Annotated in this window: 47 protein-coding genes, 10 tRNA genes and 2 pseudogenes; 41 read left to right on the plus strand and 18 right to left on the minus strand. The window is 61.9% G+C overall.

Annotated features, from left to right (window positions below; genetic code table 11):
- Positions 1 to 68: 68 nt before the first annotated feature.
- The 5 genes from mutL to yajC all read right to left on the minus strand — a co-directional run bounded on the left by mutL (position 69) and on the right by yajC (position 6,150).
- The gene (gene mutL, locus C2I19_RS01985) at positions 69 to 1,982 is read right to left on the minus strand and encodes a DNA mismatch repair endonuclease MutL (protein ID WP_103901053.1); all 1,914 of its coding nucleotides are present in this window, start codon (positions 1,980 to 1,982) and stop codon (positions 69 to 71) included.
- Between the two features lie 70 nt (positions 1,983 to 2,052).
- Positions 2,053 to 2,697: a DedA family protein gene (locus C2I19_RS01990; protein WP_103901054.1), complete on the minus strand. Its 645-nt coding sequence runs from the start codon at positions 2,695 to 2,697 to the stop codon at positions 2,053 to 2,055.
- 277 nt (positions 2,698 to 2,974) lie between these two features.
- Entirely contained in the window at positions 2,975 to 3,910 is a 936-nt protein-coding gene (gene secF, locus C2I19_RS01995) for a protein translocase subunit SecF (protein ID WP_103901055.1), read from the minus strand.
- 4 nt (positions 3,911 to 3,914) lie between these two features.
- The gene (secD, locus tag C2I19_RS02000; RefSeq protein WP_103901056.1) at positions 3,915 to 5,762 is read right to left on the minus strand and encodes a protein translocase subunit SecD; all 1,848 of its coding nucleotides are present in this window, start codon (positions 5,760 to 5,762) and stop codon (positions 3,915 to 3,917) included.
- A gap of 67 nt (positions 5,763 to 5,829) precedes the next feature.
- Entirely contained in the window at positions 5,830 to 6,150 is a 321-nt protein-coding gene (gene yajC / locus C2I19_RS02005; protein WP_103901057.1) for a preprotein translocase subunit YajC, read from the minus strand.
- Positions 6,151 to 6,172: 22 nt separating this feature from the next.
- On the opposite strand from yajC, the gene C2I19_RS21950 reads away from it, so the two are divergent.
- Positions 6,173 to 6,346 carry a hypothetical protein gene (locus C2I19_RS21950; protein ID WP_158253612.1) on the plus strand — a complete coding sequence of 58 codons (174 nt, stop codon included), beginning with the start codon at positions 6,173 to 6,175 and terminating at the stop codon, positions 6,344 to 6,346.
- Here C2I19_RS21950 and tgt read toward each other — a convergent pair.
- On the minus strand, positions 6,339 to 7,454 hold the full coding sequence (gene tgt, locus C2I19_RS02010) for a tRNA guanosine(34) transglycosylase Tgt (protein WP_103901058.1): 1,116 nt from the start codon (positions 7,452 to 7,454) through the stop codon (positions 6,339 to 6,341). The two genes, C2I19_RS21950 and tgt, sit on opposite strands and share 8 nt — an antisense overlap.
- Before the next feature lie 136 nt (positions 7,455 to 7,590).
- Between tgt and C2I19_RS02015 the strand changes: the two genes are divergently transcribed.
- The 13 genes from C2I19_RS02015 to C2I19_RS02075 all read left to right on the plus strand — a co-directional run bounded on the left by C2I19_RS02015 (position 7,591) and on the right by C2I19_RS02075 (position 18,509).
- Positions 7,591 to 7,667: transfer RNA gene (locus C2I19_RS02015), tRNA-Val, on the plus strand.
- Between the two features lie 183 nt (positions 7,668 to 7,850).
- The gene (gene thrS, locus C2I19_RS02020) at positions 7,851 to 9,752 is read left to right on the plus strand and encodes a threonine--tRNA ligase (RefSeq protein ID WP_103901059.1); all 1,902 of its coding nucleotides are present in this window, start codon (positions 7,851 to 7,853) and stop codon (positions 9,750 to 9,752) included.
- A 41-nt stretch (positions 9,753 to 9,793) separates the two neighbouring features.
- Positions 9,794 to 10,312 (plus strand): translation initiation factor IF-3, encoded by a 519-nt coding sequence (infC, locus tag C2I19_RS02025; RefSeq protein WP_076098326.1) that lies wholly within the window; start codon positions 9,794 to 9,796, stop codon positions 10,310 to 10,312.
- Positions 10,313 to 10,478: 166 nt separating this feature from the next.
- Positions 10,479 to 10,676, plus strand: coding sequence for a 50S ribosomal protein L35 (rpmI, locus tag C2I19_RS02030; protein ID WP_011134904.1), 198 nt, complete (start codon positions 10,479 to 10,481; stop codon positions 10,674 to 10,676).
- Positions 10,677 to 10,689: 13 nt separating this feature from the next.
- Complete coding sequence (gene rplT, locus C2I19_RS02035) at positions 10,690 to 11,049, plus strand: 50S ribosomal protein L20 (protein WP_043575501.1); 360 nt, start codon at positions 10,690 to 10,692, stop codon at positions 11,047 to 11,049.
- 132 nt (positions 11,050 to 11,181) lie between these two features.
- Entirely contained in the window at positions 11,182 to 12,165 is a 984-nt protein-coding gene (pheS, locus tag C2I19_RS02040; protein WP_103901060.1) for a phenylalanine--tRNA ligase subunit alpha, read from the plus strand.
- A gap of 18 nt (positions 12,166 to 12,183) precedes the next feature.
- A complete protein-coding gene (gene pheT, locus C2I19_RS02045) occupies positions 12,184 to 14,541 on the plus strand; it encodes a phenylalanine--tRNA ligase subunit beta (RefSeq protein ID WP_103901061.1) in 2,358 nt (785 codons plus the stop codon).
- Between the two features lie 58 nt (positions 14,542 to 14,599).
- Positions 14,600 to 14,902, plus strand: a complete 303-nt coding sequence (locus C2I19_RS02050; RefSeq protein WP_011134908.1) for an integration host factor subunit alpha — start codon at positions 14,600 to 14,602, stop codon at positions 14,900 to 14,902.
- On the plus strand, positions 14,883 to 15,239 hold the full coding sequence (locus C2I19_RS02055; RefSeq protein ID WP_103901062.1) for a MerR family transcriptional regulator: 357 nt from the start codon (positions 14,883 to 14,885) through the stop codon (positions 15,237 to 15,239). The genes C2I19_RS02050 and C2I19_RS02055 overlap by 20 nt, the downstream gene beginning before the upstream one ends.
- A 27-nt stretch (positions 15,240 to 15,266) precedes the next feature.
- Positions 15,267 to 15,343, plus strand: a tRNA-Pro gene (locus tag C2I19_RS02060).
- 291 nt (positions 15,344 to 15,634) lie between these two features.
- Positions 15,635 to 16,009 carry a DUF1289 domain-containing protein gene (locus C2I19_RS02065; protein ID WP_103901063.1) on the plus strand — a complete coding sequence of 125 codons (375 nt, stop codon included), beginning with the start codon at positions 15,635 to 15,637 and terminating at the stop codon, positions 16,007 to 16,009.
- A 12-nt stretch (positions 16,010 to 16,021) separates the two neighbouring features.
- Entirely contained in the window at positions 16,022 to 16,627 is a 606-nt protein-coding gene (locus C2I19_RS02070) for a methyltransferase domain-containing protein (RefSeq protein ID WP_103901064.1), read from the plus strand.
- An 82-nt stretch (positions 16,628 to 16,709) separates the two neighbouring features.
- A complete protein-coding gene (locus tag C2I19_RS02075) occupies positions 16,710 to 18,509 on the plus strand; it encodes a methyl-accepting chemotaxis protein (RefSeq protein ID WP_103901065.1) in 1,800 nt (599 codons plus the stop codon).
- A 55-nt stretch (positions 18,510 to 18,564) separates the two neighbouring features.
- On the opposite strand, the gene C2I19_RS02080 is transcribed toward C2I19_RS02075, so the two are convergent.
- Both C2I19_RS02080 and C2I19_RS02085 read right to left on the minus strand, forming a co-directional pair.
- Positions 18,565 to 19,134: a TMEM165/GDT1 family protein gene (locus C2I19_RS02080; RefSeq protein ID WP_103901066.1), complete on the minus strand. Its 570-nt coding sequence runs from the start codon at positions 19,132 to 19,134 to the stop codon at positions 18,565 to 18,567.
- A 244-nt stretch (positions 19,135 to 19,378) separates the two neighbouring features.
- Positions 19,379 to 20,371: a GGDEF domain-containing response regulator gene (locus C2I19_RS02085; protein WP_103901067.1), complete on the minus strand. Its 993-nt coding sequence runs from the start codon at positions 20,369 to 20,371 to the stop codon at positions 19,379 to 19,381.
- 245 nt (positions 20,372 to 20,616) lie between these two features.
- On the opposite strand from C2I19_RS02085, the gene C2I19_RS02090 reads away from it, so the two are divergent.
- A complete protein-coding gene (locus C2I19_RS02090; protein ID WP_158253613.1) occupies positions 20,617 to 24,612 on the plus strand; it encodes a two-component regulator propeller domain-containing protein in 3,996 nt (1,331 codons plus the stop codon).
- 137 nt (positions 24,613 to 24,749) lie between these two features.
- Here the strand turns inward: C2I19_RS02090 and mscL are convergent, their stop codons facing one another.
- The 5 genes from mscL to C2I19_RS02115 form a co-directional block, all read right to left on the minus strand.
- Positions 24,750 to 25,214 (minus strand): large conductance mechanosensitive channel protein MscL, encoded by a 465-nt coding sequence (gene mscL / locus C2I19_RS02095; protein WP_103901069.1) that lies wholly within the window; start codon positions 25,212 to 25,214, stop codon positions 24,750 to 24,752.
- A gap of 59 nt (positions 25,215 to 25,273) precedes the next feature.
- A complete protein-coding gene (locus C2I19_RS02100) occupies positions 25,274 to 26,128 on the minus strand; it encodes a DMT family transporter (RefSeq protein ID WP_233201067.1) in 855 nt (284 codons plus the stop codon).
- A gap of 86 nt (positions 26,129 to 26,214) precedes the next feature.
- Positions 26,215 to 26,290: transfer RNA gene (locus tag C2I19_RS02105), tRNA-Asn, on the minus strand.
- Between the two features lie 33 nt (positions 26,291 to 26,323).
- A tRNA-Asn gene (locus C2I19_RS02110) sits at positions 26,324 to 26,399 on the minus strand.
- Between the two features lie 32 nt (positions 26,400 to 26,431).
- Positions 26,432 to 26,507 (minus strand) — tRNA-Asn (locus C2I19_RS02115).
- A gap of 290 nt (positions 26,508 to 26,797) precedes the next feature.
- Here C2I19_RS02115 and ygfZ point away from each other — a divergent pair.
- From ygfZ to C2I19_RS02160, 9 genes are all read left to right on the plus strand, one after another.
- A complete protein-coding gene (gene ygfZ / locus C2I19_RS02120) occupies positions 26,798 to 27,742 on the plus strand; it encodes a CAF17-like 4Fe-4S cluster assembly/insertion protein YgfZ (protein WP_158253614.1) in 945 nt (314 codons plus the stop codon).
- A gap of 99 nt (positions 27,743 to 27,841) precedes the next feature.
- Positions 27,842 to 28,147, plus strand: a complete 306-nt coding sequence (locus C2I19_RS02125; protein WP_103901072.1) for an H-NS histone family protein — start codon at positions 27,842 to 27,844, stop codon at positions 28,145 to 28,147.
- Between the two features lie 218 nt (positions 28,148 to 28,365).
- Positions 28,366 to 30,090, plus strand: coding sequence for a cyclic-di-GMP receptor FimW-related protein (locus tag C2I19_RS02130; RefSeq protein WP_103901073.1), 1,725 nt, complete (start codon positions 28,366 to 28,368; stop codon positions 30,088 to 30,090).
- A 209-nt stretch (positions 30,091 to 30,299) separates the two neighbouring features.
- On the plus strand, positions 30,300 to 30,758 hold the full coding sequence (gene nrdR / locus C2I19_RS02135; protein WP_103901074.1) for a transcriptional regulator NrdR: 459 nt from the start codon (positions 30,300 to 30,302) through the stop codon (positions 30,756 to 30,758).
- Positions 30,759 to 30,815: 57 nt separating this feature from the next.
- On the plus strand, positions 30,816 to 31,364 hold the full coding sequence (locus C2I19_RS02140) for a GNAT family N-acetyltransferase (RefSeq protein ID WP_103901075.1): 549 nt from the start codon (positions 30,816 to 30,818) through the stop codon (positions 31,362 to 31,364).
- A complete protein-coding gene (locus tag C2I19_RS02145) occupies positions 31,361 to 31,894 on the plus strand; it encodes a GNAT family N-acetyltransferase (RefSeq protein ID WP_103901076.1) in 534 nt (177 codons plus the stop codon). Before C2I19_RS02140 ends, C2I19_RS02145 begins: the two co-directional genes overlap by 4 nt.
- Entirely contained in the window at positions 31,891 to 33,000 is a 1,110-nt protein-coding gene (gene ribD / locus C2I19_RS02150; protein WP_233201068.1) for a bifunctional diaminohydroxyphosphoribosylaminopyrimidine deaminase/5-amino-6-(5-phosphoribosylamino)uracil reductase RibD, read from the plus strand. Before C2I19_RS02145 ends, ribD begins: the two co-directional genes overlap by 4 nt.
- A 74-nt stretch (positions 33,001 to 33,074) precedes the next feature.
- Positions 33,075 to 33,713, plus strand: a complete 639-nt coding sequence (locus C2I19_RS02155) for a hypothetical protein (RefSeq protein ID WP_103901077.1) — start codon at positions 33,075 to 33,077, stop codon at positions 33,711 to 33,713.
- Positions 33,714 to 33,863: 150 nt separating this feature from the next.
- Complete coding sequence (locus tag C2I19_RS02160; RefSeq protein ID WP_103901078.1) at positions 33,864 to 35,351, plus strand: carboxypeptidase M32; 1,488 nt, start codon at positions 33,864 to 33,866, stop codon at positions 35,349 to 35,351.
- Between the two features lie 19 nt (positions 35,352 to 35,370).
- Here the strand turns inward: C2I19_RS02160 and C2I19_RS02165 are convergent, their stop codons facing one another.
- Positions 35,371 to 36,225, minus strand: a complete 855-nt coding sequence (locus tag C2I19_RS02165; protein WP_103901079.1) for an HDOD domain-containing protein — start codon at positions 36,223 to 36,225, stop codon at positions 35,371 to 35,373.
- A gap of 102 nt (positions 36,226 to 36,327) precedes the next feature.
- Positions 36,328 to 37,203, minus strand: a complete 876-nt coding sequence (locus C2I19_RS02170) for an alpha/beta fold hydrolase (RefSeq protein ID WP_103901080.1) — start codon at positions 37,201 to 37,203, stop codon at positions 36,328 to 36,330.
- Between the two features lie 332 nt (positions 37,204 to 37,535).
- Between C2I19_RS02170 and C2I19_RS02175 the strand changes: the two genes are divergently transcribed.
- From C2I19_RS02175 to C2I19_RS02195, 5 genes are all read left to right on the plus strand, one after another.
- Positions 37,536 to 37,853 carry a type 1 fimbrial protein gene (locus tag C2I19_RS02175; RefSeq protein WP_146056726.1) on the plus strand — a complete coding sequence of 106 codons (318 nt, stop codon included), beginning with the start codon at positions 37,536 to 37,538 and terminating at the stop codon, positions 37,851 to 37,853.
- Between the two features lie 556 nt (positions 37,854 to 38,409).
- Entirely contained in the window at positions 38,410 to 38,931 is a 522-nt protein-coding gene (locus C2I19_RS02180) for a fimbrial protein (RefSeq protein ID WP_199181049.1), read from the plus strand.
- A gap of 133 nt (positions 38,932 to 39,064) precedes the next feature.
- Positions 39,065 to 39,802: a fimbrial biogenesis chaperone gene (locus tag C2I19_RS02185; RefSeq protein WP_233201069.1), complete on the plus strand. Its 738-nt coding sequence runs from the start codon at positions 39,065 to 39,067 to the stop codon at positions 39,800 to 39,802.
- A gap of 122 nt (positions 39,803 to 39,924) precedes the next feature.
- On the plus strand, positions 39,925 to 42,480 hold the full coding sequence (locus C2I19_RS02190; RefSeq protein ID WP_158253615.1) for a fimbria/pilus outer membrane usher protein: 2,556 nt from the start codon (positions 39,925 to 39,927) through the stop codon (positions 42,478 to 42,480).
- A gap of 28 nt (positions 42,481 to 42,508) precedes the next feature.
- A complete protein-coding gene (locus tag C2I19_RS02195) occupies positions 42,509 to 43,480 on the plus strand; it encodes a fimbrial protein (protein ID WP_158253616.1) in 972 nt (323 codons plus the stop codon).
- A gap of 76 nt (positions 43,481 to 43,556) precedes the next feature.
- Here C2I19_RS02195 and C2I19_RS02200 read toward each other — a convergent pair whose 3' ends face one another.
- Positions 43,557 to 45,170 carry an MFS transporter gene (locus tag C2I19_RS02200; protein WP_103901086.1) on the minus strand — a complete coding sequence of 538 codons (1,614 nt, stop codon included), beginning with the start codon at positions 45,168 to 45,170 and terminating at the stop codon, positions 43,557 to 43,559.
- Positions 45,167 to 46,831 carry a GMC family oxidoreductase gene (locus tag C2I19_RS02205; RefSeq protein WP_233201070.1) on the minus strand — a complete coding sequence of 555 codons (1,665 nt, stop codon included), beginning with the start codon at positions 46,829 to 46,831 and terminating at the stop codon, positions 45,167 to 45,169. The genes C2I19_RS02200 and C2I19_RS02205 overlap by 4 nt, the downstream gene beginning before the upstream one ends.
- Positions 46,832 to 46,976: 145 nt before the next feature.
- Between C2I19_RS02205 and C2I19_RS02210 the strand changes: the two genes are divergently transcribed.
- Both C2I19_RS02210 and C2I19_RS22845 read left to right on the plus strand, forming a co-directional pair.
- Positions 46,977 to 47,894 carry a LysR family transcriptional regulator gene (locus tag C2I19_RS02210; RefSeq protein ID WP_103901088.1) on the plus strand — a complete coding sequence of 306 codons (918 nt, stop codon included), beginning with the start codon at positions 46,977 to 46,979 and terminating at the stop codon, positions 47,892 to 47,894.
- 9 nt (positions 47,895 to 47,903) lie between these two features.
- Positions 47,904 to 48,290, plus strand: a complete 387-nt coding sequence (locus C2I19_RS22845; protein WP_146056727.1) for a helix-turn-helix transcriptional regulator — start codon at positions 47,904 to 47,906, stop codon at positions 48,288 to 48,290.
- 139 nt (positions 48,291 to 48,429) lie between these two features.
- Here C2I19_RS22845 and guaB read toward each other — a convergent pair whose 3' ends face one another.
- Positions 48,430 to 49,893 carry an IMP dehydrogenase gene (gene guaB, locus C2I19_RS02220; RefSeq protein WP_103901090.1) on the minus strand — a complete coding sequence of 488 codons (1,464 nt, stop codon included), beginning with the start codon at positions 49,891 to 49,893 and terminating at the stop codon, positions 48,430 to 48,432.
- A gap of 142 nt (positions 49,894 to 50,035) precedes the next feature.
- Between guaB and C2I19_RS02225 the strand changes: the two genes are divergently transcribed.
- From C2I19_RS02225 to C2I19_RS22945, 10 genes and pseudogenes are all read left to right on the plus strand, one after another.
- Positions 50,036 to 50,455 (plus strand): DUF4124 domain-containing protein, encoded by a 420-nt coding sequence (locus C2I19_RS02225; protein WP_103901091.1) that lies wholly within the window; start codon positions 50,036 to 50,038, stop codon positions 50,453 to 50,455.
- Positions 50,456 to 52,261 carry an excinuclease ABC subunit UvrC gene (gene uvrC / locus C2I19_RS02230; protein WP_103901092.1) on the plus strand — a complete coding sequence of 602 codons (1,806 nt, stop codon included), beginning with the start codon at positions 50,456 to 50,458 and terminating at the stop codon, positions 52,259 to 52,261.
- Between the two features lie 87 nt (positions 52,262 to 52,348).
- Entirely contained in the window at positions 52,349 to 52,930 is a 582-nt protein-coding gene (gene pgsA, locus C2I19_RS02235) for a CDP-diacylglycerol--glycerol-3-phosphate 3-phosphatidyltransferase (RefSeq protein ID WP_103901093.1), read from the plus strand.
- 102 nt (positions 52,931 to 53,032) lie between these two features.
- A tRNA-Gly gene (locus C2I19_RS02240) sits at positions 53,033 to 53,108 on the plus strand.
- Between the two features lie 22 nt (positions 53,109 to 53,130).
- Positions 53,131 to 53,206: transfer RNA gene (locus C2I19_RS02245), tRNA-Gly, on the plus strand.
- Between the two features lie 22 nt (positions 53,207 to 53,228).
- Positions 53,229 to 53,304, plus strand: a tRNA-Gly gene (locus C2I19_RS02250).
- Between the two features lie 31 nt (positions 53,305 to 53,335).
- Positions 53,336 to 53,411, plus strand: a tRNA-Gly gene (locus tag C2I19_RS02255).
- A gap of 44 nt (positions 53,412 to 53,455) precedes the next feature.
- A tRNA-Cys gene (locus C2I19_RS02260) sits at positions 53,456 to 53,529 on the plus strand.
- A gap of 105 nt (positions 53,530 to 53,634) precedes the next feature.
- Positions 53,635 to 54,024, plus strand: a pseudogene (locus tag C2I19_RS02265) (transposase); the annotation flags it as partial.
- A 22-nt stretch (positions 54,025 to 54,046) separates the two neighbouring features.
- Positions 54,047 to 54,148: pseudogene (locus C2I19_RS22945) on the plus strand (IS1595 family transposase); the annotation flags it as partial.
- Positions 54,149 to 54,244 lie beyond the last annotated feature (96 nt).

Raw genomic sequence — 54,244 nt, forward strand, 5'->3', positions numbered from 1 at the left:
AATCAAGTATACTTCATTGTCATTATTTTGTTGCTTGCGGCATGCTGTTTCAGGGTGGCTGCGGCGGCCTATTGCCCGCGCATGAACAGCTTGTCCAGATCGCGCAAGGTCAGCCGGGTCCAGGTGGGGCGGCCGTGGTTGCATTGGCCGGAGCGCTCTGTCGCCTCCATGTCGCGCAATAGCGCGTTCATTTCCGGCAAAGTCAGCTGGCGATTGGCGCGCACCGCGCCGTGGCAGGCCATGGTGGCCAATAGTTCGTTGCGGCGCTCGGTCAGCACCTGGCTGAGGCCGAATTCGCGCACGTCCTTCAGCACCGCGCGCGCCAGTTCCACCGGGTCGCCGTCCTTCAGCCATACCGGCACACCGCGCACGGCGATCTGGGTGGGCGACAGCGGCGCCAACTCCACGCCCAGCTTTTTCATCTCTTCGCCATGCTCGTGGGCGGTGGCCACTTCCATGCGGTCGGCGGCGAACGATACCGGTAGCAGCAAGGGCTGCAGCGGGATGGAATCGGATTCCAGCGCCGTTTTCAGCCGTTCGTAGACGATGCGCTCATGCGCCGCGTGCATGTCCACCAGGATCAAGCCTTCGGCGCACTGGCTGAGGATGTAGACGCCGTGCAGCTGAGCCAGCGCGAAGCCCAGCGGCGGGATGCCGTTTTCGTCGTGCGCCGGCATGGCGAGCACGGCCGGATGGGGCAGCGGCGCGGCGGGGGAGGGCATCGCCAGTTCGGGATTGTTCAGCGTCCGTTCTTCTTCGCGCAGGCCGCCGAACATTTTGTCGTAGACGCCCACCGCCTCGCGCGCCACGTTCAGCGGGATGGATTGCTGCTGGTAGCGGAAGGGTTGCGCGCCGGGCGATGCCGGACGCGGAGTGGCGGCGGACGACGCGCTGCTGAACAGCGAGGCTGATTCGCCTCGGCTCAGTCCAATTGCCGCGCCTGTTGTCGCAGCCGGCTCGGCGCCCTCCACCTGCACCGTGGGCGCGGCGCCGGCGGTAGTGCCGGCCAGCGCCTTGTGCACGCTGTGGAACAGGAACTGGTGCACGGCCTGGCTTTCCCTGAACCGCACCTCGATCTTGGTCGGATGCACATTGACGTCCACGCCGGATGGCTCCAGCGTGAAGAACAGCGCGTAGGCTGGATGGCGGTCGTGGTGCAGCACGTCGCGGTAGGCCTGGCGCAGCGCGTGCTGGGCGGTCTTGTCGCGCACGAAGCGGCCGTTGACGTAGAAGTACTGGGCGTCGCGGCTGGCTTTGGAATACGTGGGCGAGGCGACGAAGCCCGTCAGCGCGAGCGGGCCGGCCTGGCTGTCTAGCGGGATGGCGGCGGCGACGAAGTCTTTGCCCAGCAGCGCGGCCACGCGGTCCTCGGCGCTTTGCGAGGGCAGCCGCCACGCCACCTTGCCGTTGTGGCGCAGCAGGAACTCCACCTCCGGGTACGCCAGCGCGATGCGCTCGAACGTGGCCGCGCAATGGGCGTATTCGGTGTTCTCGCTTTTCAGGAATTTGCGCCGCGCCGGGGTGTTGAAATACAGGTCCACCACTTCCACGCTGGTGCCATGCGGATGCGCGGCTGGCTCCACCGGGTGCAAGGTGCCGTCTATCGCGATGATCTGGTGGGCGTGCTCGGCGTCTTGCGGCCGGCTCACCAGCGTCAGCCGGGAAACCGACGCCACGCTGGCCAGGCCTTCGCCGCGGAAGCCCAAGGTCGCCACCGATTCCAGATCGTCCAGCGAGGCGATCTTGCTGGTGGCGTGGCGGTCCAGCGCCAGCGGCAGGTCTTCCGCCGCGATGCCGCCGCCGTTGTCCGTCACCCGGATCAGCTTGATGCCGCCCTGGGCCAGGTCCACGCTGATGCGCGTCGAGCCGGCGTCCAGGCTGTTTTCCAGCATTTCCTTCAGCGCGGAGGCGGGGCGTTCCACCACTTCGCCGGCGGCGATCTGGTTGACGAGGTGGTCGGGCAGGCGTTGGATGCGTGTCATGGGCGGCGAGAGCTAGGGGCTGAAAACGAACAAGGCCGCGCGGAGCGGCCTTGGCGATTCTACTACGGATTTACTGCTGGGCGGCCGTACGCTTGTGGCGCAGGTATTCGATGATGGCCGGCAGGAAGGAGACGATGATGATGCCCAGCACCAGCAGCTCCAGGTTCTTGCGCACAAAGGGCAGGTTGCCGAAGAAATAGCCGGCGTAGACGAAGCCCGCCACCCACAGCACCGCGCCGACCACGTTGTAGACCGTGAACTGGCGGTAGCCCATGGCGCCGATGCCGGCGACGAAGGGCGCGAAGGTGCGCAGGATGGGCGCGAAGCGGGTGAAGATGATGGTTTTGCCGCCGTGGCGCTCGAAGAAGGCGTGGGTCTTGTCCAGATAGTCCTGCTTGATCAGGCGCGGATAGCGCTGCAGCAGCGCCTTGCCCAGGTAGCGGCCTATGGTGTAGTTGGCGGTATTGCCCAGAACGCCGGCCACGATCAGCGTGCCGGTCAGCGTGTGCACGTCCATCTGGCCCATGGCGGCCAGCGCGCCGGCGACGAACAGCAAGGAATCTCCCGGCAGGAAGGGCGTCACCACCAGGCCGGTTTCGCAGAAGATGATCAGGAACAGAATGGCGTAGATCCACGGGCCGTAGTTGGCCACCAGCTGCGCCAGGTGGGTATCGATGTGCAGAATGAAATCGATCAGGAATGTCAGGACTTCCATGAGGGTTCCCGTGCGTAATTGAAGTGCGGGTTGAGCGAAGGGCGCGCAAAAAACTGGCCGGACAAGCCGGCCAGGCTGCTGACAAAGTGAATCGGTACGATTCTAGAGGACCCGGCACAACCGGGCCTCGCCAAATAAGCGGCTCATTCGGCAGCCTTCCTATTTGAATCCCAATTCCCGGCCCTTGCCCTCAAGGGAGCCTCGCCTTCAAGAAGGCGAGGAGGGCTATCAACAGCCGACTGGCCGGACAAGCCGGCCAGTTTATGGGATGCGGGGATCAGACCACCGCTTCCTCTTTTTGTTTCACCGGCTTGATCATGTGCTCGCGCTTCACGCCCAGCCACAGGGCGATCGGGCTGGCCACCAGCACGGAGGAGTAGATGCCGAACACGATGCCTATGGTCAGCGCCATGGCGAAGCCGTGCAGCGCCGGGCCGCCGAATACCAGCATGGACACCACCATCATTTCAGTGGAGAAGTGGGTGATGATGGTGCGGCTCATGGTGGAGGTGATGGCGTTGTCTATCACCTCGTTCACCGCCATGTGGCGGGTGCCCGTCTTGCGGAAGTTTTCGCGGATCCGGTCGAACACCACCACCGATTCGTTCACCGAGTAGCCCAGCACCGCCAGGATGCCGGCCAGCACGGTCAACGAGAACTCCCAGCGGAAGAAGGCGAAGCAGCCCAGGATGATCACCACGTCGTGCATATTGGCGATGATGGCCGCCACGGCGAAGCGCCATTCGAAGCGGATGGCCAGGTAGAGCATGATGCCCAGGCACACCAGGATGATCGCTGTCAGGCCGCTGGACACCAGTTCGGCGCCCACGCTGGGGCCGACGAAATCCACCTTGCGTAGTTGCACGGTGGCGTCGGCGGCCTTCAGCGAGCCCATCACCTTGTCGGAGAGCTGGGCGGAGCTGGTGCCAGGCTTGTTCGGCAGGCGGATCATCACGTCGCGGCTGCTGCCCAGGTTCTGCACCGTGGACTCGCCCAGCTTCAGGCTGTCCACCTTGTCGCGGATCTGGTCCAGATTGGCCGACTGCTGATACTGCACTTCCAGCACCGTGCCGCCGGTGAACTCCACGCTGAAGTTCAGGCCGCGTGTGGCCAGGAAGAATACGGCGAGAATGAAGGTCACCAGCGAGATGGCGGTGGTGAGCCTGCCGTAGCTCATGAACGGGATATCCCGTTTGATGCGGAAAAGCTCCATTGGATTAGCCCTTGTTTTCCGGTTTCCACACTTGGCCGATGGCCAGCGTGGTCAGTTTGCGGCGACGGCCGTACCACAGGTTCACCAGGCCGCGCGACACCAGCACCGCCGAGAACATGGAGGTCAGGATGCCCAGGCAGTGGACGATGGCGAAGCCGCGTATCGGACCGCTGCCGAAGATCATCAGCGCCAGGCCGGCGATCAGCGTGGTGACGTTGGAGTCCAGGATGGTGTGCCAGGCGTGGTTGTAGCCGGCCTGGATGGCCGAATGCGGCGGCATGCCGTTGCGCAGTTCCTCGCGGATGCGCTCATTGATCAGCACGTTGGCGTCAATCGCCATGCCCAGCGCCAGCGCGATGGCGGCGATGCCGGGCAGGGTCAGCGTGGCTTGCAGCACGGACAGGATGGCGATCAGGAAGAACACGTTCATCGCCAGCGACAGGGCGGAGAACACGCCGAACAGGCCGTAGTACAGCACCATGAACACGGCGATGGCGGCAAAGCCCCACAGCGTGGCATGGAAGCCCTTCTCGATGTTTTCCTTGCCCAGGCTCGGGCCTATGGTCCGCTCTTCGATGATGTTCATCGGCGCGGCCAGGGAGCCGGCGCGCAGCAGCAGGGCGGTGTCGTTGGCTTCGGCGCTGTTCATGCTGCCGGAGATTTCCACGCGGCCGCCGCCGATCTCGGTGCGGATCACCGGCGCGGTGACCACTTCCTTGTGGCCGCGGTCCACCAGCACCATGGCCATGCGCTTGCCCACGTTTTCAGCGGTCAGCTGGCGGAAGATGGAAGCGCCGGCGCTGTCCAGATTGATGCTGACGGCGGGCGCGCCGAACTGGTCGAAGCTGGGCTGGGCGTCGTTGATATTGTCGCCGGTCAGCTCCACGTCGCTCTTCAGCAGTATCTTGCTCTGGCCGCGCGAGGTGGCTTCGTCCAACAGCTCGTAGCCGGCCGGCACGTTGCCGGCCATCGCCTCGGCCATTTTGCCCTGGTCGTCTTCGACCATGTGCACTTCCAGCGTGGCGGTGCGGCCGATGATGTCCTTGGCGCGGGCGGTGTCCTGAATGCCGGGCAGCTGCACCACGATGCGGTTCGGACCATTCTGCTGGATGATGGGCTCGGTGGTGCCCAGCTCGTTCACGCGGTTGTGCAGGGTGGTGATGTTCTGCTTGACCGCGTCGTTCTGGATCTTGGTGATTTCTTCAGGCTTCAGCGACAGGATCAGCTTGTTGCTGGCGTCGTCGGCGCGGATGGACAGATTGGGCACGGCGCGATAGGCCACGTCCTGCGCGGACTTCAGCGTGTCGGCGTCGCGCAGCTGGACCTCCAGCGTGTTGCCGATGCGCTTGATGTCGCCATAGCGTACCTGCTTGTTTTTCAGCTCGCGCTTGATGTCGCCGGCGTAGCGCTGCATGGCCTTGTCTATTGCCGCCTTCATGTCCACTTCAAGCAGGAAGTGCACACCGCCGCGCAAGTCCAGGCCAAGGAACATCGGGTTGGCGCGCAGCGAGGACAGCCAGGCCGGGGAAGCCGGCAGCAGGTTCAGCGCGATGATGTAGTTGTCGCCCAGCGCGTGCTGGATGGCGTCGCGGGCCTTCAGCTGGGTGTCGGTGTCCTTGAAGCGGATCTTCAGGGTGTTGCTGTCGAGGAACTCGCCGTCGGGGCTGATGTTCTGCGCCTTCAGCGCGTCTTCCACGCGCGCCATCAGCGCCGTGTCCACCGGAATGGATTGACGCGTGCTGGAGACCTGCACCGCGGGGGTCTCGCCATAGAAATTAGGCAGCGTGTAGATCGCGGACAGGATCAGCGCCACCGCGATGACGAGGTATTTCCAGAGAGGGTAGCGGTTCATGTTCTAGTTCTGGGGTGGAAAATGAACAGGCCGCCAGCGGAAGGTTCCGGGGGCGGCCGTGATGGGCTTACAGGGACTTCAGCGTGCCCTTTTCCAGCTTGGCGCTGACGGCGCCGCGCTGCACGTTGATTTCAACCTTGTCGGCGATCTCCAGCGTCAGGTATTGCTCGCTGACCTTGGATACGCGGCCGATGATGCCGCCCTGGGTGACGACTTCGTCGCCCTTCTGGATTTCCGACAGCATCTTCTGGGTTTCCTTCATGCGCTTCTGCTGAGGACGGATCATCAGGAAGTAGAACAGCACGAAGATCACGATCATGGGCAGGAAGCCCATCAGGTCGAAACCGGAAGGCGCGGCGCCGGCGGCGTAAGCGGGAGTAATGAACATCAGGGAAACTCCTAGATTCGTTATGCTTGAATTCAAACAGGCCATTGTAGCCATGCTCCATGGCTTTTCCAACCATGGAGAATGGCAAGAGCTTGGGACCGGCGGCGGAGCATTGCGGTTCCCCATGGCGAAGAGCGGCGCGGCGAAAGCGAAACCCACGCCGCGCGCGCCGCTTTTGCCGGGCGAGCTTAGTTGACGCCGCGCGCGCGTTTGGCCGCGAATTCCAGGCGGAAGTCCTCGAAGCGGTCGTCTTCGATGGCCTTGCGCATTTCGCGCATCAGTTCCTGGTAGTAATGCAGGTTGTGGATGGTGTTCAGGCGCGCGCCCAGGATTTCGCCCACGCGGTGCAGGTGGTGCAGGTAGGCGCGGCTGAAGTTGCGGCAGGCATAGCAGGCGCACTCCTCGTCCAGCGGCTTCTTGTCATCCTTGTAACGCGCGTTCTTGATCTTGACGTCGCCCCACTGGGTGAAGATCCAGCCATTGCGCGCGTTGCGGGTCGGCATCACACAGTCGAACATGTCCACGCCGTTGGCCACGCCGTGCACCAGGTCTTCCGGCGTGCCCACGCCCATCAGGTAGTGCGGCTTCTCTGCCGGCAGCATGTCCTTCAGCTCGGTCAGCATGCGATACATTTCCGGCTTGGGCTCGCCCACTGACAGGCCGCCGATGGCGATGCCGTCGAAGCCGACCTGCATCAGGCCTTCCAGCGACTCCTGGCGCAAATCGGTATAAAGGTTGCCTTGCACGATGCCGAACAGCGCATTCGGGTTTTTCAGGTCGTCGAAGGCGCGGCGCGAGCGCTCGGCCCAGCGCAGGCTCATCTGCAGCGACTTCTGCGCGGTGGCGTGGTCCACCTGGCCCGGCGTGCACTCATCCAGCTGCATCACGATGTCCGAATTGAGCACGGTCTGGATCTTCATCGAGATTTCCGGACTCAGGAACAGCTTGTCGCCGTTGATCGGGCTCTGGAAGGTGCAGCCTTCCTCGGTCAGCTTGCGCATGTCGGACAGGCTGAACACCTGGAAGCCGCCGGAGTCGGTCAGGATGGGCTTGTCCCAGCCTATGAACTCGTGCAGGCCGCCGAACTGCTCGACGATCTCCAGGCCCGGGCGCAGCCATAGGTGGAAGGTGTTGCCCAGGATGATCTGCGCGCCGATGTCGTTCAGCTCGACCGGGCTCATCGCCTTGACCGAGCCGTAAGTGCCCACCGGTTGGAATACCGGGGTCTCCACGGTGCCGTGGTTCAGCTCCAGAGTGCCGCGCCGAGCGCCGCCGGAGGTTTTGTGTACGGTAAACTTCAACATTATTCGAAGTGTCGCTTCAGGGTTTGTTTAGCAAAATCAGTCCGCTAGTATACAGCAAGCGCGCGGGCTGCGCCGAAAGCGCAAAAAAGTGCTTGCCAAGACAGGGAGGCTCTTATACTATGCACACCTCGACGACAGGCACGTAGCTCAGTTGGTTAGAGCACCACCTTGACATGGTGGGGGTCGTTGGTTCGAATCCAATCGTGCCTACCAAATTAAATGCATGGAGTTTTTCAAGTGAAATTCTTGCGAACTACCACAACCCGACATACTCACGAAAGCTGAGCCTTGCGGGTTGTACCATGCGAAAAAGAAGTGCGGCTCAGGCCGCACTTTTTTTTTGTCCTTTTGCTTTAGAATCGCTCACAAAAATCTCTCGCCCTCGTTGGAGTTGACATGCCAGACATTCGCTTGCCGGACGGCTCGGTCCGTTCTTTCGACAAACCGGTAACGGTTCATGAAGTGGCCGCTTCCATCGGCACTGGTCTGGCGCGCGCCGCGCTGGCGGGCCGCGTGGATGGCCAGCTGGTGGATACCAGCTACCTGATAGACGGCAACGCGGATTTGGCCATCGTCACCGATAAGGACGCCGACGGCCTGTCCATCATCCGCCACTCCACCGCTCACTTGCTGGCTTACGCGGTCAAGGAGCTGTTCCCGGAGGCGCAGGTGACCATCGGGCCGGAGATTGAAAACGGCTTCTACTACGACTTCGCCTACAAGCGTCCGTTCACGCCGGAAGACCTGGCAGCCATCGAGAAAAAGATGGCCGAGCTGGCGAAGAGGGATATTCCGGTGGAGCGCTACGAGCTGCCGCGCGATGAGGCCATCGCCTACTTCAAGAGCATAGGCGAGGCCTACAAGGCCGAAATCATCGAATCGATCCCGCAGGGCGAGGTGTTGTCCTTGTATCGCGAGGGCGAATTCACCGACCTGTGCCGCGGTCCGCACGTGCCGTCCACCGGCAAGCTCAAGGTATTCAAGCTGATGAAGGTGGCCGGCGCCTACTGGCGCGGCGACAGCAAGAACGAGATGCTGCAGCGCGTCTACGGCACGGCCTGGGCCAAGAAGGAAGACCTGGAAGCGTATCTGTTCATGCTGGAAGAGGCGGAGAAGCGCGATCACCGCAAGCTGGGCGTGCAGCTGGACCTGTTCCACCTGCAGGACGAGGCGCCGGGCATGGTGTTCTGGCACCCCAAGGGCTGGCAGCTGTGGCAGAACGTCGAGCAATACATGCGCGCCAAGCTGAATCATGAAGGCTACAAGGAAGTGCGCACGCCGATGATGATGGACGCCAACTTGTGGGAGCGTTCCGGCCATGCCGCCAACTACCGCGAGAACATGTTCATCACTGAATCGGAAAAGCGCGACTATGCGGTGAAGCCGATGAACTGCCCGGGCCATGTGCAGATCTTCAACAGCGGCCTGCGCTCCTATCGCGATCTGCCGCTGCGCTACGCTGAGTTCGGTTCCTGCCATAGAAACGAACCGTCCGGCGCGCTGCACGGCATCATGCGCGTGCGCGGCTTTGTGCAAGATGATGGCCACATCTTCTGTACGGAAGACCAGATCAATCAGGAAGCCAAGGATTTCCACCGCCTGGTGATGGAAGTGTACGACCGATTCGGCTTCGACAAGGTGGCGATCAAGCTGGCCTTGCGTCCGGAAAAGCGCATCGGCGAAGAGTCCACCTGGGACAAGGCCGAAGAAGGCATGCGCGAAGCGCTGCGAGCCTGCGGCGTGGAGTGGACGGAGCTGCCGGGCGAGGGAGCCTTCTACGGTCCTAAGATCGAATACCACATCAAGGACGCGCTGGGCCGCTCCTGGCAGTGCGGCACGCTGCAGCTGGACTTCATGCTGCCGGAGCGTCTGGACGCCGAATATGTGGCGGATGACAACAGCCGCAAGCGTCCGGTGATGTTGCACCGCGCGGCGCTGGGTTCGCTGGAGCGTTTCCTCGGCATTCTGATCGAAAACCATGCCGGAGCGTTCCCGCTATGGCTGGCGCCGGTGCAGATGGTGGTGATGAATATCACCGAAGTGCAGGCGGAATATGCCAGAGGCATTGCCAAAGCGCTTGAGAAACAAGGCTTCCGTGTCGATCTTGACTTGAGAAACGAGAAGATCGGCTATAAAATCCGCGAACATAGTCTGCAAAAGTTGCCGTACCAGATCATTGTCGGCGACAAGGAAAAGGCAGACGGACTGGTTGCCGTGCGCGCCCGCGGCGAGGACTTGGGCCAGCTCACGCTGGACGCGTTCATCGCTCGCCTCAAGGCTGAGATGCCTGAGGCCTGATTCGGCGGCGGCATACTTACATTTATTAGGAGATTTCAGCTATAGCTCAGGAACGCGAAGCACGGATCAACGGCGAGATTACCGCCCGCGAAATCCGTCTGGTAGGTAAGGAAGGTGAGCAGATTGGCATCGTCAGTCTGCGTGAAGCAATGGCTCTGGCCGAAGAGGGTGATGTGGATCTGGTAGAGATCTCTCCGACCGCTCAGCCGCCGGTGTGCAAGCTGATGGACTACGGTAAGTACAAGTACGAAATGTCCAAGAAGCGCCACGAAGCCAAGCAAAAGCAGAAGCAGGTTCAGATCAAGGAAATCAAGTTCCGTCCGGGCACCGACGATGGCGACTACAACGTCAAGTTGCGCAACCTGGTCCGTTTCCTGACTGAAGGCGACAAGGCCAAGGTCACCCTGCGCTTCCGCGGACGTGAGATGGCACACCAGGATATCGGCCTCGCGCTGCTCAAGCGCGTGGAAGCCGATTTGGCGGAAGTGGGCACGGTGGAGCAGTTCCCGCGCCTGGAAGGCCGCCAGATGGTAATGATGATTGCGCCGAAGAAGAAATAATCGGTATAATCGTCGTTCCGACACGGCAGAGTGCGCTCTGCCGTGTTGATTTTGTAGGTCGGCAACGATCTGCTCAAAAGCGTGACGCAGTGGTCCCAAGCGCTGGATGGTTAACCGGACAGCCACCCTGTGTCTAATCTAAACAAAATTCAGCAGGAGCATTTCCATGCCGAAAATGAAGACCAAGTCGAGCGCGAAAAAGCGTCTCAAAGTACTGGGTGGCGGTGGTTTCAAGCGTGCACACGCCTTCAAGCGTCACATCCTGACCAAGAAGACCACCAAGAACAAGCGCCAGCTGCGCGGCACCTCCATGGTGGACGCGACCAACGTGGCCTCTGTTCGCGCCATGATGCCCTACGCTTAAGGAGACCTGAAATATGCCACGCGTAAAACGCGGTGTAACCGCACGTGCTCGTCACAAGAAAATCCTCGCCCTGGCGAAAGGCTATCGCGGCCGCCGGAAGAACGTCTATCGCATCGCCAAACAGGCGGTGATGAAGGCGGGTCAATACGCCTACCGCGACCGTCGTCAGAAAAAGCGTCAGTTCCGTCAACTGTGGATTGCTCGTATCAACGCAGCTGCTCGTGAAAACGGCCTGCCGTACAGCAAGTTCATGAACGGTCTGAAAAAAGCCGGCATCGAAATCGACCGCAAGGTCCTGGCCGATCTGGCCGTGTTCGAAAAGGCCGCTTTTGCTCAGATCGTCGAAAAGGCGAAAGCAAGCCTCGCTGCTTAATCGCCCGGACGAACTTAAAGGGAGGCAATCGCCTCCCTTTTTTTCTATGCGCGTTTCCTAGAATGCTGATCCAATCCTGTATGTTTTTGCATGATTTGATCAGCCTTTTATTCGCATGCGGTGTGGAACACGATGAACAACGTTGACGCGATTCTCCAAGCCGGTCTGTCCGCCGTGGCCGGCGTGACCGATCTGATCGAGCTTGAGCAGGTCAAGGCGCGCTATCTCGGCAAGAGCGGCGAGCTGACCGAACTCCTGAAACAGCTGGGCAAGCTTGCGCCGGAAGAGCGCAAGGCAGCCGGTGCTGTCATCAACCAGGCCAAACAGGCGTTCGAGGCCGCGCACAACGACAAGCGCGACGCCCTGAATGCGGCCAAGCTGGAAGCCCAGCTCGCGTCGGAATCGCTGGACGTGACCCTGCCCGGCCGTGGCGCGGTGGGCGGCGGCCTGCACCCGGTGGCGTTGACGCTGGAGCGCATCAGCGGCCTGTTCCGCACCATGGGCTTCGAAGTGGCCGACGGTCCGGAAATCGAAAGCGATTTCTACAATTTCCAGGCGCTGAACATCCCGGAAAACCATCCGGCGCGCGCGATGGCCGATACCTTCTACGTGGAAGGCGGCGAGGTGCTGCGCACGCATACCAGCCCGATCCAGGCGCGCTTCATGGAAAACAACCAGCCGCCGATCAAGATCGTCGCGCCGGGCCGTGTCTACCGCGTGGACTCCGACGCCACTCATTCGCCGATGTTCCACCAGATGGAAGGTCTGTGGGTGGAAGAGGGCGTGTCCTTCGCTGATCTCAAGGCCGTGGTGACTGACTTCCTGCGCCGCTTCTTCGAGCGCGACGACCTGCAAGTGCGTTTCCGCCCGTCCTTCTTCCCGTTCACCGAACCGTCGGCCGAGATCGACGTGCTGGGCGAGCGCGGCTGGCTGGAAGTGGGCGGTTGCGGCATGGTGCATCCGAATGTGTTGCGTATCGCCAACATCGACCCGGAAAAATACACCGGCTTCGCCTTCGGCATCGGCCTGGACCGTTTCGCCATGCTGCGCTATGGCGTCAACGACCTGCGGCTGTTCTTCGAGAACGATCTCAACTTCCTGAAGCAATTCAACTGATCGCGCACGGAGCCGACTATGCAATTTTCCGAACAATGGCTGAGAAGCTGGGTCAATCCGGCGCTGAACACCGAGCAACTGTCCGAGCTGCTGACCATGGCTGGCTTGGAAGTGGAAGAAACCCAAGCCGCCGCGCCGGCCTTCTCCGGCGTGGTCATCGCCGAGGTGAAAGAGTGCGTCAAGCATGAGAACGCCGATCGCCTGCGCGTCACCAAAGTGGACGCGGGCACTGGCGAGCTGATCCAGATCGTCTGCGGCGCGCCCAATGTCGCCGTCGGCGTGCGCATTCCGTGCGCGCTGCCGGGCGCGGTGCTGCCTGGCGATTTCAAGATCAAGCCGACCAAGATGCGCGGCGTGGAATCGGGCGGCATGCTGTGTTCCGGCAAGGAGCTGGGCGTGCCGGAAGACGCGGACGGCCTGATGCTGCTGCCGGCCGACGCGCCGGTGGGCCAGAGCATCCGCGACTATCTGGGCCTGGACGATCAGCTGTTCACGCTGAAGATCACACCCAACCGCGCCGACAGCCTGTCCATCCGCGGCATCGCCCGCGAAGTGGCGGCGCTGACCGGCGCCGAGCTGAAACCGGTGGCCATCGCTCCGGTGGCGCCGTCCATCGACGACGTTCGTCCGGTGAAGATCGAATCGCGCCAAGCCTGCGGCCGCTACCTGGGCCGCGTGCTCAAGGGCGTCGACGCCGCCGCGGCCACGCCGGCCTGGATGCGCCAGCGCCTGGAGCGTTCCGGCTTGCGTTCGATTTCGGCCATCGTCGACATCACCAATTACATCCTGCTGGAGCAGGGCCAGCCGATGCACGCTTTCGATCTGGCCAAGATCGAGGGCGGCATCACCGTTCGCCAGGCGCGCGCCGGCGAGAGCCTGCTGTGCCTGAATGAAAAGACTGTCGAACTGCAGGACAAGCATCTGGTGATCGCTGACGACGCCAAGGCGCTGGCCATGGGCGGCATCATGGGCGGCGAGCAGAGCGGCGTCACCACGGCGAGCCGCGACATTTTCCTGGAATCCGCCTTCTTCGCGCCGGAAGCGATCGCCGGCAAAGCGCGCGAGCTGGGCTTCGGCTCGGATTCGTCCTACCGCTACGAGCGCGGCGTGGACTTTGAGCTGCAGCGCGACGCGATCGAGCGCGCCACCCGCCTGGTGCTGGACATCTGCGGCGGCGAAGCCGGCCCGGTGATCGAGGAAGTGGCCGAGCTGCCGCGCCGCCAGGCCGTGCAGCTGCGCGTGGCCCGCGTGGCCAAGCTGCTGGGCGTGGCGCTGGACGCCGGCCAGATCGGCGACATCCTGTCCCGTCTGAGCCTGTCCTGGACGCTGGAGCAGGAAGTGTTCACCGTGCAGGCGCCGTCGTTCCGCTTCGATATCGAGATCGAGGAAGATCTGATCGAGGAAGTGGCGCGCGTCTACGGCTACAACAGCATTCCGGCCGAGGCGCCGCGCTCCTCCATGCGCATGCTGAAGCAGTTGGAAGAGCTGCGCCCGGTGGATCAACTGCGTCATCTGCTGGCTGGCCGCGACTACCAGGAAGTGGTCAGCTACGCCTTCGTCGACGAGCGCTGGGAGCGCGACTTCGCCGGCAACGCCGACCCGGTGCGCCTGATCAACCCGATCGCCAGCCAGATGAGCGTGATGCGTTCTACGCTGATCGGCGGCCTGGTGGACGTGCTGGCGGGCAACATCAACCGCAAGCAGCCGCGCGTGCGCGTGTTCGAGGCGGCCCGCGTATTCCGCAAGGCGGAGCAGGGATTGGCGCAGCCGGAAAAAGTGGCCGGTCTGGCCTGGGGCGCGCGTTTGTCCGAGCAATGGGGCGCCAAGGCTGAACGAGTGGACTTCTTCGACGTCAAGGCTGACGTGGAGGCTCTGCTGCATCCGGTCAAGGCGGCATACCGCAAGGCCAGCCATCCGGCCTTCCACCCCGGCCGCTGCGCCGAGGTGCTGGTGGGCGGCGAGGTTGTCGGCGTGATCGGCGAGCTGCATCCGCAGTGGGTTCAAGCCTATGATCTGGTCAATGCGCCGGTATTGTTCGAGCTGGGGCTGGATGCCGCCGTCGCGCGCAGCCGCATCAAGGCGCAGCCGGTCAGCAAGTTCCAGCCGGTGCGCCGCGACCTGGCCTTGCTGGCGGACGAAGCGGTGACCGTGGCGCAACTGTTGGCTGCGTTCGACGCCAAGCGCGCGGCCATAGTCAGCGAAATCGCGCTGTTTGACGTCTACCGTGGCAAAGGCGTCGCCGAAGGCAAGAAGAGTCTGGCCTTTAGCGTGCTGATGCAGGACAATAGCCGCACTTTGACCGACGAGGACGTGGAGCCGGCCATGCAGGCCCTGCTTGACGCCGCGTTGGAGCTGGGCGCGCAATTGCGCGTTTGATTAGGATTTGGGCGGGCGCTCGCGCCCGCCATTGGTTCAGAAGTTTGAGGGGAATGTCATGACTTTGACGAAGGCTGAACTGGCCGATTTGCTGTTTGACCAGGTAGGTCTGAACAAACGCGAAGCCAAGGACATGGTCGAGTCGTTTTTTGAAGAGATCCGGCTGGCGCTGGAGTCCGGGGATTCGGTGAAATTGTCGGGTTTCGGCAATTTCCAGCTGCGCGACAAGCCGCAGCGTCCGGGTCGCAATCCCAAGACCGGGGAAGAGATTCCCATCACCGCGCGCCGTGTGGTAACGTTCCACGCAAGCCAGAAACTCAAGGGAATGGTTGAGCAATACCATGCTAACAAGCAAGGCTGATCTACCGTCGATTCCGTCCAAGCGTTACTTCACCATCAGCGAGGTTGGCGAGCTGGCGGGAGTAAAGCCGCACGTGCTGCGATATTGGGAGCAGGAGTTTTCCCAGCTGCGCCAGGTGAAACGGCGCGGCAATCGCCGTTATTACCAGCATCACGAAGTGTTGCTGGTGCGGAAAATCCGCGAACTGCTTTACGATGACGGCTTCACCATTCAAGGCGCGCGCCAGCGTCTTGGAATGGGCGAGGACGGCGCGCGCCCGATCTCGGCGCAGGAAGTTCGCGCCGAATTGGAATCCATCCTGGAATGGTTGGATTCGGGTATTGGCAAAAAAGAATAAATCGGTTAGACTACGTTTCTCTTGAGTCGGGGTGTAGCGCAGCCTGGTAGCGCATCTGCATGGGGTGCAGAGGGTCGGAAGTTCGAATCTTCTCACCCCGACCAATCAAGACACGAAACATCAAAGAAGCCCTGCTTATGCAGGGCTTTTTTGTTTTCGCCATTTGATCTGCCGAGTTTGGCGCGCCGCGCCGCCAGGGAATGGTTCTGACGTCTGATTATTCGCGCGTTTAGCGGGGATGGCGTCGTTTTTCATTCTCAAGCCGCGCGTGCATTCGATTTGCGCTCCCTTTTCTTTCTCCTGATATACTCGATTGGAACAAGCCGCTTATTCATTGTGGTTTGAAACAACTTTCATAAATCATTGCTTTACATTCGAATTCGGCAACCAAGCTTATGAGCAGCACGCGCCCCGACTCTCCATGCGTCGCCTTGTGTTCCACCGCGCTGGGCGATAATGTATGCCGCGGCTGCGCGCGCACTTTTGGCGAGATCAGCCAATGGTGTTTCCTGGATCAGGAGGCGCGGGAGGCGGTTTGGCTGCGCTTGCCGCAACGCCAGCGCTTATTGAAACTGGCTGCGGCGTGCGGCGCCTTGCTGGAGCTGGATAGTCTGGACGGCGTGGAGTGGGGGCGTCTGCCGAATGGCGTGTTGTACCGGCTGGACGATGGCGGCGCTCTGCTGCGTCGGTCTGGCGACGGCGTGGCCGAGGCGTGGTCTGGCTGCGCGTCAGCTTTGCCGGAGGCGGCCGCCTGGCTGGGCGGGTCATGACAAGGAGAGGGCGTGGCGGATAGTTCGCGGGCGGAGTTTTGGGAGCAAAGGTATCGCGACGGCGTGATGCCTTGGGAGGGCGCGAGCTTGCCGGAGCCGGCGCGGCTATTCTTCGCCGCCAGGCCGCCCGGGCGAGTGCTGCTGCCCGGCTGCGGCAGCGCGGCGGATATGCCGCCGCTGCGCGCCATGGGCCATCAGGTCTTGGCCGTCGATTTCAGCGAGGCGGCCATAGCGCTGGCTCGCAGCCACTGGCCGGAGGCGGCGGACAGCCTGCTTCTGGCTGATTTCTTCGAATTGAAATTGCCCGCTTTCGACTGCGTGTTCGAGCGGGCTTTTTTGTGCGCGCTGCCGCCGGATAGGCGAGCGCCTTATGCGCGGGCGGTAGCGGGCATGATCCAGCCGGGCGGCGCGTTGGTTGGCGTGTTTTTCATGGGGGAGGGCGAGAAGGGGCCGCCGTTCGGGGTGGGGGAGGCAGAGCTGGAAGCCTTGCTGAGCCCGTGGTTCGAACTGGAGCAGACGCAGTCTTTACCGGATGGTTTGCCGGTTTTCGGCGGCAAGGAGCGCTGGATGGTATGGAGACGGCGAATGTTTGATTTGGATCAAGCATTTCCGTCCTAAGGAGGTGGCCGGCGCGGCCGCTTTCAGAAAAAATAGCGACCGATAAAAATATAACGGTCCAGAGTGTTTGGGAGGAGAGCAAATGGAGTGGTTCTGGCGGTTTTACACGTTTTCAGAAAAAGCCTTCTGGAATAGTCTGACCAAGAAGCTGGGCAGTTTTTTCTTTATCAGCCTGTTTCAATTGCTGATGGCGGCTTACTGCTACTACGCCTTGAGCGATATACGGGCGACGGTGCGCGATGCCGGCGTGTCGGCCCAGGTGCTGGCCAAGGTGGACGCCACGGTGGATAGCGCCTTGTATTGGACGCTGGGGCTGTGGGCGCTGAGCTTCCTGTTCATCGCCTTCATGGTGTGGTATCTGCGTTACCTGATCGTCCGGCCGCTGCGGATGATCATTCAGATTTTCAACGAGATAGGCGCCGGCGCCGGCGATCTGTCGCGAGAAATTCCCACCATCACTTACGACGAAATCCGTGAGCTTTCGCTGTCTTATAACCGCTTCCTGCTGAAAATGCGCGAAATCATCAGCAATGTGCGGCGGATGACGGTGCGCATCGCCATGGATTCGGCGGTGACGCGGCGCAATGTGACGGAGTCTGCGGGAAGCGCGCGGCAGCAGGACGAGTTGGCCAAGCAGGTCAGCCATGCCAGCGACCAATCCACGCGTGGTGTAGAGCAGGTCACGGAGCAGACCGAGGCCATTTCGGCGACGACGGCGGTCAATCTGAACGCCGCGCGCGAGTCCTACGAAGAGCTGCGCTCGGTGACTGAGAGCATCCACGATATCAGCCGTAAAGTGGGTCATTTCAACCATACGGTGGAAGACTTGAGCCAACGTTCGGCCAGCATCAAGACCATTGTGGATTTGATCAAGGACGTGTCCGAGCAGACTAATCTGCTGGCGCTGAACGCAGCGATCGAGGCGGCGCGCGCCGGCGAGAGCGGCCGCGGCTTCGCCGTGGTGGCTGACGAGGTGCGCAAACTGGCCGAGCGCGTGAAGACGGCTACCGACGAGATTTCGCACAATATCGACGGCATGCTGGGCCTGGTGGCCGATACGCAGCAGGAGACGGCCGCGATCACCGAGGATACCAATCAGGCGCGAGACGTGATCTCGCGCGCCTCCGAGCATTTCAGCAAGATGATGGGAGACTTCGAGTCCACCTCTTCCAGCCTGAGCCAGATCGCGACGACCATGCATGAATTCATGGACAGCAATCAGCAGGTCAACCAGCATGTAGCTGAAATTCACCAGCTGGGATTGGTGGTGAACCAGCGTTTGGGCGAGACCGAGCGCGCCGCGAATGAGTTGACCGAGGCGGCGGAGCAGGTGCAGGGACTGGTTTCGAAGTTCGTGATCGGAGATGGCGCGTTCGATCAGGCGTTGAATCACGCCCGTTCGGCGCGGGATCAGGTGTTGCAGGTGCTGCAGACGGAACTGCAGCGCGGCGTAGATCTGTTCGATCAGCGCTATCAGCCCATCACGGGGACCAAGCCGACCAAATACCGGACCGCTTACGACGATAAGCTGGAAAAGCAGTTGCAGCCTCTGACGGACAGGGTTGTCAGCCTGATTCCCGGCGGCAAGTTCTGCGTGGCGGTGGATAGCAATGGCTATGCGCCCACGCATAACAGCTGGTATAGCCGCCCCTTGAGCGGCGATGCGCAGAAGGACTTGATGGAAAGCCGCGACAAGCGCATTTTCAACGATCCGGCCGGCTTGCGCGCTGCGCGCAATATCCAGCCCTTCCTGCTGCAAACCTATAGCCGCGATACCGGTGAAGTTTTGTCCGAGGTGGTGTTGCCGCTGGAATTGCGCGGCCGTCATTGGGGCGCGCTGCGGGTGGGCTTCGATCCCAACACCTTGTTGGCGCAGGGCTGAGCGCGGGGGGAAGCGAAAAGGGGGCTGCGGCCCCCTTCTTTATGGCATGGGCGATTTACAGCGACAGCGGCGTCAGCAGCGTGACGATGCCGAGACCGACGAACAAGGCGGCGGCGATGGCGTGCATTATCTTTTGCGGTATTTTCTTCGCCGCCACTTCGCCCAGCAGCACGGCCGGCACATTGGCCAGCATCATGCCCAGCGTGGTGCCGGCCACCACCATGTAAAGCTGCTCCGGGAAGCGCGCGGACAGCGCGATGGTGGCGATCTGCGTCTTGTCCCCCATCTCGGCCAGGAAGAAGGCGATGACGGTGGTGCCGAACACGCCGAAACGCTCGAGAAGCTTGTCATCCTCATCTAGTTTGTCTGGAATCAGCATCCAGGCCGCCATCGCGACGAAGGAAATGCCGAGGCCCCAGCGCATGATGTCCGGGCCCACTTTGAGCATCAGCCAGTGGCCGACGGCGGCGGCTGCGAAGTGGTTGACCAGCGTTGCGACGAAAATGCCCAAGATGATGGGAACGGGTTTTTTGAAGCGAGAGGCCAGCAGCAGGGCCAGCAATTGGGTTTTGTCGCCGATTTCGGCCAGAGCCACCACGCCGGTGGAAATCAGGAAGGCTTGCATGACTGCTCCAGGGGCCGCGGATACGCCATGACAAACCTGCGCGGCGGCCCCGCTGCGCGCAAGCATATCATGGGTCTTGCCAAACAGGATTTGTCGCGACGGCCATGGCGAACGCCAAGTATGTTGACCGCCGCCGGCGCTGTCGCGCGCCGAGGCTACTCCCCCAGAACGAGGCGGATTGTAGGGTAATCGCCTGGCGCGGGCAAGCGTTGGGCGCTTAGGCGCGTGGCGGAGCTGAGTAGGGTCAGCCGGCCTCCACGCGATTGCGGCCGGCTTTTTTGGCGCGATACAAAGCTTGGTCGGCGCGGGTTTCGATTCTGCTGATCGTGTCGCCTGCTTGATAGCTGGCGACGCCAAAGCTGGCGGTCATCTGCCCCGCTTCGGCAAACGCATGCTCGGCAATCGCCGCTCGCAAAGACTCGGCCACCAGCAGCGCGCCATCGCGTTCGGTATGCGGACAAATCACCAAAAACTCTTCCCCGCCCCAGCGGCCGCAAACATCGCTTTGCCGCACCCTGCCGCTCAATACCTGGGCCACCCCTTTGAGTACTGCATCTCCGGTGTGATGGCCCCAGGTGTCATTAACCCTTTTGAAGTGATCCACATCGAGCAAGATCAGGGAAAACACGGAACCATGGCGGCGCGATTCGGCGAAATAGGTTTCGAGAGATTGATCCAGAAACAGCCGGTTGGCCAAGCCGGTGAGCTTGTCCGTCACCGATAGTCGAGCCAACTCGGAGTTTTTCTCTTGCAGCTCGCGCGTGCGCTCCGCCACTGTACGCTCCAGCGACGCATTCAGCTCGCGCAAGGCTTCATTCTGTTGCTTCAGGCTGCGGTCCAGCGCATATGTCCTGAGCGCGGTTTGCAGCGTCAGCACCAGATCGTCGTTATCCCACGGTTTTTCAATGAAACGATACAGTCCGGCTTGATTGATGGCGCGCTTCACCCCCATCAGATCGCTCTGTCCGGTCAGCATGATATTCATGGTCGCTGGCAGCCGCTGGCGTATCGCGGCCAGCAATTCATCGCCCTTCATGCCCGGCATGATGTAGTCGGCAAAGACGACAGGAACTTCTTCTCCTTCCGCGCGCAAGGCGTCTACCAATTCCAGCGCTTCTTCGGCGCTCTCGGCGATTTCAATTGACTGGTGCTTGTCCAGATTTTGCGAGAGCAGGGCGCGCAGGGCATTCAGAACCGAAATATCGTCGTCGACGCATAAAATCACCTCGTTGGCCACGACGCCTCCCTTGTTTTGCGATGGCTGACTGTCTTGAGGATAGGCTAGTTCGGGCGGGAAATCGGGCGTCGTATGTGTGCGGAACCGCTATACTGGCTTGCGGACCCCTCAGCCCAATCTCTCCCCATATGGCCGCTCCTTACCGCCGCTTGATCGAATTCGCCTGCCTTGCCGCCCGTTTGGGGCTTGTCTTCTGGTTTGCATGGTGCAGCGCGCTAGCCTGGCCGGCCACGGCTTGGGCGCCATTGGCCGATGCTGTCTTTACCCATCTGGGCAAGGAGCAGGGGCTGCCCGATACCGTCGTGACATCTCTCGCCGAGGATGGCGCGGGTTTTTTGTGGATAGGCACGCAAGGCGGGCTGGCGCGCTGGGACGGCTACCGTTTCCGCAATTACCAGCCTGACTCCCATCAAGCCGGCAGCCTGCCGGATAATCGCATCCGCAGCCTGTATGCCGACCATGCCGGCCATCTATGGGTGGGCACTTACGCCGCTGGTTTGGCGCGCTATGATCCGGCAAAGGACCGTTTCACCATCTGGAGCCGCACCCAAAACAACGAGGACCTGAGCGATTCCATGGTGAATGCCATGCTGGACGATGGTCGCGGCGGCTTGTGGGTTGGCACGGAAAACGGACTGTATCACCTGGACGCGCAAGACCGCCTGAGTCGCCAGGCGCTCAATAATCGGCGAGATCACGGAGGATTGCTGTCTGGCCAAGTGCGGGCCTTGGCGCTGGATCATCATGGCACGCTTTGGGTCGGCACCGGCGGCGGTTTGGCCCGGCGCGATGCCGACGGCGGATTCAGCCCGGTCATGCTGCCGGCCGGACCGGGGCAGCAGCCCTTTGTCAGCGTCTTGCATGTCGCCAGCGATGGGCGATTGTGGATTGGCTGCAAGCAGCGCGGTGCTTTCAGGCTGAACCCCGCCGATGGCGCGGCCACGGCCCTGCAGGAAAACGGCAAAGTAGACAGTCCGCTCGCGCATCAATGGGTGGACGGCATCGCCGAGCCGCATCCCGGCGAGATATGGCTCGGCACTTATGGCCAGGGCATTGTCGTCATCGACCAGAACAGCGGCGAAACTCGACGCCTGCGCCATGACCGCGCTTTGCCGGTCAGCCTGAGCGACGACTACATCTGGGCGCTTCATTCTGGCCGCAACGGCCTGTTGTGGATAGGCAGCCAGAATGGTTTGAGCCGCGCCAATCCAACGCAAGGGGCGATCCTGTCCGTATTCGGCGCCAGCAGCAAGCCCGAGGGTGTCACCGATACCGATGTCACCAGCGTGCTGAATCTGTCGGATGGCCGGGTGTGGCTAGGGCAGGCCAGCCATGGCATTGATGTCATCGACCCGGTGCGCGGCCGCCTGGGCGCATTGCGCCCGGATCCCTCGCATCCTGATCGGGCTTTGCCGGATGGCTACATTCCCGCCATGGCGGAAGCGAGCGACGGCAGCGTGTTGATCGCCACTGGGGCGGGTTTGTATCGGGCTTCTCCTTTTGAGATGACGGTGCAGCGTATACAGCGGCCGGGCCGTCGAGTAGACGGCGCCGTGCAGGCGGTGTTGATTCGGGGCGATACCGCCTGGATAGGGGGCGGTACCGATGGCTTGTTTGCGCTCGACCTGGCCGCGTCCTCCCAAACGCCGCTGCGGCACATTCCTGGCTTGAGTTCAGAGGCGATCAACGCCATCGCGCCGGCGGCCGGCGGCAAGCTATGGGTCGGCACCGATAACGGACTGAACCTGTATGATCCGGCCACCCATGGCAACCGGATATTCCGCAGCAACGCGGCGGATCCCGCTTCGCTGTCGAGCAATGCCATTGCCTGCCTGCTGACGGACCGGGGCGGCCGCTTGTGGGTTGGCACGACCGGCGGCGGCATCAATCTGCTGCAAGGGGTGGATGCCGATGGCCGCGGACGGTTCCTGCGCCTGGGCAAGGCCCAAGGCTTGCCGGACGGCAATGTCGACAAATTGCTGGCAGACGGCAAGGGCCGCATCTGGGCCAGCGCCGATAATGGGCTGGCCATCATCGACTCGTCCACCTTGCGCATCCGCGCGCTGAGTCAGGCGGATGGGCTGGCCATCGGCAATTTCTGGGTGGGGTCCGGCGCAGCCGCGCCTGGCGGGGAATTATTGTTCGGCGGCACGGGCGGGCTGGTCGTGGTGAGGCCGGAGCGTTACCAGGCCGGTGACGACCGTCAGCTGTTGCGCATTACCGAGCTCACCATAGATGGCGCGCCTGTCCCGCCGGGCGCTCAGTTGGCCGACAGCCGCTTTCCCGTCTTGAGCGTCTCCGCTGCGGCAAACAGCCTGCGCGTAGAGTTCAGCGCGCTCGATTATGCCGCGCCGGAACGCATCCGCTACGCCTATCGCCTGGAGGGATTCGACAAAAGCTGGATCAGCGCCGACGCCAGCCATCGCACGGCGGTCTACACCAATCTGGCGCCGGGCGACTATCGCTTGCATCTGCGGGCAAGCAATCGCGAAGGTCAATGGACAAATGCGTCAACGGAATTACCATTTGCGGTGCAGCCCGCCTGGTATCAGACCGCATGGTTCCGCGCGCTGCTGGGCTTGCTGGCCTTGGCGGGGCTCTATTTGTTTGTCTGGGCGCGAACGGCGGTGCTGCACAAACAGCGCCGCGCGCTGAGCGAGGAAGTGGAGCGTCAGACGCTGGCATTGCAATCGGCGAATGCCGAGCTCGCCGTCTCGGCCGATATCCTGCGGCAACTGGGCGATGTCGGGCGCGACATTACCGCCAAGCTGAACGCCGCGGACGTGTTCGTATCCTTGCAGCGCCATATCGCGGAGCTGCTGGATTGCCCGCACATCTCGCTGTACAGGCTGAGTTCCGACGGCAGCCTGCTGAATCGCGTGTTCAGCGCGGAGGACGGCAAGCCCCTGCCATATGACACCATTCCGCTGGATTTGCCGCACTCCAATTCCGCCCGCGCCATCCGCGAGCAGCGCGAAATCCTCACTGAATGGGAGCCAGACACTCCCAGCCCCAGCCATATGCCCGGCACCCGGCGCATGCTGACCAATCTGTTCGTGCCGCTGATCGTGGGCCGGCAAACCTTGGGCGTGATGAGCATTCAGTCGGACAAGCAGCATGCTTTCGGCGAGCGCGAATGCATGATCTTTCGCACGCTGTGCGCCTACGCGGCCATCGCGCTGGCCAATGGCGACGCTTACCACGCCGCGCAAACCGCCGAAGCCCAAACCGCCGCCGCCCTGCAAGAGCTCAAGCACGCCCAGGCGCAGATGATCCAGCAAGAAAAAATGGCGTCCTTGGGCCAATTGATCGCCAATGTCGCTCATGAAATCAACACGCCGATCGGCGCCATCAAGTCCAGCAACCAGAGCGGCGCGATCGCTTTTCGCCGCGCGATGCTGCAGCTGTTGCAACTGGCGCCGGTGCTGGAGGATCCCTTGCGAGAGCTGTTTGCCGACCTGCTGGCACATTGCCATCCCGCCGGCAGCCAGGGTTTGAGCAGCCGCGAGCAGCGCGCTTTGCGACGCAGCCTGCTGGGCGAGCTGGAGAGTTTGCGGATCGACGGCGCCAACCAAGTCGCGGATGTCTTCCTGCAGTGCCATTTGCAAGGCGGCATCGCGCGTTACACGCCGCTCTTGCTGCACGACTCGCGCGATCTGGTTCTCGATACGGCGCAGCAAATGTCGATTGCGCTGGGCAATGCCGCCAATATCGAAGCCGCGATCGAGCGGGTGGGGAAGATCGTCTATGCGCTCAAGTCGTTTTCGCGCCACGACAGCAGCGGCATCTTTCACGAGGTCGACGTGCGAGACAGCATCGACACCGTGCTCACCATCTATCAACACCAGCTGCGCCAGGGAGTGGAAGTCGTGCGCGAATACGAAGACGTCCCGCGCATACCTTGCTTGCCGGATGAGCTGGGCCAGGTGTGGACCAATCTGGCTCACAATGCGCTGCAGGCCATGAACGGCAAGGGCACGCTTACCATTGTCGTGCGGCAATCCGGCGATGAGGTCGCCATCGCCATGCGCGATACCGGACATGGCATTCCCGCCGCCATCCGCGACAAAATCTTCGAGCCCTTTTTCACCACCCGCCGCAGCGGCGAAGGCAGCGGCCTGGGGCTGGATATCGTCAGCAAGATCATTGCCCGCCACCATGGGCGCATCGAGATCGATAGCGAAGAAGGGCGAGGCGCCACCTTCACCGTCTTTCTACCGATGCGCCAGATGGAAGCGTGAGAGGAGGGGATCAAGGCCCGGCTCCGGCGGGCAAGCCGCGGGCGTTGGAGGCCGCCGCTTCAAGGCGACCAGTTGGGAGAGCGAGGCCGCATGGCATGCGCCTGCCTGCGGCTGGCCATGCCACGCCTCGGCAGGTTCTAGTCCAGCTGCGAGGTGCAGCAGGGGCAGCGCGTGGCCTTTTCCGGGATGGCGGACAGGCAGTAGCGGCACTCCTTGGTGGCCGGCGCGGCGGGCGCTTCCGGCGCGGGCTGTTCGCGCTTCAGCCGGTTGATGGCCTTGACCAGCATGAAAATGGCGAAGGCGACGATAGTGAAGCTGACCAGGGCGTTGATGAACAGGCCCAGGTTCAGCGTCACGGCGCCAGCCTGCTTGGCGGCGGCCACCGATACGTAAGGGCCGGCCTGCTTGGCGCCTTCTTTCAGCACGAAGAACAGGTTGGAGAAATCCACATTGCCGATCAGCAGGCCGATGGGCGGCATGATCACGTCATCGACCAGGGACTTGACGATGGAGCCGAAGGCGCCGCCGATCACCACGCCGACGGCCAGGTCGATCACATTGCCTTTGACGGCGAACTCTTTGAATTCCTTCAGTACGGACATGGCTTATCCTCTTATTTGATTGAAATAATTTTAACTGTTTGGGTTTTTCATTGCAAAAATCAGGAGGCGCCGGCTGCCGCGCGGGAACGCGCAGGCAGTGTGCCCAGCAGCGCGCCGCCCAGGATCAGCAGGATGGCGACCGACGCCAGCGGGCTGAGATGGCCCTGGCCGCTGGCGGTCAGCAGCAGGGTGGACAGCAAGGGCGTGGAATAAGACAGCGACCCTATCTGCCTGGGGTCGCCCAGCCGCAGCGCGCGCTCCCACAGGAAGAAGGCGCCGCCCATCGGGCCCAAGCCCAGCAGGGCTAGCGTGGCCCATTGCGCGGCGCTGGGGTTGACGGCGGGTTCGAACAGCGCGTGGCACAGCAGGGCCAGCAGGCCGGAGGCCAGGCAGAAGCCGCCCATCGCGCTGCCGGGAAAGGCAGGCAGCCGCCCGAGCAGCAGGCTGAAGGTGGACCAGACCACCGCAGCGGCGATGGCTAACAGATAACCTGGCAAATATTGTTGAGACAGCGCCAGTTGGCCGCCGGTGACGATCAGGCCGGCGCCGATGAAGCCCAGCGCGCCGCCCAGGATGTGCCGGTGGTTGAGGCGGATGCCGGGGCGGAACCAAGGCGACAACAGCACGATCAGCAGGGGCCACAGATAGTTGAGCAGATTGGCTTCCAGCGCGGGCGCGTGGCGAAAGGCGAAGAACAGCAGGAAGTGATAGCCGAACAGGCCGTAGACGCCTGCCAGCGCGGTGAGCGGCGGCACCTTCCATTCCTTGGCCCTGTGGATGGACAGCAAGCTGCCGACGCAGAGGCTGACGCCGACCACGAAGAAGGGCGGCAGGCTGCGGGTGAGCGCGCCCAGCGTGGCGAGCGATGCCCATAGCAGGACGGCGCCGAGGGCGAGCGGGATGGGATGCTTCACTATCGTTTCTCCGGTTGGTGGAAACGATTGTAAGAGGTAAATGCCAAACGAAAAAGCCGCAGCGTAAGCTGCGGCTCATCGTATTCTGGCTCCCCGAGCAGGGCTCGAACCTGCGACCTGCGGATTAACAGTCCGTCGCTCTACCAACTGAGCTATCAGGGAACAAAACTTTGAATTGGGCGCTGTAAGGCGATGTGGCTCCCCGAGCAGGGCTCGAACCTGCGACCTGCGGATTAACAGTCCGTCGCTCTACCAACTGAGCTATCAGGGAACACATGACACTCAAAATGAACCAAGGTTAACTGGCTCCCCGAGCAGGGCTCGAACCTGCGACCTGCGGATTAACAGTCCGTCGCTCTACCAACTGAGCTATCAGGGAATTGAGTGAGGGCGAACTATATATGGGCGACTGGGTCGTGTCAACGATTTCTTGCATTTTTTTGAACTTAGGCTAGGCGGAGGGGCTGCCTAGCGACATAAGTGGCTGGCCGAGTGAGGTTTTTTGCACTGGGTATTGGCTGGCGAGGAAAAGCGCTTGGCGTTAAGATCGCGCATTGATATCAGTGAGGGAGCGATGGCATGCATGCATTCTGGCAACAATGGCTGAAGCAAAAAGGCGTGAATCTGGACGAGCGGGGTGTGCAGCCGGTGGCTGAGCATTTGCGGCAAGTGGCCGCGCTGGAGACAGAAACCGTACTGGCGCCATTGGATAATTTCTCCCTGATTCGGATGGAAGGCGACGATGCTGAGGCCTTTTTGCAAGGGCAATTGTCCAATGACATCCGGCAAGCGCAGGAGGGCAAGGCGCAATACAGCACGTATTCCACGGCGAAGGGACGCATGTTGGCCAGCTTCCTGATCTGGCGGCATGGCGGCGCTTATTACTTGATGGTATCGGCCGATATTGCCGCAGCCATCGCCAAGCGTCTGAGCATGTTCATTTTGCGGTCCAAGGTTCGCGCCACGCTGGATGATGCATGGTCCATCCTGGGCTTATCCGGCCCGGACGCAGCGTTGATATTGCAGCCGCATTTCAACGATGCGGACAAGCTGGGCGATATGGAGCAGTCGGTGCGGGAAGATGCCTCGCTGCTGCGTTTGCCTCATGGGGGCTATTTGCTTGCCCTGCGAGCTGGATGTGGTTTTGAGCAGGATATTTCCATGGCGGAAAATGCGCATGGCGTCTCCGCGACGGTATGGGGGCTGCGCGATATTCGAGCCGGCATCGCCTGGGTGACGCAGGAAACACAGGAGCAGTTCGTGCCGCAGATGGCCAATATGGAGCTGATAGGCGCGGTCAACTTCAAGAAAGGCTGCTATCCGGGGCAGGAAATCGTGGCGCGCAGCCAGTACCTGGGGAAAATGAAGCGTCGCATGTCCAGGGTGGAGTTTTTCGAGCGCTTGTCCGTAGGAAGCAAATTATTTAGCCCGCAATTGCCGGAGCAATCGATCGGCATGCTGGCTGCGGCATGTCAAGTTGGCGAGGGAAGGTTTGAAGGACTGGCGGTGGCGCAGTCTCAGACTTGGGAGGCTGGAGTATTTGGAGACGAATCGCATGCAATTGCCCTACGCGAACTGGAATTACCTTATTCGTTGGAGTCCGTGCTTGAATAATGGGCAATCTGTTTTCTTTTTGATTCTTGACTTGCACCAATTGCATTAGCTACATTACACCCTGTAATTGCTAGATCAATAATCAACAAGGAACATCTCATGGATCTGTCTAAACTCGAATTCACTGAACTGGTTGCGCTGAAGTCCGATGTGGAAAACGAAATCAAGCGCCGCGAAGTGGAAGAGAAGTCCAAGGCTAAGAAGCAGATTATCGAATTGGCTCGCGCCTATGGCCTGAGCGTCGAGGAAGTGCTGAGCAAGGCTGTGGCCGTGCGCAAGCCGGTGGAAGCCAAGTACCGCCACCCGGAAAACAATGAGCTGACCTGGACGGGTCGCGGCCGCAAGCCGGCCTGGGTTCAGTCCTGGGTGGATGGTGGCAAGGCGTTGCAAGACCTGATGATCTAATGATCTGATGACGGGCTGCCTGCCGTGAAAAAAGCGCCTTTGGCGCTTTTTTTTCGTCTACGGCGCGCTGCGGCTTGTTTCTACGCCGCGGCAGCGGCAGTGGCTGGCGAAGCGCCGGTTTACGCGGATTATTACGGTTCGCCCGGCTTGCTATAAATCTAGTAGCATAGAGTATGTAGGCTTTATCTATCGACGCTTGCAGGAGACTGGACGGGAGCATGCTGGATTTCTTCTCTAGGGGGGGCAAGGGCAAGCCGGATCCCTTGGCCAATGCCGAGTCGGCCAAGACGCACGCGGAGGCGCTGAAGCAGGAGTTCGGCTCCGCCGCGCACGACAAGGCGGCTGAATTGTTGAGCGCGCTGAACGCGCCTTCGCTGGAATTGTCCGCGGACATGCTGGAGGCAGTGCTGACGCTGAATCAGGAAACCCAGCCGTTGCATGACGGCCTGTGCGTGCAATACCTGATGAACGCCAGGATGCCCAAAGTGCTGGAAAGCCAGTTGCGCGGGCAGATACTGAACTATGGCAAACAGTTTACCGAGTTCTATCAATATGCCTTGCCGGTAGTCGCCGATAGCCCGAATGGAGTCAAAATAGTCGGCTTGCTGCCCTTGGTGCTGGCGCGCATTCTTTATTACCTGACCGAGTATGCCAGGTGGCAATACATCAGGAATTTTCAGCCTGATGAAGTTTTTTGGCTGAATGTCAATCAACTATACCGTTTAGCGGAGCAGCGCGGTCTGGATTCCAGGCCAGTATTTCTGTTCGGCGAAAAATCGGCCGCCACCACGGTTCAGGATCAATATTTGGCGCTGCAGATGTTGGCGCAGTTGGGAAATGGCAATTTCAGCGTTAAACAGATTAATTTCGCTTATCAGTTGCTAGGCTTGCTCAGCAACCGCATGACATTGAGCAAACAGAGCGGCCCGGAAGCCAGTTTTGCCGTCCTGTTGAACGAATCCAGGCCTGCCGCGCGGGTTGACCTAGTGACGGCTGGCGAATGGGCGCGTTACTGGAATACCGCCGAATTGGTGGAGATGCTGCATAACTGGGCGATCATGATTGAGGCTGGCCGTGTGCCGACCGAATTGAAGCGCCTGATCGAGCCGGGCATAGACGCCGCCTTGCTGCGTGTGCTGACGCGGGAGTGGGCGGTCAAACCAGTCTTGTTCGCGCGCGCGGAGCGGCAGGCGGTCAGCGATCGCCAGGTCGAGGTGGCGCACCGGCTGACCATGCTGCATAAGCTGGTGCGGAGGCCGGACGAAGAGCTGGGGCAAAGCCCGCGCGGCGGAGATCGCGACAGTTATGAAGATGCGGCCAATATCCGGATCTATGGTTTCGTCACCAGCCGCAAGCGGGACAAGTCCGTCACGCCGCAGCCTGCGATCAGCGGCTTGTCGCTGTCCGGCGAAACCGTGGAGCCGGCGCCGACGCAGGATTTTCCCAAGTGGGCGCTGGAGAATATCAGCCAGTCCGGCCTGGGCGTGTCATTGGACGTGATGGGCAATGAGTGGGTGGCTCTGGGAGGGTTGATAGGTTATCGAGATGCCGGCGCCGACAGCTGGAATCTGGGCATCATCCGCCGCATCAAGCGAACCAGCCGCGAGCGCATCTACCTGGGCATAGAAACGCTGACTACCCGGCCGCTGGCCGCTTCTTTGCGGCCCACCGACACCAGGCTGATAGACCCGACGCTGCCGCCGGACCAAGTGTGGTTGGCCGGCCATATCAGCGTATTCATGCCGTATCGGCGTGGCGACAAGCTGATTAATGCGCTGATCTTGCCGGTTTCGCTATACATGCTGGGCAAGCAGTTCTACATGACCGCGCGCGGCAAACATTTCCAGATCGCTTTGGGCAAGGTGCTGGAGAAGGGCAGCGACTGGTGCATGGTGGAGGTTGAACTGGTGCAGGCGCTGGAGAAGCTGCCTGTGGTGCTGTAGTAGGCGAGGGGCGCAAAATGCACCTGCAAGGAGGCAGAACGGATCCAGTTGGGCGAGAAAGCGGCAAGCATCCATGGCCTAGTCTACGCCTATAGTCGGCATGGCTTTACAATACATAATTGGGACGTCGCCATGGATTTCATGTCTGCGATACCTTGAATAGCCTTTGCTGATAACATTCGCTTATTGCAACTCTCAGGATTTTTGTCATGAAATGCGCGTTCTGCGGCAACTCTGACACCCAGGTGATCGACTCCCGCGTCAGCGAGGACGGCAGCAGCATCCGCCGCCGTCGCCGCTGCCCCGCCTGCGACAAGCGTTTCACGACTTTCGAAACCGCCGACGTGCGCATGCCGCAAGTGGTGAAAACGGCCGGACACCGCTCAGAGTTCGACATCGAGAAAGTGCGCACCAGCTTCCTGCGCGCGCTGCACAAGCGGCCAGTGTCCACCACGCTGGTGGACGAGGCGATAGATCGCATCTGCCACAAGCTGCTGCAACTGGGCGAACGCGAGGTCAGCAGCCGCCAGATAGGCGAAATGGTGATGGCGGAACTGGCCCGTCTGGACAAGGTTGCCTATGTGCGGTTTGCCTCGGTTTACCGCAGTTTTCAGGATATTTCTGAATTTACTGACGCAATCAAGGAAATTCAGAAGTCCTCGCATTGACAGTCTCAGTGGCGGCTGATACACATGTTTAATCTATTTGTCATTTTGGATTGAGCCATGACCGCCGCCATTCTCCAGCCTATCTCCCTATTGCCGCCCTCCGTTGTCCACGCAGAGCGGCTGTTCGCCTTGATAGAGGCAAGCCGCGCCAGCTTGCGCGCTTGGCTGCCCTGGGTGGACGCCACGCGCAGCGTGGAGGACAGCCGGGCATTTTTGACCGGCGTCACTGACGGCGCGCGCGATGGCGCAGGCTGCGCTTGCTGGCTGATAGAACTGAATGGCGAGTTGGCCGGTTGCATAGACATTCACGGCATCAGCAAGCTGAATGGCTCCGGCCTGCTGGGCTACTGGCTGGCCGATCGCTTTGTCGGTCGCGGCATCATGAGCGGCGTGGTGGCGCAGGTGCTGGACGTGGGCTTCGACGACCTCGGCCTGAATCGTATCGTCATCGTGGCGGGCGTGGAAAACGCGCGCAGCCGCGCCGTGGCGGAGCGGCTGGGATTCGCCCGAGAGGGCGTGCAAAGGGATGGCTTGCGGTTGCATGGCCGGTTTCACGACGCCTGTCAGTACAGCATGCTGGCGCGGGAGTGGAGGATGCGGAAATGAGCGAAGTCAGCATTCGTCCCGCCATGCCGGAGCGCGACGCGCCGGCCGTCTATGCTTTGATTGAACGTTATCGCGCCACCTTGGCGCTGTGGATGGCCGGCATCGTCAAGCCGCGGTCGGTGGCTGATACCGAAGCCTTTTTATGGCGGCAAGTCCAGGGCAACGAGGAAGGCCGCTGCGCGCACCGCTTGATTCTGGTGGACGGCGAAATCGCCGGCAGCTGCTCGCTGCATGGCATCAGCCAGGCGCACTGCTATGCCCGCGTCGGCTATTGGCTGGCCGATTGCCATGTCGGCAAGGGCGCGATGCTGCGGGCGCTGACCCAGTTGCTGGATCAGGCTTTCGGCGAATTGGGCCTGCATCGGGTGGAGCTGGGCTGCGCGCCGGAAAACGTCCGCAGTTGCAAGGTGGCGGAAAGCCTGGGCTTCCGGCTGGAAGGCGAGCTGCGCGATGCGCAATGGCTGAATGGCCGCTTCTGGAATATGCGTTGTTACGGCCTGTTGGCCGAGGAATGGAAAAAGCGGGAATGATGGACTATAGCGCCGACGACCACCTGTTCATGCAGCGCGCGCTGCGCTTGGCCGAAGGCGCGACGCGCCGCGCCGCGCCCAACCCCGGAGTGGGCTGCGTGCTGGTGCGCGATGGCGAGATCATAGGCGAGGGCGCGACGCTGGCAGTCGGCTCGGATCATGCCGAGATCCAGGCGATCAAGGACTGCCTGGCGCGCGGGGATACGCCGCGCGGCGCCACGGCCTATGTCACGCTGGAACCGTGCAGCCACCATGGCCGCACGCCGCCCTGCGCTGAACGCTTGATCCGGGAAGGCATAGGCCGCGTGGCGGCGGCCATGGTCGATCCCTATCATGAAGTGTCCGGCCGCGGCATCGCCATGCTGCAGGCGGCGGGCATTCCGGCCTCCGCCGGCCTAATGGAGGCCGAGGCGCGCCGCATCCATCGAGGCTTCCTGTCGCGCGTGGAGCGCGGCCGGCCCTGGGTGACGCTGAAGGCCGCCGCCACGCTGGACGGCAAGACCGCGCTGCTCAATGGCCGCAGCAAGTGGATCACCGGGCCGCAGGCGCGGCTGGACGTGCAGCGGCTGCGCGCCGCGCATTGCGCCATCCTGACCGGCAGCGGCACCGTGCTGGCCGACGATCCGCAACTGACGGTGCGCGAGCTGCCGGTGGCCATCCAGCCCTGGCGCGTGGTGCTGGACGGCGATCTGAGAACGGATCCCGCGGGCCGCGTATATCAGGGCGGACGTTCCCTGCTGGCGAATTGCATCGACGATGAGTCGAGACTGGCGCCGTTCCGCGAGCGCGGCGTCGAGCCGCTGATCATCGGCCGACGCGGCGGCAAGGCTGATCTGGCGGAGCTGCTGCGCCGCTTGGGCGAGCGCGGCGTCAACGAGCTGATGGTCGAGGCCGGCGCCGGCTTGAATGGCGCGCTGCTGCGGGAAGGGCTGGTGGATGAGATCGCGCTGTACTTGGCGCCGTCGCTGGCCGGCGACGCCGCGCGCGGCCTGTTCGCTTGGCCGGCGCTGGAGGATCTGGCCGACAAGATCAGCCTGAAGATCGTCGACGCGCGCATGGTGGGCCAAGACTTGAGGCTGACCTTGCGTCCGGCGAATCGGGCGTAAGCGGCCGCGTCATCTGGATGGCGGGCCGCGCGTTATGGGGTTTATCGGGAGCGTGAGATGAATAGGGAGGCAAGGTGGCGGCGCTGGCGGATGCATTGACGGCCTACCTGCATTTGATCGAGAAGCTGGGCGCGCCGCCGGATGTGGTGCAGGCTCGGCGCGAGCTGCTGCAGCGCATGCTGGACGAATTGTCCGGCAGGCGGCGCGACGCCGACAACTACCACGCCGGGGTGGATGGCTTCGTGGCCGCCTGTCCGGCGGAGGAAAAGCTGCTGGCGGTGACTTGCGCCCGCGAGTTTTTCTATTTCTGGCTGGACGATATGAAAAAGGTGATGGAAATCACCTCCGGCGCCAGCTTCACCGTCCAGAACCTGGCCATGCCAATGCTGACGTCGCTGGACGAGTTGCAGCAGTTGATGCTGCGCATGAAATTCCGCGACTTCCCGCCGTCGTTGGACCTGTATCTGGGCAAGCTGTTCGAGGACGGCATGGCCGAGGAGGAGATCGTCCGCCGCAAGACTCTGCTGCGGGTCTTGTCGTTCCTGCTCGATCCGCATCCCTTCCATGCCAATAGTTACCGCATGGCGGTGGATGCGTTGCTGCTGCATCTGGCTACGCCGGAGGAGGGCGAGTACCTGCGGCGCCTGGTGCGCGAATACTTCCCGCATTGGCGCTCGTTTCCCGCCGCTCACCGGCGCGTGGCTGGGAGCTAGAAGATGAATGAGTAAAATTCATTCATTTTGAGGCTTAGTTTCATGGTTTTCCTGGCTTTTCCCTTGCGGCACAGGCGAGTGCGCTCCCCTTGACCATCAGCTAATGACATGTGAGCATGCCGTGAACGCCATGCTACAAGGGAGAGCGCCATGTCGAATCAAAAAGCCTATCAGAGCCTGACCCAAACCTTCCAACGCCTGCACCGTTTCGGCCACCTCGGTGCCATCGCCAGCTGGGATCAGGCCGCGATGATGCCGTCCAAGGGCAACGAGGCGCGCGCCGCCGCCCAGGCCGAGCTGCAGGTGCTGATGCACCAGCTGATCACCGCGCCTGAACTGCGCGCCCAGCTGCAAGCGGCAGAACAGGAAGAGCTGAGTGCGCAGGAGCGCGCCAATCTGCGCGAAATGCGCCGCGAATGGGCGCAGGCCAATCTGCTGCCGGCCGAGCTGGTGGAGGCCAAGGCGCTGGCGGCTGCGCGTTGCGAGCATGCCTGGCGCGAGCAGCGCAAGAACAACGACTGGCAGGGTTTTTTGCCCAATTTCCGCGAAGTGTTGCGCTTGGCGCGGGAAGAGGCCAAGCTGCTGGCCGCAGAAAATGGCTGCAGCCCGTACGACGCCCTGCTGGACAAATACGAACCCGGCATGAAAAGCGCCGACATCGCGCGTATTTTCGACGATGTGAAGTCCTGGCTGCCGGGGCTCATTGAAAAAGTCCGCGCCAAGCAGGCCCAGGAGCCGGTGATCCAGGCTACTGGACCGTTCCCGGTGGAACTGCAGCGCGATTTGGGCCTAGAAGTGATGGGCCTGCTGGGCTTCGACTTCGACGCTGGCCGGCTGGACGTCAGCAACCACCCCTTCTGCGGGGGCGTACCGGAAGACGTGCGCATCACCACCCGCTATCGCGCAGACGATTTCGTGCAGAGCTTGATGGGCATCATCCATGAGACCGGCCACGCCCGCTACGAGCAAGGCCTGCCGCGCGAGCTGCTGGAGCAGCCGGTGGGGCGCGCGCGCTCCATGGGCATCCATGAAAGCCAGAGCCTGTCCTTCGAGATGCAGCTGGGCCGCAGCCGCGGCTTCCTGCAGCTGATCGCGCCGTTGATCCGCCGCCGCTTCGGCGAGCAGCCGGCCTTTACCGCCGAGAACCTGGCGCGGCTGTATACCCGGGTGGAGCCGGGCTATATCCGCGTGGATGCGGACGAGCTGTGCTACCCGGCGCATGTGATCCTGCGCTTCGAGATCGAGCGCGCGCTGATCAATGGCGAGATCGAGGCCGAGGATGTGCCGGCGCTGTGGGATGAAAAGATGATGGCCTATCTGGGCATAGACACCCGCGGCAACTACCGCGACGGCTGCCTGCAGGACATTCACTGGACGGATACCTTCGGCTATTTCCCCAGCTACACCCTGGGCGCGATGTACGCGGCGCAGTATTTCGCCGTGCTGCGCCGGCAGGAGCCGGGATTGGACGGCCGCATCGCGGCGGGCGATTTGTCGCCGGTGTTCGATTGGCTGCGCGACCATATCTGGAGCCAGGGCTGCCAGTGGACGACGGACGAGCTGGTGCGCCGCGCCACTGGGGAAGCGCTGAATCCAGCCCACTACCGCGCCCACCTGGAGGCGCGCTACCTGGGCTAAGCCCAAAGCGGGTGGCCGGTCAGACGCCGGCCATCTGCTGGTGCAGGTGATCGCACCAGTCTTCGAACTCTTCCTGATTCAGCCCCAGATAGGCCAGCACCGCGGCGCGGCGCTGCGGCCAGCCCGGGTCGGTCTGGCCCGGCAGCGAGGTGCGCCAGGCGTGTTGCGCGGCGCGGGTGATCGCCACCATCATTCTGCCCTCGTGATCCAGCGGCGCGTCCGGTCCGGCATCCAGCGCCTGCGGATCGTATTGCAGCTGAATGGCGCGGGCGAAGTTCTCCGGCATATGCCATACCTTGGCCACCAGATAGCCCACCACCGCGTGGTCGGTGCCATGCAACTGTTGCTGCAGCTTGAGGATGCGGTCGTCATCGGCCATTTCCATCAATTGCAGGGTGCGGGCGTAGCCTGGCTGGCGCATCAACAGGATGGCGATGCCGCAAGCGTGGAACAGCGCATAGCTCTGGCACTGGTCCGGCACATGGGCCAGCCTTTCGCTGAGCAGGCCGGCCACGGTCGTAAGTTGCATGGCCTTCTCCCAGAATACCTCCAGGATGGGCGGCGTCTCTTGCGTCAAGCGGCTGCGCAGCACGAGCCCGCTGGCTAGGTTGATCACATTGTTGACGCCCAGCAGATTGACGGCCTGTCCTATGGATTGGATGCGGCGGCCCTGGCCCAGCACGGGGGAATTGGCGGCTTTCAGCATGGCGATGCTTAGCGCGGGATCGCTGGCGATCAGCTCGCTGAGCTCCTGCAGCGGCGAGACGCTGTCCTGGCGCAAGGCCTGCAGCTTGTCCAGGATTTCCGGTCGTGGAGGGATGACCAGATTCTGCAGCAGTGTCTTGCGCTGTTCGACATTCAGTTCGGTTGCCATGGCTGCGTTCGTGGGGAGTGGACGCTATAGGCAGTGTAGCAGCCGCTGCCGAAGCTTGGCTGATGCAGCTCAAATCCTGGCGCGTCGCCGGGATGCGCGCCTTCAGTCGACAGTCATGAAGTCTTCCACCGCGTGGGCCAGCGCCTGCGGCTTCTCCCATTGAATCATGTGGCCGGCGCCCGTTATGACGGTTTCGCTGAGCTGTGCGAAGCAAGCGCGCCGCTCGTCCAGCGTGGACATGACGCCGTTGACCGCGGGATGTTCGAAGGCGCGCTCGCCCAATACCCATAGCACGGGCGCCGTGATGCGCCGCCAGCAGGCCATGGCCTCTTCCAGCCGGTACAAGACGGGATTGACCATCTTGTGGCGCGGGTCCGCGCGGTAGGTGAGGCCATCTCCGTCCTGGCGGGTCAATTCCGCCGCTAGCCAGTGGGCGCGCTCCTGAGTCAACAAGGGGTTGCGCGCGCAGAGCTTGTCCGCCACTTGCGTGTGATCCGTCAGCGTCTCGTAAGACTGGGTTGATTGGGTTTCCCTCAACCAGCGGGCATAGCGCCCAGGCGCTTCGGTTGGGCGGGTGGCGTTGAGGCCGAACCCTTCCACTAGCGTCAATCGGGCAATTCGCTGCGGCCGCACGCCGGCGTAGATGCCGGCAATCATGGCGCCCATGCTGTGGCCGAGCAGCCGGACCGGCTGGTGGGGTGACAGCTGGTCGAGCAAACCGTCCAAGTCCGCCAGATAGTCCGGGAAGTAATAGCCGCCTTCATTCCATTGGCTGTCGCCAAAACCGCGCCAATCCGGCGCAAGCACATGCCATTCACGCTTCAGCTCTTCTACCATGAATTGAAAGGTGGCCGAGCTATCCATCCAGCCGTGCAGCAGCACCAGCAGGGGGGCATCGACGGCGCCCCAGTGGCGCAAGTGATAGCGGCGTTGGTTGACGAGGCGGATTTCACTGCGATGGGGAAGTCGGTTGGCCATGGCGCTGGATCAGGCATTGTGATTGGGTGGAGGCAGTCTACCTGGCGCGGCAGGATTGGAACAATGACATGTCTGGCTAGCTGTTTAATCTAAGATTAAACAAAAAGTTTAAAATAATTAATTCTCATCTGGATTTGCCATAATTTTTAATGCCAATTGAATTGATTTGTTGCGAAATGGCGGGCGTGCAGCGTGTTTGTTTAAAAAACGCTTGAAAAAAATCCGCCATGTTTATATTGTTGAGTTGTAAATGCAGTGTTTTTTGATTGAAAAGATTTTAAATTAAAATTTAACGCTCGGTTGGCTGCGCCACGCCGGGCCGGGAGCCAAAAATGGAACGGACCTTTGCGATGAAGTTGGCTGTGCAAGTCGCTACCGCCGCGCTGCTGGGTTTCGGCATCATGGCTTCGGCTTCGGCTGCTGATGGCGTGGTGAGTTTCTCCGGCAGCATCATGGCGCCGACGTGCTCAGCCCAGGTTCAGGGCGTATCCGGTTCCGTGGCCTTGCAGATGATCTGCGAAGACGCCGCTGTGGTGACGCGCAAGGTGAGCGCGACCGCTCCGGCCAAGTCCTTGAACAATTATGTGGCGGCGGTATCCATGCAGCCTGTCGGCCGCCAGCAGTCCATCATGACTGTGGAGTACCGCTAGACTCGGCGCTTCACGCATCTCGCGAGTTCTCTCGCGTGGAAACGCCGTCTGCCTTCGTTGGCAGGCGGCGTTTTCGTTTTTTAAGTCGCTTCACGGCCAGGCATGCCGTGCGTCCCTTCATGCGCTAAGGCGCATCTTCAATTCAATTTGAATATATTGATATTCTTTCAATACTTTTTGCATTTTGATAGGCTTATTTGTAAGTATTTGTTTAGTGTGATGTAAATGTGCAACGTCTTTAAATTTTTACTTTATAGATATTAAATCAAATAAATTCCGTTTATTTTCATTGGTTTGCTGATATTTATTCAAGATGCTCAATGCCGATTGCATTATTTCTGTTCATTTGGCATTTGCCGATGATGTCTTTTGGATAGTACAATTTTTATGAATCGAGTTTAAAGAATCACTTAATAATTGCGCAAACCTGACGCTATTCTGGATTCACGATACGACGCGCGACCGCCTGCGGGCGCCGCGGCAAGCGCCGCCCGCAGGCGGCATCTGATCTCAGCGGGCGGTTTGTCCGCATCACTCAAATAGGGAGCGAATGAAAATGAAGAAGCTGGTTCTGGCACTGTGCGTGGGCCTGGGCACCTCCTCCGCGGCTTTTGCCGCCGACGGCGTGATCAATATTACCGGACAGATCAATGGCAGCACCTGCCAGGTCAACGGCACGGCCAATGGCACATTGGCGACGGTCAATGTGACGCTGCCGACCGTATCTAAGAGCGCGCTGGCCACCAAGGGCGCGACCGCCGGCACCACGCCCTTTGTGCTGAACCTGACTCAGTGCACCGGCGCCAGCGCCAAGACCCTGTTCGAGCTGGGCTCTACGGTCGACCAGACCACTGGCAATCTGATCAACCAGACCACCGGCGGCGCCTCCAACGTTCAAGTGGGCCTGTTGAACAGCAGCTTCCAGCCTATCAACATCACCAACAACACCAACTCGCAAACGGTCAGCATCAGCAATAACGTCGCTACGCTGAACTACTACGCCCAGTACGTGGCGACCGGCGCCGCCACCGCCGGCGCGGTGAACACCAGCGTCATGTTCTCGATGCAGTACAACTGATACCGGGGATAATCTCCGGCGGGCGGTTGCGAACCGCTCGCTCGGAGCGGGTGCGGTTTGCGCGCCCGCCTTGGCGCCCGGATGCGGTCTGGGCTGAAACAGGATGGCAGGCGGATACGGAATGAAAGCGATAATGAGGCGGAGTTTGGCTGGTCTGGCGTTGGCGTGCTGCGCGGCGGCGCAACCGGCGATGGCCAATGTGGTGATTACCGGGACGCGCGTGGTGTACAACAGCGATGCGCGAGAGGTCACCATCAAGCTGAACAACCCCGGCAAGGAACCGGCCTTGGTGCAGGCCTGGACGGATCGGGGCAATGCGAAGTCCACGCCGGACACCGCGGATGCGCCGTTTGTCATCATGCCGCCGATTTTCCGGGTCGATCCCGGCAAGTCACAGACCCTGCGCATGACCTTCACCCAGGAGGCTTTGCCGCAGGATCGCGAATCCCTGTTCTGGCTCAATGTGCTGGACGTGCCGCCCTTGCCGCAGAAAGCCGGCGAAGCCAGTAATTTCTTGCAGATCGCCTTCCGCTCCCGCTTGAAGATTTTCTATCGTCCGACGGGCCTGCCGGGCAGCCCGGACGAGGCCGCCGACAAGGTGGACTGGAAGCTGGTCAAGAACGCATCCGGCAAAGGCTATGCCTTGCGCGGTCATAACGGCAGTCCCTTCCATGTATCTTTCAATCTGACCGCTCTGTTGTGGAATGGGCGCGAGTACAAGAGCGATGGAGGCATGATCGCGCCGCAGGCTAGTGAGGATTTCGAACTGAACGGACTGAGCGCCGCGCCTGCAGGCAAGGCGATGGTCAAGTACGAAACCATCAACGATTACGGCGCGCCGGTCAGCCATCAGGTTGAGTTGAAGTTTTAAGCCCGCAAGGGGAGGACGCTTGCTGCCAGCAAGCTATTTTCTGCCTTAATTTTAAATAAAAAATTTAAACTGTATCTATGAATAGAGTCGAGCCTAGACATTGCCGCATAGGACACAGGACCATGAAACCGCTGGTCTTGCTGTTGCTGGCGGCCTTCAACGGCCAGTCCCTTGCTGCGGACGCCGTTCCGGCTGCAGGCGGTGAGACTCAATTCAACCCGGCCTTCTTCGGCAAGACGATGGATGGCCAGGCGCTAGATCTGTCTCGCTTCGACAAGGGCAATCAGGCGGAGCCGGGCACGTATCGAGCCGACGTTTACGTCAATCAGTCCTGGATAGGCCGGCGCGACGTGACCTTGAGCCAGCGCGGCCCGAGGGTGGAGGCTTGCATGAGCCGCGTCATGATGGAGGGGCTGGGCGTCGACTTCTCCAAGCTGCCGCAGTCGACAGCAGATTCCGCATTGGCTGGGGGCGCCTGCGCGCCGATGTCTGAAGTGGTGCCGGGCGCCACGCAAAGCTTCGACTTGTCCGAGTTGAAGCTTGAAGTCAGCATTCCCCAGCTGTATCTGCGCGGCCAGGCGCGCGGCTATGTCGACCCGCAATACTGGGATGCCGGCGCGCCGCTGGCCGGTTTTCTGAGCTACAACGCCAACGGCTATCGTTATGACAATGCGGGGCAGGCGCGCAATCTGTATTTCCTCGGCGCCAATGCCGGCCTCAATGTGCGGGAATGGCGACTGCGCTACAGCGGCACGCTGAGCCAGCAGGACCATGGCGACGGCCAGGGCAGCGGGCGCAGCTATCAGGGCAATGCCGCCTATGTCCAGCGCGATCTGACCGACTGGCGCGCGCAGTTGACAATGGGCGACAGCCAGACGCCGTCCGATCTGTTCAGCAGCGTGTCTTTTCGCGGCGTGCAAATCCAGTCCGACGACCGCATGCAGCCGGAATCGTTGCAAGGCTACGCCCCCATCGTGCGCGGCGTGGCGGACACCCATGCCAAGGTCAGCGTGCGCCAGAACGGCAATCTGATCTACGAGGCGACAGTGCCGCCGGGCGAATTCAAGGTAGACGATCTTTACAATACCGGCTACGCCGGCGACTTGAATGTCACGGTGACTGAGGCGGACGGCCGCACCAAGCAGTTCGTCGTGCCTTACGCCTCTGTGCCGCAGCTGCTGCGTCCCGACGCCAGTCGCTACAGCCTGCTGGCCGGCCGGCTGCGCAACGACAGCCTGAGCCGCTTGCCCGATTTCATTCAGGGCACTTATCAGCGCGGCCTGAACAATAGCTTTACCGGCTACGGCGGCGCCATCGCGAGCGGACGCTATCAGCAGCTGCTGCTGGGCTTGGCCTTCAATACGCCCATCGGCGCCTTTTCCGCGGACATGGCGCAGTCGACCGCACGCGGCTTGCCAAATTATCTCGCCGATGGCGGCAGAATGAGCGGCCAAAGTTACAGCGTGACCTACAGCAAACTGCTGCCGTTTACGCAGACCAATTTCACCGTGGCCGCCTATCGCTACTCCACTGACGGCTATCTGGAGCTCGCCGATTTCGCGCGCCTGGACAATGGTTCCATCGTGTATCGCCAGCGCAGCCGCTTTCAGTTGAATGTCGATCAACCGCTGCCGGGCAATCTGGGCCGACTGTTCCTGACTGGATCGGCCCAGAATTACTGGAACCGCGACAGCAGCGACGTGATCTACCAGGCGGGCTACTCCAAGCGGTTGTCCTGGGGCAGCGTGTCCCTGTCCGCCGGCCGCACTTTGAATTCGTTGGGCGCGGCCACCACGCAATACATGCTGAGCCTGAGTCTGCCCTTGGGCAGGGGCATGGCTGCGCCGCAGTTGACGGCAAGCTACGCGGCGGACAGCCGGCAGAGCCGCAGCGGCCAGTTGTCTCTCAATGGCACGGCCGGCGAACAGAAAGATCTCAGTTACAGCGTCTACGGCAGCAGCCAGCGCAACCATGGCGTCGGCGGGGACGGCGGCGGCGCTTCGCTGCAATACGCCACCTCCGCGGCGACCTTCAACGCGGCCGCCAGCGTCGGCAGCGGTTCCAGCCAGCAGTCGCTCGGCCTGTCTGGCGCGCTGGTGTTCCACCCCGGCGGCGTCACGGCGGCGCAGACCCTGGGCGACTCCATCGCGGTGATCGAAGCCAAGGGAGCCGAAGGCGCCGTGGTCGGCAACGCCAACGGCGTGAAGGTCGGGGGCAGCGGCTATGCGGTGGTGCCCAGCTTGATGCCGTACCGCGCCAACGAGATCTCGTTGGATCCCAAGGGACTGAGCGACAATGTCGAGTTGCAGACCACTTCGTCCGATGTGGTGCCGCGCGCAGGCTCCATCGTCATGCTGAAATTCCCGACCGTGCAGGGCCAGGCGGCGCTGGTGCGTTTGCGGCAGCCTGACGGACGCGCCATTCCGGTCGGTTCGGCCGTGCTGGGCGGCAAGGGGCAATCCGTCGCGTTGGTAGGCCAGGGCGGCTGGGTGTTTCTGCGCGGGCTGGAAGGACAGGCCTTGACGGCGAAATGGGGCGAGGGCGAGGACCGCAGCTGCGCCTTCCATTATCAGGCGCAGCAGCGGGAAGCCAAGGCGCCACATGCCGGCTTCGCCCGCGTCGAGGCGCAGTGTGTGAAGCATGAAACGCGGCAGGCGGATGCCGCAGCTGGCGCTTAAGCCGGGATTGATCAGGGAAGATATTCAAATGCATGCGATAGTGAAGAATTGGCGCCGCGGCGGTTTGGGATTGCTGTTGATCCTGGCGACGCTGCCGGCCTGGGCGGGCCGGAATTGCCAATTGGTCAACGGCAGCTATCCGATGACGCCGACCATACTTTTGAGCGGCGCTTACCCGGTGCCGCGTGACGCGGCGGTGGGCAGCGTGATCGCCAGCTTCAGCTGGAATCCATCCAGCAATAGTGTGCTGTACTGCGGTTCTAATTCAGCGCCGGTTTCATGGACTTTCAGCACGGCGCCGCTGGCGTCGGCGGGCAGCGGCATCTACGAGACCGGCGTGCCTGGCATAGGCGTGCAGGTGCTGCACTTGGGCAGCGATGTGTTGCCTTACTCCAGTAAGTTGAGCGGTCGCACCAGTTATTATCTAGGTAGCCCTCAGCTGACCTACCAGTTGATCGTCACCGGCCAGGTATCGTCCGGTTATGTCAATGCATCCAATTTGCCGGGTGTCAGCATGGTGGCCGATACAGACCTCAATGTGTATAACGCCCTACCGATCGGCGGCGTCACCATCACCACCCAGGCCTGTTCGACGCCCAATGTTTCGGTCAATCTGGGCCAGCGCACCTTGAAGGATTTTGCAGGCATCAATCAGCCGATGAAGCCGGCGGCGGTGGGATTCAATATCGCGGTCAATAATTGTCCGCGCGGCATGAATTCCATTCAGTACCAAGTGGATGCGACCACCCAGGTGCTGAACGACAGCGCCGGCGTGGTGGCGCTGGATGCCGCCTCCAGCGCCGGCGGGGTCGCCATCCAGCTGAAGGACGGCAACGGCAATCCTTTGCAATTCGGCGCCCAGTATCCGCTGAGCAGCTATCAGTCTTGGCGCGGCGGCTCTTATACCATCCCCTTGCAGGCCACGTATTACCAGATAGGCAGCAGGGTGACCGGCGGCAAGGCCAATACCTCGCTGACTTTCACCATGGTCTATCAGTAGGCGGTGTGCGCCGGCTGACGAAAAACCGCCGCTCCGGCAAGGGACGCGGCGGTTTTTTGCGCAGGCAGGCGCAGGCTTAATGGCTGTGAATATCGTTGCGGAAGGTTTCCTTCAGGAACAGCAGGCTCACCGCCAGGCTCATGGCGTAGACCACGATGGGATACCATAGCCCGTACAGGATGTCGCCGGTATAGACCACCAGCGAGAACGCCACGGTAGGCATCAGCCCGCCTATCCAGCCATTGCCCAGGTGATAGGGCAGGGACATCGAGGTGTAGCGGATGCGAGTGGGGAACAGCTCCACCATCATCGCGGCCAGCGGGCCGTAAGTCAGCGCGGAAATCACAGACAGCAGCACCAGCACCAGGATCACCATCAGATGGTTGATCTTGTCCGGATCGGCCTTGTCCGGGTAACCGGCCGCTTTCAAACCGTCCTGCAGCGCCTTCTTGTCGAATCCTTGCTGCGCCACGCCGCCGATGTGGATTTCCGTCACGCCTGCCGGCGCGGCTTGCTGTTTGTACGGCACGCCGTTCTTGGCCAGCAGCGCTTTGGCTTGGTCGCACGGCGTGTTCAGCTTGGCCTTGCCGATGGGGTCGAACTGAAAGTGGCAGCTAGCCGGATCGGCCACCACCACTACCGGCGCTCGCGTTTGGGCGGCCGCCACGTCTGGATTGGCGAAGTCGGTCAGCCAGCGGAACGCCGGGAAGGTCAGGGCCAGGCCCAGAATCAGGCCGGCGATCAGCACCGGTTTGCGGCCGACGCGATCGGACAGGTGGCCGAAGTACAGGAACAGCGGCGTGGTGATCACCAGCGACGCGACCAGCATCAGGTTGGCCGTCTGCGGGTCCACCTTGAGAATTTGCGTCAGGAAGAACAGCGAATAGAACTGCGCGCAGTAGAAGGTCACGGCCTGGCCGCCGTTGAAGCCGAATAGCGAGATCAGCACCAGCTTCAGATTGCTCCAGTTGCCGAAGGCTTCGGTGATAGGCGCTTTTGAATGCTTGCCTTCCTGCTTCATTTTCAGGAAGGCGGGAGACTCCTGCATGGACAGCCGGATCCAGGTGGAAATGGCCAGCAGCGCGATGGAGACCAGGAAGGGCAGGCGCCAGCCCCAGTCGTTGAAGGCTTCGCCGGTTAGCTTGCGGCAGGCCAGGATGACCAGCAGAGACAGCAGCAGGCCGGCGCCGGCCGTGGTTTGGATCCAGCTGGTGTAGCCGCCGCGCTTGTGGTCCGGCGCGTGTTCGGCCACGTAGATGGCCGCGCCGCCGTATTCGCCGCCTATGGCCAAGCCCTGCAGCATGCGCAGGCCGACCAGGATCAGCGGGGCGGCAATGCCCAGCGTGGCGTAGCCGGGCAGCACGCCCACCAGAAAGGTGGATAGGCCCATGATGACGATGGTGGCGAGGAAGGTGTATTTGCGGCCTACCATGTCGCCCAGCCGGCCGAACAGCAGCGCGCCGAAGGGGCGCACCAGGAAGCCTGCGGCGAAGGTCAGCAGCGCGAGGATGAAGGCCGTGGTTTCGTTGACGCCGGCGAAGAACTGCTTGCCTATGATGGCGGCCAGCGCGCCGTACAGGAAGAAGTCGTACCATTCGAACACCGTTCCTAGCGACGAGGCCAGAATCACCTTACGCTCGGCCCGGCTGATGCCGACGGCGGATGCCGTCGTTGCCATGCTGTTGCTCATGTCGAAGTCTCCTTTGCGGGTGGGGCCGGCGTCCGGATCGGCGCCGCTTGCTGGTTGTCCTGCGCTATCATCTGCGCCGCCTTGGCGGCGATCATCAGGGTGGGGCTGTTGGTGTTGCCGGAGGTGATGACGGGCATGATGGAGGCGTCGGCCACGCGCAGCCCGGCGATGCCGCGCACGCGCAGCCTGTCGTCCACCACGGCCAGCTCATCGTTCCCCATCTTGCAGGTGCCCACGGGGTGGAAAATCGTGGTGCCGATCCGGCCGGCGGCGTCTATCAGTTCTTCTTCGCTTTGGTATTGCAGCCCAGGCTGGTATTCGGCGGGCAGGTAGCGGGTTAGCGCGGGCGAGGCCGCGATGCGGCGGGTCAACCGAATGGCGGCGGCGGCCATGCGCTGGTCTTCCGGGTGGCTCAGGTAATTGGGCTGGATCAGCGGCGGCGCGGCCAGATCGGCCCCGCCGATGGCGACATGGCCGCGGCTCAGCGGCCTCAATTGGCAAACCGAGGCGGTAAAGGCGGGGAAGCGGTGCAGCGGTTCGCCGAAACGCTCCAGCGACAGCGGCTGCACGTGGTATTCCAGATCCGGCCGCCTCGCCTCCGGCCCGCTGCGGGCGAAGGCGCCGAGCTGGCTGGGCGCCATGGACAAAGGTCCGCTGCGTTGCCACAGGTATTCCCAGGCCATGGCCAGCTTGCCGCCCCAGCCAGCCGCGCGCTGGTTCAGGGTGGTAGCGCCTTGGACCTTGAACACCATGCGCAGCTGCAGGTGGTCCTGCAGATTGCCGCCTACGCCGGCCAGATCATGCAGCGGTTCTATGCCGTGGCGCAGCAGCAGTGGGGCGGGGCCGATTCCGCTGCGCTGCAGCAAAAGCGGCGAGCCGATGGCGCCGGCGGCGAGGATGATTTCACCGCGGCAGCGCGCGTTCAGGCGCTGGCCATGTTGCATAAATGAGATAGCGGAGGCGCGGCGATTATCCAGTATCAGCCTGTCCGCCTCGGCCCCGGTCAGGATGGTCAGATTGGCGCGATGGCGCACGGGGTGGAGGAAGGCGCGGGCGCTGCTCCAGCGCAGGCCGGCTTTCTGGTTGACCTCGAAGTAGCCGCAGCCGGCGTTGTCGCCGGTGTTGAAGTCGTCGACCGGGGCGATGCCTTGTTCGGCGGCCGCGGCGCGGAAGGCGTCCAGAATTTCCCAGGACAGGCGCTGCTTGTCCACCCGCCATTCGCCGCCATGGCCGTGCAGCGGCCGCTCGGGGTCGTGGTGATCCTCCATGGCCAGGAAGTGGGGCAGCACCTCGCGCCAGCTCCAGCCGGCGTTGCCCAGCGCGGCCCACTGTTCATAGTCCGCTGCCTGGCCGCGCATGTAGATCATGCCGTTGATGGCCGACGAGCCGCCCAGCACCTTGCCGCGCGGATAGCCCAGCGAACGGCCGTTCAGGCCGCTTTCCGCCACCGTGCGGTAGCACCAGTCGGTGCGCGGATTGCCTATGCAATACAGGTAGCCGACCGGGATATGGATCCACGGGTAAGTGTCTTTGCCGCCCGCCTCCAGCAGCAGCACGCGCTTGGCCGGATCGGCGGACAGGCGGTTGGCCAGCAGGCAGCCGGCGCTGCCTGCGCCGACGATGATGTAGTCGAATTCTCCGCTGAGCATGGCGCTTAACATGTCGTTGTCTTGCTGGTCATCTAAACCGAAGCGCGAGCGGGAGGGAATAGCCAGCGGGAAACAACGTATGTTAATTTTTGAACAACATTCTGCCTGCCAGGCCGCGTTTTCGTGTGCGGGCGCACAATCCTATTGCGGGAAAACCATGTTCGACTGGAACGATGTCCGCTTTTTTCTGGCTTTGCAGCGTTGCGGCAAGCTGTTGGGCGCCGCCAAGCAACTGGGCACCACTCACGCCACGGTGGGGCGCCACATCGCCGCGCTGGAGCAGGTGCTGGGCCAGCCTTTGTTCGTGCAGCAGGCCGACGGCTACACGCTGACGGCGGCGGGGCGCCAGCTGCTGCCGTTGGCCGAATCCTTGGAGAATACGGCATCGCAGATGCTGGACAGCGCGAAGAGGGGGCCGGCCGAAGTTAGCGGCGTGGTCAGGCTGGGCGCGCCGGAGGGCCTGGGCGCACTGTTTCTGGCGCGCCACATGCCGGCCTTGATGGCGCGCTATCCGGGGCTGGAGATCGACCTGGTGGCGGTGCCGCGCTTCGTCAGCCTGACTAGCCGCGAGGTGGACATCGCCATTTCCCTGGAACGGCCGCAGGCCAATCTGGTGGTGACGCGCAAGCTGACCGATTATTGCCTGGGCCTTTACGCCACGGCGGACTACTTGGCCGCCCAGCCGCCGATACGCGAACGCGAAGACCTGAACGGCCATGCCATCCTGGCCTATGTGGACGATCTGTTGTTCTCGCGCGAGCTGATGTTCCACCATGGCCTGTGCCGCCATCCCAGCATGCCCTTGCGCAGCACCAGCGTGGTGGCGCAGAAGGAGGCCGCGCTGGCCGACGGCGGCATCGCGGTGCTGCCTTATTACATGACCTACGACGATCCGAGGCTGGCGCAGATTCTGCCCGACGTGCGCATCGTCCGCTCTTACTGGATCAGCGCGCGCAGCAATATCCGCCGCACGCTGCGCTACCGAGTGGTGTGGGACTACGTGGTGGAGCTGTGCCAGCGCATGCAATGGCTGCTGCTGCATGAAGCGCAAAATCGATCAATCGATTCCGCCTAGGCTATCCGCATGAGACACGCTTATCGGCGATTCGGCCCCGGCGCTTTGCATACCATCCGCCTGTTGCGAGCCCTGAATTATCTGTGGCGCCATCTGGATCAGTCGCTGCTGCTGGACTGGCTGGCGGCGGAGGCTTGCTTCTCGCGCTTTCACTTCCATCGCCTGTACCGCAATCTTATGGGCGAAACGGTAATGGAAAGCCGGCAGCGTCTGCTGCTGCGCCATGCGGCGGGCGAGCTGGGCGGCGCGCGCCGGCTTTTCCAGCAGAGCCACCTTCATTTGGGCGTTTGTCGGCCGCTACGCTGTCCTACCGGAGCTGGCGGAACGCTGGGATTGGCTGTAATCGCTACCGGCTGCCGGCCAGCGGAGAAGCGCCCGGGGCCACGCCCTGCGTGAAGAGTATTGGAATGCGCCCTACGACACGCCGCCGTCCGAGCTGAAAACCTTGCTGCTGTTGTCGCTGGCCTGATAACGGCGAGCGCAAAAAAAGCCCGCGTTGAAAAACGCGGGCTTTTGTCTGGCCAGGCGAACCGGCTTAGCGGTCCACGTGGTAGTTCGGCGCTTCCTTGGTGATCTGCACGTCGTGGACGTGCGATTCGCGGATGCCGGCCGAGGTGATTTCGACGAACTGCGCCTTCTCGTGCAGCACGGCGATGTTCGGGCAGCCCAGGTAGCCCATCGACGAGCGCAGGCCGCCCACCAGTTGGTGGATCACCTGGCCGATCGGGCCCTTGTACGGCACGCGGCCTTCGATGCCTTCCGGCACGAACTTGTCGGCGGCGTTGGAGCTGTCCTGGAAGTAGCGGTCGGCCGAACCCTGGCTCATCGCGCCCAGCGAACCCATGCCGCGGTACGATTTGTAGGAGCGGCCCTGGTACAGTTCCACTTCGCCCGGGGCTTCTTCGGTGCCGGCGAACATGCCGCCCAGCATCACGGCGTTGCCGCCGGCGGCCAGCGCCTTGGCGATGTCGCCGGAGAAGCGGATGCCGCCGTCGGCGATCATCGGCACGCCGGTGCCTTTCAGCGCCTCGGACACGTTATGGATGGCGGTCAGTTGCGGCACGCCCACGCCGGCGACAATGCGGGTGGTGCAGATGGAGCCGGGGCCGATGCCGACCTTGACGCCGTCGGCGCCGGCTTTCACCAGGTCCAGAGCAGCCTGGGCGGTGGCGATATTGCCGCCGATCACGTCGACCTGCGGGTAGGTCTGCTTGACCCAGCGCACGCGGTCCAGCACGCCCTGGCTGTGGCCGTGGGCGGTGTCGACCACGATCACGTCCACGCCGGCGGCCACCAGCGCGGCCACGCGCGCCTCGGTGTCGGCGCCAGTGCCGACCGCGGCGCCGACGCGCAGACGGCCTTGGCTGTCCTTGTTGGCGTTCGGGTGTTCGCTGGTCTTGATGATGTCCTTGACCGTGATCAGGCCCTTCAGCTCCCAGGCGTCATTGATCACCAGCACGCGCTCCAGGCGGTGGGTGTGCATCAGTTCGCGCGCTTCGTCTATGCTGGCGCCTTCCTTGACGGTGATCAGGCGCTCGCGCGGGGTCATGATGGAGCCGACGGTCTGGTCCAGGCGGGTTTCGAAGCGCAGGTCGCGGTTGGTGACGATGCCCACCACCTTGCCGGCTTCGATCACCGGCAGGCCGGAGATCTTGTACTGGCGAGTCAGCAGCACCAAGTCGCGCACCAGCATGTCCGGCGCGATGGTGATAGGATCTTTCACCACGCCGCTCTCATGGCGCTTCACCTTGGAGACTTCGGCAGCCTGCTTTTCGGCGTTCATGTTCTTGTGCACGATGCCGATGCCGCCTTCCTGCGCCATGGCGATGGCGAGACGGGCTTCGGTCACGGTGTCCATGGCGGCGGAAACCAGCGGCAGCTTCAGCGTGATGTTGCGGGTGAGCTTGGTGGAGAGTTCCACATCGCGAGGTAGAACTTCAGAATGGGCCGGGACGAGGAGGACGTCGTCGAAGGTGTAGGCTTTCTCGATGATGCGCATCGCGTTTCCTTAGGCGGCAAAGCCGCATTGTACCGGATCAGCGACTGTTCTGCAAAAGCGGCGCGGCGGCCGTTTTTGCGCGGCCGGGAGGCAGGCTTTACAATCCGGAACATACAGCCAAAGGGTTGCGGGGATAGAGACAATGAAGTCATCTGTAGTATGGACGTTTTTGCTGATTTTGCTGCTGCCGGCCGCCGCGCGAGCGGAGGTGTATACTTGGACCGATGCCAGCGGCAAGCGCGTCTATTCCGACCAGCCGCCGCCCAACGTCAACGCGCGCCGCCTGGACGTGCGCGCGCCGGTTGCGCCCTTGCCGGCTTCCGCGCCGGTGGTGGAAAAGAAAGCTGAGAAAAAGCCGGCGGCGTCCGACAACGCGGCCATCGACGCGGCCAACGCCAAGGTCAAGGCGCAAAACTGCAAGGCGGCGCAGAGCAATCTGTCTACGCTGCAACTGAATGGACGAATCCGCCTGCCGGGCTCCAACGCGCTGGCTACCGACGTCCAGCGCAACGAGATGATCCGCCAGGCCCAGAAAGACGTGCAGACCTGGTGCAATAAATAAGTGTCCAAACCCGAATTCGACTACCAGAACGTATTGCAGAACCTGCCCTCGCTGCCCGGCGTGTACCGAATGCTGGGCGAGGACGGCAAGGTGTTGTACGTGGGCAAGGCGATAGACCTGAAGCGCCGCGTCAGTTCCTATTTCCAGAAAAACGATCTGAGTCCGCGCATCCGGTTGATGGTGAAGCAGATCGCCAGCATAGAAACCACGGTCACCCGTTCCGAGGCCGAGGCGCTGATTCTCGAGAACAACCTGATCAAGGCGCTGGCGCCGCGCTACAACATCTTGTTCCGCGATGACAAATCCTATCCTTATCTAATGTTCAGCGGTCACGACTTTCCGCAAATGGCCTATTACCGGGGCGAGCCGAAGAAACCCAACCAGTATTTCGGGCCGTATCCCAACGGCTACGCGGTGCGCGAGAGCATGCAGATACTGCAGAAAGTGTTCCGGCTGCGCACCTGCGAGGACGCTGTGTTTTCCAATCGCTCCCGACCCTGTCTGCTTTATCAGATCAAGCGCTGCTCCGGCCCCTGCGTCGAGCACATTTCTCGAGAAGAATACGCGGCAGACGTGGCTAGCGCGGTGGCCTTCCTGAATGGCCGGCAGAGCGAGCTGATAGATGAGCTGACGCGGCGCATGACGGCGGCGGCGGAGGCGATGGCATTCGAGCAGGCCGCAGAGCTGCGAGACCAGATCCAGTCTTTGGCGAGGGTGCAGGAGAAGCAGTTCGTCGCCAGCAACCAGAGCCAGCAGGATTGCGATGTGGCGGCGGCTCTGATCCGCGACGGCCAGCCTTGCGTCAATCTGGTGATGGTGCGAGGCGGCCGCCACCTGGGCGACAAGAGCCATTTTCCAGTGGGCGGCGAGGCCGATTCCGCCCAGGAGATCCTGCAGGCCTTCATTGCCCAGCACTACCAGAACGCCGCGGTGCCGACGGCGCTGGTGATCAATGGCGAGCTGGACGAGGCGCTGCAACAGTTCCTGCAGGAGCGCGCCGGACGCAAGGTTTACATCGTGAGCAATCCGATAGGCGAGCGCCGGGTATGGCTGGAAATGGCGGAGAAAAACGCCGAACTGGCCATCATGCAGAAGCTGGGCAGCAAGGCCACGCAAAGCCAGCGGCTGGCGCAACTGAACGAGACGCTGGAGCTGGAAGACGCCGGGCGCTTCGAATGCTTCGACATCAGCCATACCATGGGCGAAGCCACGGTGGCGTCCTGCGTGGTGTACGACAAGGGCGCGATGCAGCCGACGGAGTACCGGCGCTTTAATATCACCACCGCCGCGCCGGGCGACGATTACGCCGCGATGCGCGAAGTTCTGTCACGTCGCTATGGCAAGCTGGCCGAAGGCGAGGGCAAGCTGCCGGATGCGGTGTTCATCGACGGCGGCAAGGGCCAGGTGGGCGTGGCGCTGGAGGTGCTGGGGGAGTTGGGGCTGAATCTGCCCATCGTCGGCATCGCCAAGGGCGAGGAGCGCAAGCCAGGGCTGGAAACGCTGATCCTGCCTTATCTGGAAAAGACGCTACAATTGCGCCAGGATCATCCGGCGCTGCACCTGATCCAGACCGTGCGCGACGAAGCCCACCGCTTCGCCATCACCGGCCACCGCGCGCGCAGGGCCAAGGCGCGCACCGCGTCTACGCTGGAAGACATTCCCGGCATAGGCGCCAAGCGGCGCCAGCAGTTGCTGACGCGTTTCGGCGGCTTGCGTGGCGTGGCGGCGGCCAGCGTGGACGATCTGGCCCAGGTGGACGGCATCAGCCGAACCCTGGCGGAAAAGATTTACAATGCTTTGCATTAGATGATTGCAAGCGGCTGCCGCCCCTGATCCAGGCTCGGGGCGACAGCGGCGTTGTGGACGAGCCTGAAAGCGACAAGACCAAAACCAATGCCCTTCAATTTGCCGATTTTCCTGACCTGGATCCGGGTTGCCCTGATCCCGATCTGCGTGGCGGTATTTTTCCTGCCGGACTCCATCTTGCTGCTGCATAGCCGCAATGCCGTGGGGGCCGGCATTTTCGCATTTGCGGCCGCCACCGACTGGCTGGATGGCTACCTGGCGCGCAAGCTGGGGCAGACCTCGGCCTTCGGCGCCTTTCTCGATCCGGTGGCGGACAAGCTGATCGTCGCCGCCGCGCTGATTCTGCTGGTGCAATTGGGCCGCACCGAGGGATGGATGGCGATGATCATCATCGGCCGCGAGATCACCATTTCGGCCCTGCGCGAGTGGATGGCCGGCATGGGCAGCCGCAGCAGCGTGGCTGTGGCCTATATCGGCAAGCTGAAAACCGCCGCCCAGATGCTGGCGATCACCTTGCTGCTGTACGATGGCGCCTTGCTGCCGGGCATGGATGCGCGCTGGTTGGGAAATTTTTCAATGTACGTTGCTGTCATATTGACTTTGTGGTCAATGGTTTATTACCTGCAAATGGCCGCCAAGGAGTTTGCGGGTAAAAAAATTGATGTTTGAGTGTTGACAGCGCGGATCAAATCTCTATAATTCGCAGTCTCTCGCCGCCACTGACGAAGCGGCAGCGAGATCAAGTTAAAGCGTTGTAGCAAGTTACGCAGCGCGGGAATAGCTCAGTTGGTAGAGCGCAACCTTGCCAAGGTTGAGGTCGCGAGTTCGAGCCTCGTTTCCCGCTCCAATAGCTTGAAATGATTTGTGATGCGGGAATAGCTCAGTTGGTAGAGCGCAACCTTGCCAAGGTTGAGGTCGCGAGTTCGAGCCTCGTTTCCCGCTCCAAACAATTGTGACAATCTGGAGTGCGGGAATAGCTCAGTTGGTAGAGCGCAACCTTGCCAAGGTTGAGGTCGCGAGTTCGAGCCTCGTTTCCCGCTCCAGAATCAAGCTTGAGAATTTAGGTGTTACCATGCGGGAATAGCTCAGTTGGTAGAGCGCAACCTTGCCAAGGTTGAGGTCGCGAGTTCGAGCCTCGTTTCCCGCTCCAAATTTGAATGGATCAGATATAATCTGGTCGATACGCCGGTTAACGGCGGGGTAGCAAAGTGGTTATGCAGCGGATTGCAAATCCGTCTACGCCGGTTCGATTCCGACCCCCGCCTCCAGATAAAACCCCGTAAATCCAAGGATTTACGGGGTTTTTCTTTGGCTATGTCCCAATTCCGTGTTGGGAGCTATGCTGAATACGGTAGCAGACCGGGAGCAACGCCATGGATGCCCAAAGTTTTCAGCGTTTTCTTGCCCAGCTGGATCAACTCACCCTCAAACAGCGGAGTCTGTTGTCCTCCGCTCTCAAGCACCGCACTCACCATGACGCCGTTCAGGACGCCTTGCCCGACCTGACGGCTTGCCCACACTGCCAGGCCGAGGCCAACCAATTGGCGTTATGGGGCTGGAGCCGAGGCCTGCGGCGTTATCGCTGCAAACAGTGCCACCGGACCTGCAATGCCTTGTCGGGCAGTCCATTGGCCAAATTGCGCAAGGCCGATCGCTGGCTGAGCTATGCCCAAGCGCTGCAGAATGGCTTGACCGTGCGGGCCGCGGCGCGCGCGTGCGGCATCAGCAAAAACACGGCTTTCTTGTGGCGCCATCGCTTCTTGCATCGCGCATCATGCCAAGGCGGGACAGCGGGTACGCGAGGGCGCATTCCATATCCAGCATGTGAATGCCTACCATAGCCGCTTGAAACTTTGGATGGCGCGATTCCACGGGGTTGCCACCAAATAAGTGCCCACAACAAATTGGTTTGATTCTTGCTTGCACTCACCCGGACTCTACTCACCGCCGAACTCCATGAAGTGCACCGTACAACTGACCGAG

The sequence above is a fragment of the Chromobacterium alticapitis genome (genome assembly GCF_002924365.1).
Lineage (GTDB): Bacteria > Pseudomonadota > Gammaproteobacteria > Burkholderiales > Chromobacteriaceae > Chromobacterium > Chromobacterium alticapitis.

Bases quoted from the DNA above. Each gene is read 5' to 3' on its own strand.
- mutL (WP_103901053.1), bottom strand. From the start codon at position 1,982: ATGACACGCATCCAACGCCTGCCCGACCACCTCGTCAACCAGATCGCC.
- C2I19_RS01990 (WP_103901054.1), bottom strand. From the start codon at position 2,697: ATGGAAGTCCTGACATTCCTGATCGATTTCATTCTGCACATCGATACC.
- secF (WP_103901055.1), bottom strand. From the start codon at position 3,910: ATGGAGCTTTTCCGCATCAAACGGGATATCCCGTTCATGAGCTACGGC.
- secD (WP_103901056.1), bottom strand. From the start codon at position 5,762: ATGAACCGCTACCCTCTCTGGAAATACCTCGTCATCGCGGTGGCGCTG.
- yajC (WP_103901057.1), bottom strand. From the start codon at position 6,150: ATGTTCATTACTCCCGCTTACGCCGCCGGCGCCGCGCCTTCCGGTTTC.
- C2I19_RS21950 (WP_158253612.1), top strand. From the start codon at position 6,173: ATGCTTGAATTCAAACAGGCCATTGTAGCCATGCTCCATGGCTTTTCC.
- tgt (WP_103901058.1), bottom strand. From the start codon at position 7,454: ATGTTGAAGTTTACCGTACACAAAACCTCCGGCGGCGCTCGGCGCGGC.
- thrS (WP_103901059.1), top strand. From the start codon at position 7,851: ATGCCAGACATTCGCTTGCCGGACGGCTCGGTCCGTTCTTTCGACAAA.
- rpmI (WP_011134904.1), top strand. From the start codon at position 10,479: ATGCCGAAAATGAAGACCAAGTCGAGCGCGAAAAAGCGTCTCAAAGTA.
- rplT (WP_043575501.1), top strand. From the start codon at position 10,690: ATGCCACGCGTAAAACGCGGTGTAACCGCACGTGCTCGTCACAAGAAA.
- pheS (WP_103901060.1), top strand. From the start codon at position 11,182: ATGAACAACGTTGACGCGATTCTCCAAGCCGGTCTGTCCGCCGTGGCC.
- pheT (WP_103901061.1), top strand. From the start codon at position 12,184: ATGCAATTTTCCGAACAATGGCTGAGAAGCTGGGTCAATCCGGCGCTG.
- C2I19_RS02050 (WP_011134908.1), top strand. From the start codon at position 14,600: ATGACTTTGACGAAGGCTGAACTGGCCGATTTGCTGTTTGACCAGGTA.
- C2I19_RS02055 (WP_103901062.1), top strand. From the start codon at position 14,883: ATGCTAACAAGCAAGGCTGATCTACCGTCGATTCCGTCCAAGCGTTAC.
- C2I19_RS02065 (WP_103901063.1), top strand. From the start codon at position 15,635: ATGAGCAGCACGCGCCCCGACTCTCCATGCGTCGCCTTGTGTTCCACC.
- C2I19_RS02075 (WP_103901065.1), top strand. From the start codon at position 16,710: ATGGAGTGGTTCTGGCGGTTTTACACGTTTTCAGAAAAAGCCTTCTGG.
- C2I19_RS02080 (WP_103901066.1), bottom strand. From the start codon at position 19,134: ATGCAAGCCTTCCTGATTTCCACCGGCGTGGTGGCTCTGGCCGAAATC.
- mscL (WP_103901069.1), bottom strand. From the start codon at position 25,214: ATGTCCGTACTGAAGGAATTCAAAGAGTTCGCCGTCAAAGGCAATGTG.
- C2I19_RS02125 (WP_103901072.1), top strand. From the start codon at position 27,842: ATGGATCTGTCTAAACTCGAATTCACTGAACTGGTTGCGCTGAAGTCC.
- C2I19_RS02130 (WP_103901073.1), top strand. From the start codon at position 28,366: ATGCTGGATTTCTTCTCTAGGGGGGGCAAGGGCAAGCCGGATCCCTTG.
- nrdR (WP_103901074.1), top strand. From the start codon at position 30,300: ATGAAATGCGCGTTCTGCGGCAACTCTGACACCCAGGTGATCGACTCC.
- C2I19_RS02140 (WP_103901075.1), top strand. From the start codon at position 30,816: ATGACCGCCGCCATTCTCCAGCCTATCTCCCTATTGCCGCCCTCCGTT.
- C2I19_RS02145 (WP_103901076.1), top strand. From the start codon at position 31,361: ATGAGCGAAGTCAGCATTCGTCCCGCCATGCCGGAGCGCGACGCGCCG.
- ribD (WP_233201068.1), top strand. From the start codon at position 31,891: ATGATGGACTATAGCGCCGACGACCACCTGTTCATGCAGCGCGCGCTG.
- C2I19_RS02160 (WP_103901078.1), top strand. From the start codon at position 33,864: ATGTCGAATCAAAAAGCCTATCAGAGCCTGACCCAAACCTTCCAACGC.
- C2I19_RS02165 (WP_103901079.1), bottom strand. From the start codon at position 36,225: ATGGCAACCGAACTGAATGTCGAACAGCGCAAGACACTGCTGCAGAAT.
- C2I19_RS02170 (WP_103901080.1), bottom strand. From the start codon at position 37,203: ATGGCCAACCGACTTCCCCATCGCAGTGAAATCCGCCTCGTCAACCAA.
- C2I19_RS02175 (WP_146056726.1), top strand. From the start codon at position 37,536: ATGGAACGGACCTTTGCGATGAAGTTGGCTGTGCAAGTCGCTACCGCC.
- C2I19_RS02180 (WP_199181049.1), top strand. From the start codon at position 38,410: ATGAAGAAGCTGGTTCTGGCACTGTGCGTGGGCCTGGGCACCTCCTCC.
- C2I19_RS02185 (WP_233201069.1), top strand. From the start codon at position 39,065: ATGAGGCGGAGTTTGGCTGGTCTGGCGTTGGCGTGCTGCGCGGCGGCG.
- C2I19_RS02190 (WP_158253615.1), top strand. From the start codon at position 39,925: ATGAAACCGCTGGTCTTGCTGTTGCTGGCGGCCTTCAACGGCCAGTCC.
- C2I19_RS02195 (WP_158253616.1), top strand. From the start codon at position 42,509: ATGCATGCGATAGTGAAGAATTGGCGCCGCGGCGGTTTGGGATTGCTG.
- C2I19_RS02200 (WP_103901086.1), bottom strand. From the start codon at position 45,170: ATGAGCAACAGCATGGCAACGACGGCATCCGCCGTCGGCATCAGCCGG.
- C2I19_RS02205 (WP_233201070.1), bottom strand. From the start codon at position 46,831: ATGTTAAGCGCCATGCTCAGCGGAGAATTCGACTACATCATCGTCGGC.
- C2I19_RS02210 (WP_103901088.1), top strand. From the start codon at position 46,977: ATGTTCGACTGGAACGATGTCCGCTTTTTTCTGGCTTTGCAGCGTTGC.
- C2I19_RS22845 (WP_146056727.1), top strand. From the start codon at position 47,904: ATGAGACACGCTTATCGGCGATTCGGCCCCGGCGCTTTGCATACCATC.
- guaB (WP_103901090.1), bottom strand. From the start codon at position 49,893: ATGCGCATCATCGAGAAAGCCTACACCTTCGACGACGTCCTCCTCGTC.
- C2I19_RS02225 (WP_103901091.1), top strand. From the start codon at position 50,036: ATGAAGTCATCTGTAGTATGGACGTTTTTGCTGATTTTGCTGCTGCCG.
- pgsA (WP_103901093.1), top strand. From the start codon at position 52,349: ATGCCCTTCAATTTGCCGATTTTCCTGACCTGGATCCGGGTTGCCCTG.